46 protein-coding genes, 8 tRNA genes and 1 riboswitch (1 of these 55 cut by a window edge) are annotated in these 57,671 nt (G+C 69.7%); of the genes, 28 read left to right on the plus strand and 26 right to left on the minus strand.

Annotated features, from left to right (window positions below):
- Positions 1–259 precede the first annotated feature (259 nt).
- Positions 260–1,018 (plus strand): TetR/AcrR family transcriptional regulator, encoded by a 759-nt coding sequence (locus tag FBY35_RS35445; RefSeq protein ID WP_142217973.1) that lies wholly within the window; start codon positions 260–262, stop codon positions 1,016–1,018.
- 201 nt (positions 1,019–1,219) lie between these two features.
- Positions 1,220–3,226 (plus strand): sigma-70 family RNA polymerase sigma factor, encoded by a 2,007-nt coding sequence (locus FBY35_RS35450; protein ID WP_142217974.1) that lies wholly within the window; start codon positions 1,220–1,222, stop codon positions 3,224–3,226.
- 531 nt (positions 3,227–3,757) lie between these two features.
- On the opposite strand, the gene FBY35_RS35455 is transcribed toward FBY35_RS35450, so the two are convergent.
- The gene (locus FBY35_RS35455; protein WP_142217975.1) at positions 3,758–5,890 is read right to left on the minus strand and encodes an asparagine synthase-related protein; all 2,133 of its coding nucleotides are present in this window, start codon (positions 5,888–5,890) and stop codon (positions 3,758–3,760) included.
- A gap of 754 nt (positions 5,891–6,644) precedes the next feature.
- Between FBY35_RS35455 and FBY35_RS35460 the strand changes: the two genes are divergently transcribed.
- The 4 genes from FBY35_RS35460 to FBY35_RS35475 all read left to right on the plus strand — a co-directional run bounded on the left by FBY35_RS35460 (position 6,645) and on the right by FBY35_RS35475 (position 11,729).
- A complete protein-coding gene (locus tag FBY35_RS35460; RefSeq protein WP_142217976.1) occupies positions 6,645–8,063 on the plus strand; it encodes an MFS transporter in 1,419 nt (472 codons plus the stop codon).
- Positions 8,064–8,160: 97 nt separating this feature from the next.
- Positions 8,161–9,405 carry an L-2-hydroxyglutarate oxidase gene (lhgO, locus tag FBY35_RS35465; RefSeq protein WP_142217977.1) on the plus strand — a complete coding sequence of 415 codons (1,245 nt, stop codon included), beginning with the start codon at positions 8,161–8,163 and terminating at the stop codon, positions 9,403–9,405.
- Positions 9,406–9,536: 131 nt separating this feature from the next.
- Positions 9,537–10,334: a tRNA (guanosine(46)-N7)-methyltransferase TrmB gene (gene trmB, locus FBY35_RS35470; RefSeq protein WP_142217978.1), complete on the plus strand. Its 798-nt coding sequence runs from the start codon at positions 9,537–9,539 to the stop codon at positions 10,332–10,334.
- A 60-nt stretch (positions 10,335–10,394) separates the two neighbouring features.
- Positions 10,395–11,729: a PrsW family intramembrane metalloprotease gene (locus tag FBY35_RS35475; protein ID WP_142217979.1), complete on the plus strand. Its 1,335-nt coding sequence runs from the start codon at positions 10,395–10,397 to the stop codon at positions 11,727–11,729.
- Positions 11,730–11,743: 14 nt separating this feature from the next.
- Here FBY35_RS35475 and FBY35_RS35480 read toward each other — a convergent pair whose 3' ends face one another.
- From FBY35_RS35480 to FBY35_RS35520, 9 genes are all read right to left on the minus strand, one after another.
- The gene (locus FBY35_RS35480; RefSeq protein ID WP_142217980.1) at positions 11,744–12,688 is read right to left on the minus strand and encodes an aldo/keto reductase; all 945 of its coding nucleotides are present in this window, start codon (positions 12,686–12,688) and stop codon (positions 11,744–11,746) included.
- Between the two features lie 126 nt (positions 12,689–12,814).
- Entirely contained in the window at positions 12,815–13,864 is a 1,050-nt protein-coding gene (locus tag FBY35_RS35485; RefSeq protein ID WP_142217981.1) for a M23 family metallopeptidase, read from the minus strand.
- An 11-nt stretch (positions 13,865–13,875) separates the two neighbouring features.
- Positions 13,876–14,032, minus strand: a riboswitch (cyclic di-AMP (ydaO/yuaA leader).
- A gap of 257 nt (positions 14,033–14,289) precedes the next feature.
- Positions 14,290–15,408: a PP2C family protein-serine/threonine phosphatase gene (locus tag FBY35_RS35490; protein ID WP_142217982.1), complete on the minus strand. Its 1,119-nt coding sequence runs from the start codon at positions 15,406–15,408 to the stop codon at positions 14,290–14,292.
- A 167-nt stretch (positions 15,409–15,575) separates the two neighbouring features.
- A tRNA-Met gene (locus tag FBY35_RS35495) sits at positions 15,576–15,649 on the minus strand.
- A gap of 50 nt (positions 15,650–15,699) precedes the next feature.
- Complete coding sequence (locus FBY35_RS36320) at positions 15,700–15,849, minus strand: hypothetical protein (protein WP_160159371.1); 150 nt, start codon at positions 15,847–15,849, stop codon at positions 15,700–15,702.
- A gap of 34 nt (positions 15,850–15,883) precedes the next feature.
- Positions 15,884–17,122, minus strand: a complete 1,239-nt coding sequence (locus FBY35_RS35500; RefSeq protein WP_142217983.1) for an RNA polymerase sigma factor — start codon at positions 17,120–17,122, stop codon at positions 15,884–15,886.
- Positions 17,119–17,532, minus strand: coding sequence for a YciI family protein (locus tag FBY35_RS35505; RefSeq protein ID WP_142217984.1), 414 nt, complete (start codon positions 17,530–17,532; stop codon positions 17,119–17,121). The genes FBY35_RS35500 and FBY35_RS35505 overlap by 4 nt, the downstream gene beginning before the upstream one ends.
- Positions 17,533–17,855: 323 nt before the next feature.
- Positions 17,856–18,584 carry a 2OG-Fe(II) oxygenase gene (locus FBY35_RS35510; protein WP_142217985.1) on the minus strand — a complete coding sequence of 243 codons (729 nt, stop codon included), beginning with the start codon at positions 18,582–18,584 and terminating at the stop codon, positions 17,856–17,858.
- Positions 18,585–18,930: 346 nt separating this feature from the next.
- Complete coding sequence (locus FBY35_RS35520; protein ID WP_222123175.1) at positions 18,931–19,395, minus strand: endonuclease VII domain-containing protein; 465 nt, start codon at positions 19,393–19,395, stop codon at positions 18,931–18,933.
- A 281-nt stretch (positions 19,396–19,676) separates the two neighbouring features.
- Here FBY35_RS35520 and FBY35_RS35525 point away from each other — a divergent pair, with 281 nt between their 5' ends.
- The 7 genes from FBY35_RS35525 (at position 19,677) to FBY35_RS35555 (ending at position 26,571) form a co-directional block, all read left to right on the plus strand.
- Entirely contained in the window at positions 19,677–20,612 is a 936-nt protein-coding gene (locus tag FBY35_RS35525) for an N-acetylmuramoyl-L-alanine amidase (protein ID WP_142217986.1), read from the plus strand.
- Between the two features lie 130 nt (positions 20,613–20,742).
- The gene (locus tag FBY35_RS35530; protein WP_260848925.1) at positions 20,743–22,086 is read left to right on the plus strand and encodes a hypothetical protein; all 1,344 of its coding nucleotides are present in this window, start codon (positions 20,743–20,745) and stop codon (positions 22,084–22,086) included.
- A 124-nt stretch (positions 22,087–22,210) separates the two neighbouring features.
- On the plus strand, positions 22,211–23,779 hold the full coding sequence (locus tag FBY35_RS35535) for a LuxR family transcriptional regulator (RefSeq protein WP_160159372.1): 1,569 nt from the start codon (positions 22,211–22,213) through the stop codon (positions 23,777–23,779).
- 104 nt (positions 23,780–23,883) lie between these two features.
- Positions 23,884–24,081, plus strand: coding sequence for a hypothetical protein (locus FBY35_RS35540; RefSeq protein ID WP_142217987.1), 198 nt, complete (start codon positions 23,884–23,886; stop codon positions 24,079–24,081).
- 26 nt (positions 24,082–24,107) lie between these two features.
- The gene (locus tag FBY35_RS35545) at positions 24,108–25,568 is read left to right on the plus strand and encodes a DUF2252 domain-containing protein (protein WP_142217988.1); all 1,461 of its coding nucleotides are present in this window, start codon (positions 24,108–24,110) and stop codon (positions 25,566–25,568) included.
- A gap of 116 nt (positions 25,569–25,684) precedes the next feature.
- Positions 25,685–26,101 (plus strand): SHOCT domain-containing protein, encoded by a 417-nt coding sequence (locus FBY35_RS35550; protein ID WP_142217989.1) that lies wholly within the window; start codon positions 25,685–25,687, stop codon positions 26,099–26,101.
- Positions 26,102–26,154: 53 nt separating this feature from the next.
- Positions 26,155–26,571 (plus strand): hypothetical protein, encoded by a 417-nt coding sequence (locus tag FBY35_RS35555; protein ID WP_142217990.1) that lies wholly within the window; start codon positions 26,155–26,157, stop codon positions 26,569–26,571.
- A gap of 342 nt (positions 26,572–26,913) precedes the next feature.
- Here FBY35_RS35555 and FBY35_RS35560 read toward each other — a convergent pair.
- The 7 genes from FBY35_RS35560 to FBY35_RS35590 all read right to left on the minus strand — a co-directional run bounded on the left by FBY35_RS35560 (position 26,914) and on the right by FBY35_RS35590 (position 35,990).
- Positions 26,914–26,986 (minus strand) — tRNA-Lys (locus tag FBY35_RS35560).
- Positions 26,987–27,069: 83 nt separating this feature from the next.
- Complete coding sequence (locus FBY35_RS35565) at positions 27,070–28,638, minus strand: amino acid permease (RefSeq protein WP_260848926.1); 1,569 nt, start codon at positions 28,636–28,638, stop codon at positions 27,070–27,072.
- Positions 28,639–28,686: 48 nt separating this feature from the next.
- Positions 28,687–30,810, minus strand: a complete 2,124-nt coding sequence (locus FBY35_RS35570; RefSeq protein WP_142217991.1) for a VCBS repeat-containing protein — start codon at positions 30,808–30,810, stop codon at positions 28,687–28,689.
- A 100-nt stretch (positions 30,811–30,910) separates the two neighbouring features.
- Positions 30,911–31,933, minus strand: coding sequence for an FG-GAP-like repeat-containing protein (locus tag FBY35_RS35575; RefSeq protein WP_160159373.1), 1,023 nt, complete (start codon positions 31,931–31,933; stop codon positions 30,911–30,913).
- 418 nt (positions 31,934–32,351) lie between these two features.
- Complete coding sequence (locus FBY35_RS35580; protein ID WP_142217993.1) at positions 32,352–34,580, minus strand: DEAD/DEAH box helicase; 2,229 nt, start codon at positions 34,578–34,580, stop codon at positions 32,352–32,354.
- Positions 34,581–34,809: 229 nt separating this feature from the next.
- On the minus strand, positions 34,810–35,286 hold the full coding sequence (locus FBY35_RS35585; RefSeq protein ID WP_260848927.1) for a hypothetical protein: 477 nt from the start codon (positions 35,284–35,286) through the stop codon (positions 34,810–34,812).
- Between the two features lie 353 nt (positions 35,287–35,639).
- Positions 35,640–35,990 (minus strand): metallopeptidase family protein, encoded by a 351-nt coding sequence (locus FBY35_RS35590; protein WP_186357137.1) that lies wholly within the window; start codon positions 35,988–35,990, stop codon positions 35,640–35,642.
- An 86-nt stretch (positions 35,991–36,076) separates the two neighbouring features.
- Between FBY35_RS35590 and FBY35_RS35595 the strand changes: the two genes are divergently transcribed.
- The 7 genes from FBY35_RS35595 (at position 36,077) to FBY35_RS35625 (ending at position 42,900) form a co-directional block, all read left to right on the plus strand.
- Positions 36,077–37,672, plus strand: coding sequence for a metallophosphoesterase (locus tag FBY35_RS35595; protein ID WP_142217994.1), 1,596 nt, complete (start codon positions 36,077–36,079; stop codon positions 37,670–37,672).
- A 114-nt stretch (positions 37,673–37,786) separates the two neighbouring features.
- A tRNA-Glu gene (locus tag FBY35_RS35600) sits at positions 37,787–37,859 on the plus strand.
- A gap of 39 nt (positions 37,860–37,898) precedes the next feature.
- Positions 37,899–37,973, plus strand: a tRNA-Asp gene (locus tag FBY35_RS35605).
- 22 nt (positions 37,974–37,995) lie between these two features.
- Positions 37,996–38,069 (plus strand) — tRNA-Phe (locus FBY35_RS35610).
- A 198-nt stretch (positions 38,070–38,267) separates the two neighbouring features.
- A complete protein-coding gene (hrpA, locus tag FBY35_RS35615) occupies positions 38,268–42,212 on the plus strand; it encodes an ATP-dependent RNA helicase HrpA (protein WP_142217995.1) in 3,945 nt (1,314 codons plus the stop codon).
- A gap of 119 nt (positions 42,213–42,331) precedes the next feature.
- A tRNA-Asp gene (locus FBY35_RS35620) sits at positions 42,332–42,406 on the plus strand.
- Positions 42,407–42,720: 314 nt separating this feature from the next.
- Positions 42,721–42,900, plus strand: a complete 180-nt coding sequence (locus FBY35_RS35625; RefSeq protein WP_142217996.1) for a DUF6274 family protein — start codon at positions 42,721–42,723, stop codon at positions 42,898–42,900.
- A gap of 370 nt (positions 42,901–43,270) precedes the next feature.
- Here FBY35_RS35625 and bldC read toward each other — a convergent pair whose 3' ends face one another.
- Both bldC and FBY35_RS35635 read right to left on the minus strand, forming a co-directional pair.
- Positions 43,271–43,477 (minus strand): developmental transcriptional regulator BldC, encoded by a 207-nt coding sequence (bldC, locus tag FBY35_RS35630; protein ID WP_003949541.1) that lies wholly within the window; start codon positions 43,475–43,477, stop codon positions 43,271–43,273.
- Positions 43,478–43,964: 487 nt separating this feature from the next.
- Complete coding sequence (locus FBY35_RS35635; protein WP_142217997.1) at positions 43,965–44,804, minus strand: hypothetical protein; 840 nt, start codon at positions 44,802–44,804, stop codon at positions 43,965–43,967.
- Positions 44,805–44,959: 155 nt separating this feature from the next.
- Between FBY35_RS35635 and FBY35_RS35640 the strand changes: the two genes are divergently transcribed.
- Both FBY35_RS35640 and FBY35_RS35645 read left to right on the plus strand, forming a co-directional pair.
- A complete protein-coding gene (locus FBY35_RS35640) occupies positions 44,960–46,042 on the plus strand; it encodes a Glu/Leu/Phe/Val dehydrogenase dimerization domain-containing protein (protein ID WP_142217998.1) in 1,083 nt (360 codons plus the stop codon).
- Positions 46,043–46,322: 280 nt separating this feature from the next.
- Positions 46,323–46,577, plus strand: a complete 255-nt coding sequence (locus FBY35_RS35645) for a DUF3073 domain-containing protein (protein WP_005315345.1) — start codon at positions 46,323–46,325, stop codon at positions 46,575–46,577.
- 59 nt (positions 46,578–46,636) lie between these two features.
- On the opposite strand, the gene purM is transcribed toward FBY35_RS35645, so the two are convergent.
- The 7 genes from purM to purS all read right to left on the minus strand — a co-directional run bounded on the left by purM (position 46,637) and on the right by purS (position 54,482).
- Positions 46,637–47,704, minus strand: a complete 1,068-nt coding sequence (gene purM / locus FBY35_RS35650) for a phosphoribosylformylglycinamidine cyclo-ligase (protein WP_142217999.1) — start codon at positions 47,702–47,704, stop codon at positions 46,637–46,639.
- Positions 47,705–47,734: 30 nt separating this feature from the next.
- The gene (gene purF / locus FBY35_RS35655) at positions 47,735–49,252 is read right to left on the minus strand and encodes an amidophosphoribosyltransferase (protein WP_142218000.1); all 1,518 of its coding nucleotides are present in this window, start codon (positions 49,250–49,252) and stop codon (positions 47,735–47,737) included.
- A gap of 274 nt (positions 49,253–49,526) precedes the next feature.
- Positions 49,527–50,345 carry an META domain-containing protein gene (locus FBY35_RS35660; RefSeq protein WP_142218001.1) on the minus strand — a complete coding sequence of 273 codons (819 nt, stop codon included), beginning with the start codon at positions 50,343–50,345 and terminating at the stop codon, positions 49,527–49,529.
- A 71-nt stretch (positions 50,346–50,416) separates the two neighbouring features.
- Entirely contained in the window at positions 50,417–51,208 is a 792-nt protein-coding gene (locus FBY35_RS35665) for a maleylpyruvate isomerase family mycothiol-dependent enzyme (protein ID WP_142218002.1), read from the minus strand.
- 93 nt (positions 51,209–51,301) lie between these two features.
- Positions 51,302–53,563, minus strand: coding sequence for a phosphoribosylformylglycinamidine synthase subunit PurL (gene purL, locus FBY35_RS35670; protein WP_142218003.1), 2,262 nt, complete (start codon positions 53,561–53,563; stop codon positions 51,302–51,304).
- Positions 53,560–54,240, minus strand: coding sequence for a phosphoribosylformylglycinamidine synthase subunit PurQ (gene purQ / locus FBY35_RS35675; protein WP_142218004.1), 681 nt, complete (start codon positions 54,238–54,240; stop codon positions 53,560–53,562). The genes purL and purQ overlap by 4 nt, the downstream gene beginning before the upstream one ends.
- A complete protein-coding gene (gene purS, locus FBY35_RS35680; protein WP_142218005.1) occupies positions 54,237–54,482 on the minus strand; it encodes a phosphoribosylformylglycinamidine synthase subunit PurS in 246 nt (81 codons plus the stop codon). The genes purQ and purS overlap by 4 nt, the downstream gene beginning before the upstream one ends.
- A gap of 291 nt (positions 54,483–54,773) precedes the next feature.
- Here purS and FBY35_RS35690 point away from each other — a divergent pair, with 291 nt between their 5' ends.
- The 6 genes from FBY35_RS35690 to FBY35_RS35715 form a co-directional block, all read left to right on the plus strand.
- The gene (locus FBY35_RS35690) at positions 54,774–55,109 is read left to right on the plus strand and encodes an Lsr2 family protein (RefSeq protein WP_186357138.1); all 336 of its coding nucleotides are present in this window, start codon (positions 54,774–54,776) and stop codon (positions 55,107–55,109) included.
- 111 nt (positions 55,110–55,220) lie between these two features.
- Positions 55,221–55,292 (plus strand) — tRNA-Gly (locus tag FBY35_RS35695).
- An 80-nt stretch (positions 55,293–55,372) separates the two neighbouring features.
- Positions 55,373–55,445, plus strand: a tRNA-Gly gene (locus FBY35_RS35700).
- Between the two features lie 165 nt (positions 55,446–55,610).
- Entirely contained in the window at positions 55,611–56,540 is a 930-nt protein-coding gene (locus FBY35_RS35705) for an ABC transporter ATP-binding protein (RefSeq protein ID WP_142218006.1), read from the plus strand.
- Position 56,541: 1 nt separating this feature from the next.
- Positions 56,542–57,306: an ABC transporter permease gene (locus FBY35_RS35710; protein WP_142218007.1), complete on the plus strand. Its 765-nt coding sequence runs from the start codon at positions 56,542–56,544 to the stop codon at positions 57,304–57,306.
- A 16-nt stretch (positions 57,307–57,322) separates the two neighbouring features.
- Positions 57,323–57,671 carry the beginning of a sensor histidine kinase gene (locus FBY35_RS35715; protein WP_260848928.1) on the plus strand. Its footprint extends 866 nt past the window's final position, so only the first 349 of its 1,215 coding nucleotides appear in the window; it begins with the start codon at positions 57,323–57,325; its stop codon lies beyond the right edge, outside the window.

Below are 57,671 nucleotides of genomic sequence, written 5' to 3' on the forward strand. Positions count from 1 at the left end.
CCGCCCTGTGTGGGAGCTGTGCCGCGAGGCGGCGAAGGTGCGCAGGTCAGGGCATATGAGGGGGGTGGCGCGAGGGGGCGTAATAGGGAACCTTCCGGTCCTTGCTCCGATCGGGGGGCGCTCCGTGCGGAACTACCCCCTTCTGAATTGACCCTGGCTCAACTATGTTCGTACCTCGTCGGGGTGCCCGGACTAGGCACGGCCGGCAGACAGGGCGGGGAGGTCTCCGGGGGGAGACATCATGACCGGGGGAACATGTATGACCATTCAGGATTCGCATTGGCAGGCTGCTGTCGCGCCGGGTTCGGCGGCTGACGGGAACGGACGGGCGGGATCGGGCGGCGCGGGCCGCTCCGCACCGCTGCGTGTGGACGCGCAGCGCAATCTCGAGCATGTACTGCGTGCCGCGCGCGAGGTGTTCGGCGAGCTGGGATACGGCGCGCCGATGGAGGATGTGGCGCGTCGCGCCAGGGTCGGCGTCGGGACGGTGTACCGCCGCTTCCCGAGCAAGGACGTCCTGGTGCGCCGGATCGCCGAGGAGGAGACCTCCCGGCTGACCGAGCAGGCGCGCACGGCCCTGGGGCAGGAAGAGGAGCCCTGGTCGGCACTCTCCCGCTTCCTGCGTACGTCGGTGGCGTCGGGCGCGGGACGCCTGCTGCCGCCGCAGGTACTGCGGGTGGGCGTGGAGTCCGAGGAGCCGGCGGTTGTCGTACGGGACGAGGCACGGGTGCCGCAGCAGCGGATCGGCACACAGCCCGAGCTGCGGGTGGTCGGGCCGCGTCCGGTGCCGGTGGAGGAACAGGACGACACGGGCGCGGCGGAACTGCTCGAGGTCGTGGGGCAACTGGTCGACCGGGCGCGCGGAGCGGGCGAGCTGCGCGGCGATGTGACCGTCGCCGACGTGCTGCTCGTGATAGCCACGGCCGCGCCCTCGCTGCCGGATGCGGCACAGCAGGCGGCGGCTTCGGCCCGTCTCCTGGACATCCTGCTGGAGGGTCTGCGGCCCCGCTCCGCCTGAGCGCGCTCCTGCCTGAGCCGCGGCACCAACTGACCTCCGGAAAGATCCGATTCAGTCTTCCCGAACGAGTGACTCATGGGGCTCGGTTTCGGGAAGACTCCCCGGATGGGTGGTTGCCGTGCATAGGGGCTCGATGAGCGGCCGCGCTGTGGCACTCTGGCCCGGTATTCGGGACTGCTGGTGCTTACGGGGGCTTCCGCGATGAGCGGTGAGGGTCGGGACGGGTCACTCGGCGGCAAGTGCGGCGAGGCAGCCGGGCTGCCCTCGGGACAGGTGCCGAACCAGGGTGGACCCGGCGGGTCGTCGGGCGTGCCCGGTTCCATCGGTCCGTCCGGGATCGGTGCCAGTGGTTCTGGCGGCTCCGGTTCGAGTGGTGGGGACGAGCATGCCGTGCCGCCACAGCGCGAGGCCTCAGGTCAAGAAGCCCTCCCGGCGCAGAGCGAACAGCCCACGTCCGACGCCACGTTGATCCGGCGCATGCGCAACGGCGACGACAGCGCCTACGAGGAGCTGTTCCGTCGCCACTCGGACTCCGTCCGCCGCTACGCGCGCACCTGCTGCCGGGACGCGCACACTGCCGAGGACCTGACCGCCGAGGTGTTCGCACGGACGCTGCAGGCGGTGCGGGGAGGCTCGGGGCCCGAGCAGGCCGTACGGGCGTATCTGCTCACAACGGTGCGTCGGGTCGCAGCCGCCTGGGCGAAAACGGCAAAGCGGGAGCAACTGGTAGATGACTTCGCGGTGTTCGCCGCGGAGGCTGCCCGCAGCACGGACGCCGCGAACGACCGCACTCTCGATCTGGGCGCCGACGTCCGGGCGATGCACGAGGCGGAGCAGTCGCTGGCGATGCGGGCCTTCCGCTCCCTGCCCGAGCGCTGGCAGGCCGTGCTCTGGCACACCACCGTCGAGGAGGAGTCGCCGAGCGAGGTCGCGCCGCTGTTCGGGCTGACCGCCAACGCCACCGCGGTCCTGGCAAGCCGGGCACGCGAGGGCCTCAAACAGGCCTACCTGCAAGCCCATGTGAGTGCCGCGCTCACCTCCGGCGGCGACTGCGCCCGGTACGCCGACCGGCTGGGCGCGTACGCCCGCGGTGGCCTGCGGATGCGGGCCGAACGCGGTCTGCGCAAGCACTTGGAGGAATGCGCCAAGTGCCGTCTCGCAGCAGGTGAGCTGGCGCATGTCAACGCCGGGATTCCGGCGCTGCTGCCGGTCGCGGTCATCGGCTGGTTCGCCGCCGGGTACTCCCTCAAAGCAGTCGGGATCGTGGCGGGCGGAGCCGCCGGTGCGGCGGGCGCGGCCGCCGCGGCCGCAGGCAGCACGTCGGGTGCTTCCGGGGGCGCCGCCGGTGGCGGCGCGGTGACGGAGGCTCTGGGTGTCCCGGCGAAGGCCGCCATCGCGGCGGCGCTGGCGGTCGCCGCGGCCACGGGACTGGTGTTGGCGATTTCGGGCGACGACCCCGAGTCCGCGCCGAAGCCCGAGGCCGAGCCTGCCGTCTCGGCGCCGGTCGTACCGCAGAAACCCACACCGTCGCCGAAGCCCGAACCTGAGGCGCCGCCCGCGGCGCAGCCGACCCCGCCGCCGGACGAGTCCGCACCGAAGCCCACCCCGCCGCAGGCATCCAGGACGACGCCGCTGGCCCCACCGCCCAAGCCGGTGCCGCCCTTCCCGCCGGCCCCGCCCGAACCCGCTCCGACAAACCCGAAGCCGACCCCGCCGACCCCGCCGCCGGCGCCCGCCCCCGCCCCCGCCCCCGCCCCCGCCCCCGCCCCCGCCCCGAAGATCTACCAGCTCAACCGGCTCGAGTACGGCGTGTTCGGCGACCACACGGGACCCGAGGTGCGCCTCGGCGCGAGCAGCTGGCTCTGGCAGCGCTCGGGCATGTCGATCGACGGCACGCGGTACGCACACGGGGTGACCGTGCACTCCACGTCGTCCGTGAGGGTCGACCTCAACCGCCGGTGCGCCGCCTTCGACGCGTCCGTCGGCGTCGACGATCTGACGCTGGGCCTGGGCGCGGTGCGCTTCTCCGTGTACGGCGACGGGGGGCGGCTGTGGCGCTCGCCGGTGATCCGCGGCGGAGAGCCCGCTGTGCCGGTGCATGTGTCGCTCACCGGGCTGAAGACGATCCGGCTGGTCGTGGAGCCGCATATGGGCCTCGGATCGGTGGCGCTCGGCGACTGGGCCGCGTCGCAGATCAGCTGCGCCTGACGAACTCCCGACCCGGCGCTTTGCCCCGGACCTCGGGTGGTGGGGTCGCCCTCCCCCCTACGGCCTGGCGGCTGCGGGAGGTACGCCCAACTGGGGGTTTGCGTCCCCAGCACCCAATCCCCAGAGACGCGGGGTACATGGGGCTGACGCCCCCGAACCCGAGGCGCCGGCTTCGCCCCGCAGACGCCTTGTTCCCCCAGGAAGGACATCGGGGCTGGCGCCCTCGCCCCCTGCGCCCCGCGGCGCGGGGGGACCGACGAGCGTCACCCCGCAAGGGGGACGCGGAGCGGGTGGAGTCGGGACGTAGAGCGTGATTTGTGGCGCGGGGACGCCAGCGCCCTGCGGCAGACCAGAGGCGCGCCGTAATCATGCAGTCCCGGCTCCACCCGGGAGCGGGACCCCAAACGCCCGACGCGGCACCGGGCAACCCCGCGACCGCACCCCGCACCCCGAACCCGCCACCCCCGCGGCACCGGCCACCCCCGCAGCCCGAACCCGCCACCCCCGCGGCACCGGCCACCCCCGCCCCCGCTACGCCTGCAGCGTCCGCCTCGGTGGGACTCCCCCCGCCACCGCCCTCTGCCTCGGCGCCGCCGTGCCCGTCCAGCACGTGCCCCGCCGCGAGAGCAGCCTCCGTAGCCACAGCTCCGTAGAGATCAGGTCCGCCAGGCCGTCCAGCGGGACCGGTTCGCCCTCCGAGGCCGCCCGGAGCGCCTTGCGGATCACCCGGGCCTCCACCAGGCCCGCGTCCGCCAGCAGCGGTGCGTCGAACAGGGCGATCAGGTGCGGGAGCGAGGCCCGCAGACCGGTGCGGGCCGCCGTCGTCGAGGTCGTGTGGGTCGTCGCACCCCAGCCCGGGGGCAGGTCGTGGATGCCCGCGCCCGCCAGGACCCGGCGGAGGATTTCCGCGCGGGCCCCCGGCCGGACCCGCAGGGATTCGGGCAGGTCGCGACAGGCCCGTACGACCTGGTTGTCCAGAAAGGGGGCGTGCAGGCGCTGGCTGCGGATTTCCGCGGCCTGTTCGAGGATTCGCTGGTCCGACGCATGGCGGGTGAGCGCCGCCCGCGCACGGGCCTCGCCGGGCCGTTGCACGGACACAGGCCGTGTCGCCGCCTCCGTCAGGCGAACCGATACTTCAGCGAGCGCCTCACCGGTGAGCCAGCGCGCCGCGGGACCCGGCCGGGACCAGGTCAGGGCGGCGAGCGAGGCGCCCAGGGGGCCGGGGTGGGCACGGCCGGAGGGGCGGTTCGCCGCCAGCAGGTGGTCCGCCGCCAGCTCCAGGCCCGTGCGGTAGGGCGTACGGGCCAGCCGCCGTGCCGCCCGGTACACCGTCAACGGGGTGAACAGGGCCTGGGGCGAGGGCCCTTCGGCCCGCGTCAGCGCCGCGACCGGCCGCATCAGATGGCGACGGCGCCGGTCGAGCAGCAGATCCGCGAGGCGCGCCGGATGCGCGTCCAGTACCTGCCGCGCCCCCGCGCCGGTGAAGTGGTCCGCGCTGCCCGCCGCCAGCCGGTTGCGGTGACGTTCCGCGACGACAAGGGACGGCGCGGGCTCGTCGGTCAGCGGCCCGTCGAGGTCCGCGTACGGCAGGGACTCCTCGCCCGCAGCGACCACCACATGGTGCAGCCGGGGATTCGCGGCGATCGCCCGCGCCCGCTCCAACTCGGCCGCGTGGTCCACCTCGCGACCGCCCGTCGCCAGGTCGTTGAAGGTGACCGCGAGCAGCCGTTCCCCCGCGCCCGTGCCATGGCCGAGCACCGTCCCCGGGACCCCCGGCAGCCCCGCCGCCAGCAGCGCGAGCGTGCCGGACGCACTCCCGCCGGAGAGGTCGGCGCCGATGCCGGGTGCCGGGCCCCCGCGGGCGGCGCGCCGGGCCGCCGGGCCCATCCCGGGGACGGGCCCGGGGTCCGGCGGCAGGGTCTCGGGCGCGTGCCGGGGAGCGGTGAGCCTGGCCCGTACGGCGTCGACCAGCGCGTCCCGCACCCCCTCGACCGCGCGTTCCGCCTCGATCTGCGGTCCGGCGACGGCCAGCGAGGCCACCGGCTCGTATCCGGTGATCTCGCGCGAGCCCTCGCGCAGGATCAGCGCGTGCCCTGCGGGGATGCGCTTCACACCGACGTACGGAGTCGAGTCGCGCAGCGCCTCCGGCGTCTCCGGGCAGGCCAGCAGTGCCGCCAAGTGCCCGATGTCCAGCTGCGCTTCGATGAGGTCGGCGAGCGGCAGGGCGGCGGTCGCGTACGCGGTGCCGTTGGCCCATGGCGTGTAGAAGACAGGTCTCGCCCCGGCGAGATCGCCGACGATCGTGATCCGGCGGCCGACCTGTACGACGGCCGTATAGCTGCCCGCCCACGCGGTCAGATGCCGCAACGCGCCGCCACGCGCGGCGAACAGACCGACCTTCAGCTCCTCGTCACTGGCCGCACAGCAGCCCAGGACGGCCAGTTTGGTGATGGGGGTTCCCCCGGCGGAGCGAGGGGAAGCGTCGACGGTGACGACACGCACCTCGTCGGGGCGCCAGTCGCCGACCGCCCAGAGCGGATCCGGATCTCCCCACAGGAGTTGGGAGCCGACCGGGTGGACGTTGCGGCCCTCGTCGGACGCCCCGACGACGCCGGCCGTGCCGAAGTTTGCGGCGATACTGCTCCAGCCCACCAACCACCGCATTGCGCCTCCACAGGCCGTGGACGAACTCAGACCCGGGACCGTAGCCGCTCGGGAGCACCTCAGGAGCATGCAGCCGCACGGGTACATGCCGCCGTTCGGGAACATGCTGCCACGAAGGAGGCGCACAAGAGGGCCCTCGGGGTCGCGCACGCAAAAAGGGAACGCGCCCCTGGCATTGGCGATTTGACGACGGTCCGGGACGCGGCGGAACGAGCAGCCAATGCCCATGCAGTGACAAAAGGAACATCAGGGACGGTCGGCATTCAGCCAATCTGCGGGGCGTACATCCCCCCGTAGAACACAGTCCGGGAGGCGTCATTCGCCTCCCGGACCGGCCCGCCACCCGCGGGGATTGAAGGCAGCGGATTCCCCCAGCCCACTGGTTCCAGTACGCAGTGGGCCGACCCACGCAGGACTCATGGAAGCGCTCCCCCACCAGCGGGACCAGAGCGCACGGACGGGCGCACGGCCACACACCCGGAGCACACCCAGGAGCACGCCACGGCCCCGCCCTTCACGGACGGTCTGCTCCAACGCACAACAATCTCGCCATACGGAACATGGCCTCTTAACGGTCGGGATGCGGCGAACTACGCTGTGTTTACTGTTGTTCTCCTCAGGGGCGCATATTCCCAGGGGCTCGGCCAGACGCTTTTGCAGCCGGGACCAAGGACCTGTTCACCGGGGAGAACGCAGCACGAATGCCGTGCGCCAACAGCGACGCGGCGGCCGTCTGTGTGTCGAGGGGTGGCGCATGTCCAGGGAGCAACGCGGGCCGAACGAAAAGCTCGGCACCGTTCTCGCCCTCGCGGGAATCAGCAACGCCGGGCTCGCCCGGCGGGTCAACGACCTCGGAGCGCAGCGCGGGCTGACCCTTCGCTACGACAAGACGTCCGTGGCGAGATGGGTGTCGAAGGGCATGGTGCCGCAGGGCGCCGCGCCCCATCTCATCGCCGCGGCGATCGGCGCCAAACTCGGCCGTCCGGTGCCGCTGCACGAGATCGGTCTCGCCGACGCCGACCCGGCCCCCGAAGTCGGGCTCGCCTTCCCGCGCGATGTGGGCGAGGCGGTGAAATCGGCCACCGAGCTCTACCGCCTCGATCTTGCGGGCCGACGGGGAGGCAGCGGTGGCATCTGGCAGTCCCTGGCCGGTTCCTTCGCAGTGAGCGCTTACGCCACGCCCGCCTCCCGCTGGCTGATAACCCCCGCCGACTCCTCGGTCGAACGATCGCTGGACGCTGCGGAGGACACTCCCGCCCGCGTGGGCCACAGCGACGTCACGAAGCTGCGGGAGGCGGCGGAGGACGCGCGGCGCTGGGACTCCAAGTACGGGGGCGGGGACTGGCGTTCATCCATGGTGCCGGAGTGTCTGAGGGTGGATGCGGCTCCGCTGCTGCTCGGGTCGTATTCGGACGAAGTGGGCCGCGCGCTGTTCGGCGCGACCGCGGAGCTGACCCGGCTGGCCGGGTGGATGGCCTTCGACACCGGACAGCAGGAGGCGGCGCAGCGGTACTACATCCAGGCGCTGCGGCTGGCCCGGGCGGCGGCGGACGTGCCGCTTGGCGGGTACGTACTGGCTTCGATGTCGCTGCAGGCGACCTACCGGGGATTCGCGGACGAGGGAGTCGACCTCGCCCAGGCGGCCCTCGAGCGCAACCGCGGTCTGGCCACGGCCCGCACGATGAGCTTCTTCCGGCTGGTGGAGGCGCGGGCGCATGCCAAGGCGACCGACGCGCCGGCGGCGGGGGCGGCGCTGAAGGCGGCGGAGGGCTGGCTGGAGCGCTCGCGGGAGGGAGACGCCGACCCGTCGTGGCTGGGCTTCTACTCCTACGACCGGTTCGCGGCGGATGCGGCCGAGTGCTACCGGGATCTGAAGGCACCACGGCAGGTACGGCGCTTCACGGAGCAGGCTCTGTCGCGGCCGACGGAGGAATTCGTGCGCTCGCACGGGCTGCGGCTCGTGGTGTCGGCCGTCGCCGAACTGGAGTCGGGGAATCTGGACGCGGCGTGCGCGGCGGGCACGCGCGCGGTGGAGGTCGCGGGGCGGATCTCCTCGGCGCGGACCACGGAATACGTACGTGATCTGCTGCACCGCCTGGAGCCGTACGGTGACGAACCGCGGGTGGTGGAGCTGCGGGAGCGGGCGCGGCCGCTGCTGGTGGCTCCGGCGTAGGGACACATGGCCCCGGCATAGGCGCAGCCGCCCCGGCTCAGCTGGTTTAGCGGCCTTGTCAGTGGGCCAGTGCACTATCGGGGTGGGAGGTGACGCGGTGACGGCGTCCGGGCAGGGCTCTGTGCACGACTTCGACTGTGACGTGCTGGTGATCGGCGGCGGGATCGTCGGCCTGTCGACGGCTCATGCCCTCACGCGCGCGGCTCCCGGCACCAGGGTGATCGTCCTGGAGAAGGAGGCGGGCCCGGCGCGGCACCAGACCGGGCGGAACAGCGGAGTGATCCACAGCGGCATCTACTACCGGCCGGGGTCGCTGAAGGCGCGGTTCGCGGTGCGGGGCGCCGCCGAGATGGTGAAGTTCTGCGCCGAGTACGGCATCGCGCACAAGGTCACCGGGAAGCTGATCGTGGCCACCGGCAAGGACGAGCTGCCGCGGCTGCACGCACTGGTCCAGCGCGGCCGGGAGAACGGCATTCCGGTGCGGGAGCTGGGCCCCTCGCAGATCATGGAGTACGAGCCGGAGGTGCGGGGGCTCGCGGCGATCCATGTCGGGACGACCGGGGTGTGCGACTTCGGGGCGGTGGCTGCGCAGCTGGGAGCCGCGTCCGGCGCGGACGTCCGCTACGGCGAGGAAGTGGCCGCGATCGACCGCCGGAGCTGGGGGGTCGCGGTGCGCACGACGTCGGAGGCGGTGGTCAGGGCGCGGGTGCTGGTGAACTGCGCGGGGCTGCACTGCGACCGTGTGGCGCGGCTGGCGGGCGACGACCCCGGGATGCGGATCGTTCCCTTCCGGGGTGAGTACTACGAGCTGGCGGACGCCTCGCTGGTGCGGGGCCTGGTGTATCCGGTGCCCGATCCTTCCTTCCCCTTCCTCGGAGTCCATCTGACCCGCGGCATCGAGGGCGGCGTTCACGTCGGCCCCAACGCGGTCCCGGCGCTGGCCCGCGAGGGCTACAGCTGGTCGGCGGTCCGCCCGAGGGAACTCGCCGAGACGCTGAGCTGGCCGGGTTCCTGGCAGATAGCGCGCCGGCACTGGCGGTACGGGGCGGGGGAACTGCACCGCTCCCTGTCGAAGCGTGCCTTCACCACGGCGGTACGCCGCCTGCTCCCGGCGGTGACGGAAGGGGACCTGCGGCCGGCCGCGGCGGGGGTACGGGCGCAGGCGGTGCTGCGGGACGGGACGCTGGCGGACGACTTCCTGATCCGCGAGGCGCCGCGGACGGTGCATGTGCTGAACGCACCCTCACCGGCGGCGACGGCGTCGCTCCCGATCGGCCGAGAGGTGGCCCGCCGCGCTCTGACGGCACTGACGGACGGGCCCCTCGCGAAGACCGCCCGCTAGGGCGCCGTGCCCGTGCGGCTCGGGGGCCGCGCAACAAACCACCCGCCCCTGGTGACCCGCGCCACCCCGTGGCACCGGGCACCGGGCGTCCACACCTCCCACCCCCCGACCCGCCGTAGAATCGACCCACTGTGTCTGAGCTTCGTAACCCCGCCCCCGGTCAATCCCCGTCCCCTCCCCCTCTCCGCGACAAGAGCACGCCGCGGTTCCCGGGGGGACCCGTTGCCGATCCCGCCGGGTCGCATCACGAGCGGCGGATCCGGAGTTTCCAGCCGCGGCGGAGTCGGGTGACCGCCGGGCAGGGGGATGCCCTGGAGCGGCTCTGGCCGCGGTGGGGCATGGACATCGACGGGCACCGCGTCCTCGACCTCCAGGAGATGTTCGGCGGGCTGCCCGTCGTCCTGGAGATCGGCTTCGGGATGGGCGAGGCCACGGCGCAGATGGCAGCCGCCGATCCCGGCACCGGGATTCTCGCCGTCGACGTGCACACGCCCGGGCAGGGCAATCTCCTCGGTCTCGCGGAGCGGAACGGACTGTCCAACATCCGGGTCGCAAACGGCGACGCGATCATTCTCTTCCGCGAGATGCTCCCGCCCGGCTCGCTGGACGGGCTGCGCGTCTACTTCCCCGACCCCTGGCCCAAGAAGCGCCACCACAAGCGCCGGCTGATCCAGCCCGAGTTCCTCGGCCTCGCCGCTCCCTGCATGAAGCCCGGCGCGATCCTGCACTGCGCGACCGACTGGGAGCCGTACGCCCAGCAGATGCTCGAAGTGCTCTCGGCGCACCCGGACTTCGAGAACACCCAGGAGCACGGCGGCTTCGCCCCACGCCCCGCCTTCCGGCCGCTCACCCGATTCGAGGGGCAGGGCCTGGACAAGGGTCACAAGGTGCACGACCTGCTGTTCCGTCGCGTGCCGGGATCGGCGTAACCCTCGGTAGTGTGCCGTGCACCATCGCCAGGTGTCAGTGCGCCTCGTTAGGGTCATCGGGTGTCCGAGTCGTATCCGCAGCACCTCTCATCGCATCCGGCGGTCCCGGCCTTCGACGAGCAGCCGCTCTTCGATGGCGTGCCGGAGCGTGCCCGCTGGCGGTACAAACCGCGAAGGGCCTCCCGGCTCTGGCGCAGCAAGGCGGTTCGGGCGGGGGTGGTCATCACCCTGCTCGCCCTCTCCGGCCTCGTCATCCTCGCTCTCGTACGCGAACAGACCGGTACCCATGGCTTCCTGGTCGGACTGGGCCTGGCCACCCTGCCCGTCCCGCTGCTCGCCGCGGCCTTCCGCTGGCTGGACCGGGTCGAGCCCGGCCCCTGGCGGAATCTGCTGTTCGCGTTCGCCTGGGGCGCCTTCGCCGCCGCCCTCGTCGCGATCATCGCGAACTCCTTCGCAACCCGCTGGATAGCGACCGCGACCGCCGACCCGGCGAGCGCGGACACGCTCGGCGCGACCGTCATAGCCCCGGTCGTCGAGGAGAGCGCGAAGGCCGCGGCGATTTTGCTGATCTTCCTCTTCCGCAGACGGGACTTCACCGGCATCGTCGACGGCGTCGTCGTGGCGGGCTTCACCGCGACCGGTTTCGCCTTCACCGAGAACATCCTCTACCTGGGCAACGCCTTCGGTGAGGACCAGGAGATAGGCACCTCGGGCCTGGCGTCGGTGACCGCGGCAACCTTCTTCGTACGGGTCGTGATGTCGCCGTTCGCGCATCCGCTGTTCACGGTGCTCACCGGTATCGGCTTCGGGGCCGCCGCGCTCGCCGCACGGCGCCGACGGTTCCGGCGGATCGCGCTGCCGCTGCTGGGGCTCGCCCTCGCCATGGGCATGCACGCGCTGTGGAACGGCTCGGCGTCCCTTTTCGGCCCGTTCGGTTTCTATGCCGTGTACGGGGCGTTCATGGTCCCGGTCTTCGGGCTGCTGACCTGGCTCACGATCTGGTCCCGGCAGCGCGAACTGCGCACGATATCCACCGAACTGCCCGCCTACGCGGCGGCCGGCTGGCTGACCGCCGACGAGCCGCGCGCTCTCTCGTCGATGCGGGTGCGCACCATGGCCCGCGACATCGCCCGCCGTACGCACGGACCGGCCGGAGCCCACGCCGTCTCGGAGTACGAACGGTTCGCGACGACCCTGGCCTCTCTGCGCCACCGGGCCCACCGCGGGGCGGTGGGCCCGGACTTCTCCGAGCGGGAGCAGGAACTGCTGCACCACCTGTGGCAGCGCAAGGACGTCGCATCTCCTGCGCTGACCTACGCGGCGCGGGCGACGGGCCAGGCATGGACACCGCCGCCCCACCGCGACTACGGCGGCTACAACCCGTACCGCTCCTAGGCCGAACGGGACTCCTAGGCGGACGCCTCCGTCAGCACCGCCAGCTCCTCGGCCGTCAGCTTCAGCTCCGCGACCGCCGTCAGCGCGGGCAGCTGCCCGGCCGTGCGGGCCGAGGCGATCGGCGCGGCGACGGTCGGCTGCTCGGCCAGCCAGGCGAGCGCCACGGTCGCGATCTCGGCGCCGCGCGCCCCCGCGACCCGGTCGAGCGCGGCCAGGACTTTGCGGCCCCGCTCGGTCTCCAGATGCCTGCCCGCGCCCTGGGCCCTGGCGCTCTTCACCGTCGCACCCGGCCGGTACTTGCCGGTGAGGAAGCCGGCGGCGAGCGCGAAGTACGGGACGGCCGCGAGCCCGCCCCGGGCGGCGGTGTCCCGCAGCTCGCCCTCGTACGTGTCGCGGGCGACGAGGTTGTAGTGCGGCTGCAGCACGGCATACCGGGCGAGCCCCTCGCGCTCCGAGAAGTCCAGCGACTCCTGGAGCCGCTCCGCGCTGAGGTTGGAGGCCCCGATCGCGCGGATCTTGCCCTCCTTCACCAGCTGGTCGAGGGCGCTGATGATCTCCTCGACGGGGACACCGGGGTCGTCGAAGTGCGTGTAGTACAGGTCGATGTAGTCGGTGCCGAGCCGCTTCAGCGACTCCTCTGCCGCAGCTTTGATGGTGGCAGGCGAGAGCCCCTTGTACCGGGGATGGGCGCCGACCTTGGTGGCGATGACGACATCGGCACGGTTGCCGCGCTCGGCGATCCACCGGCCTATGACGGTCTCGGACTCGCCGCCCTCGTTGCCCGGTGCCCAGGCGGAGTAGCTGTCGGCGGTGTCGATGAAGTTCCCGCCGGCCGCGGCATAGGCATCGAGCACGGCGAAGGACTGCGCCCGGTCTGCGGTCCAGCCGAAGACGTTGCCGCCGAGGGCGAGCGGGAAGACGGCGAGGCCGGACGAGCCGAGGGTACGGAGAGAGGTCATGGCTTGATCAACGGTCTTACCGGTACGGCCTATTCCGCCGTGTCCACGCACAGCACAGGGCCGGGGCAGACAGACCGGCAGTCCTGGCGTCGGGGGGTGAGCGCCAGGACTGCCGGTGATCAAAAGTCAGGGCGTGAGGCCCTTGCTCTGCAGCCAGGCCATCGGGTCGATCCCGGTTCCGTCGGCCGTGTGGACCTCGAGGTGCAGATGCGGGCCCGTCACATTGCCCGTCGCGCCGACGCGGCCGATCGTCTCGCCCGTCGTCACCCTCTGGCCGGCGCTCACCGACATCGAGGACTGGTGGCAGTACCAGACCTCCGTGCCGTCGTCGAGCTCCAGCACCGTGCGGTAGCCGTATGACCCGGACCAGGCCGCCGACTTGACGGTGCCGCTGTGCACGGCCTTGAGGGGCGTGCCCGTCGGGGCCGCGAAGTCCAGGCCGGTGTGGTAGCCCGAGGACCACATCGAACCGGCCTCACCGAAAGTTGAGGTGAGGGTGTACGAGGAGGTGGGCAGCGCGTAGCTGGCAGCGAGCTTGGCGAGGCGCTCGGCCTCCGCCTTCTCCGCCGCGGCCTTCTCGGCTGCAAGTTTCTCCGCCTCGGCCTTGGCCTCCGCCGCGGTCTGCTGCGCCTTCGCCTCCGCCGCGGCCTTCTCCGCCGCGGCCTTCTCCGCGGCCGCCTTGGCCTCGGCGTCCGCCTCGGACCGCTGCTGATCGGCCTGCTGGAGGATGCGGGCACGCAGCGCGTCACCGGCGGAGCCCTGCGCCTCGAGCCGGGAGCCGGTGCCGCTGTCAGCGGCGAGGGTCGCCGAGGTGAGCGGAGCGGTGTTCCCGGCGTCGGCGTCCGAGGAGTCGTCGGACATGAACGAGCCCACGCCCGGAAGGGACTTGGCGTCGGGCAGGTTGTCCGCGATCGAGTCGGGGAGCGAAATGGAGACCGGCGGCTTGCTCTGCGCGGTGGCCATGCCGCCCGCGCCGACCGCGGCGATCACACCGACACCGAGCACAGTGGAGCTGCGGGCAAGTCCGCCGCGCTGCTTCATGACACGGTGCCGGCCGCGCACCGGACGGACGGAGTCCTCGGTGGGGTTCCATTCCTCCCATGCCCGCTCTGGCCCCTCGTCGCCGAAGAAGTCAGTTTCGAAGGGTGCTGTCGGGGCAGGTTTGTTGGACGCCACGGAGGCGTACTCCTTTCCTTCCTTACCGCCTACCGGGTTAGCTGACGGGTTCGGAGCAGGAAGGTCTCCTACGGGTGCCTCCGCCGCGGAAGTAAGCGGCAAAAGGTGCCCGATTCACCCCAATTGATGGTTCCCCGGTTCCCTCGCGGGATTCGGCGCGTGCGCACGGTGCCGCCTCTTGCGACGACTGGGACGACCGCGCTGCGTTATCGAACGTTAATAGACGACGGGGTCCGATTCCAAGCCGTTCCGGCTGATCATTAACAATGCCTGCCGGGACCAATCGGGACACAAGCGCCCGGAGTCGGGCGAGTTGATCACCCCTCATGCACCACCTGCCACCCCCCGGTACCTGACGGTGCATCACTTGTTAAGCGGAGGGGCGCCTCTCGATTACGTACCGTGCCCATCAGTGATCCTGCCGATCACGGGCACGACCCTGCGGTGCTTCTGCTGCCCTCCAGGGGGCGGCCGACCGCAAGCAGCGCCATGTCGTCCGTCGTAGCGCTGCCCGTATGACGCCGTACGTCATCCACCAGTGCGTCCAGCAGGTCCTCGGGCCCGGCAAACAGCCGCCCCGCCAGCCGCCGGCCGGGGTCGTAGAAGACACCGTTCGCATCGCGCGCCTCGGACAGCCCGTCCGTGTAGAGAAGCAATGTGGCCCCGGGTGGCAGCCCGTGCGTGTCCGCGCGGTCCGGCCAGATCCCGAGGCCCATCCCGAGCGGCAGCGCGGCCTGGGTCGGCTCCAGGATGCCCACGCCGCCGTCCGCGTACAGCAGGAGCGGCTCCGGATGGCCCCGGTTCACGACCCGTACGACCCCGTCGCCGCGCGGGATCTCGGCCAGTACGGCGGTGGTGAACCCCTCGGCCGCGTCCAGGTTGTGCCGCACGCCCTCACGCATCAGCGCCCGCTCCAGGCGCGCGGCGACCCCTTCGAGTGAGCGCTCCTGCTCGGCGGCCTCCCGGAACGCCCCGATGACCACGGCCACCGTCTCGACCGCCTGCATCCCCTTGCCGCGTACGTCCCCGACGACCAGCCGCACCCCGAAGGGCGTGTCCTGTACGGCGAAGAGGTCACCGCCGATGAACGCGTCCTCCTGCGCCGCCTCGTACCGCGCGGCGACACGCAGTTCCCCGATCCGGTCCGCGGGGGATGGCAGCACCGCGCGCTGCACGGCCTCGGCGATCACACGGGCCGACGCAAGGCGCTCGCTGCCGAGCCGTACCACCCGGTTGATCAGCAGCGCGAGGCCCGCGACGGTGATCACCGTCGTGAGCTCGGTGAACGCCGTGATCTGCGAGACGGTCTGGTTGTAGAAGTGCAGCCCGGTCACACCGAGGATCGCCGCGATACCGGCCAGCAGGGTGCCGAACCAGGTGAAGATCGGGGCCGCGATCAGCGGCGCGGCCGCGAAGAGCGGGACCGCGGTGAACCGGGGCGGCGTCGCGAGGTCGAAGATCAGGCCGGCGGCGATCATCAGGGCGGGCAGCAGGCGGACGAATCCGCGGGAGATGTCGGCTCCGCCCTGCTCTCGCTTCCCCACGCGTGCTCTCCTGCCCGGTCCCCACACGGCTGCGGACGGTACCGCGCCCTTCCCAGGCTGGCCGCAGCCGCGCCGGGCGGCGAGTCGCCGTCGGCCAACCGGGCGATGCGCGGAGCGCACACGACAGTGGCCCGGCACTCTGTCGAGTGCCGGGCCACTGTCGTCAGTAGCGGGGACAGGATTTGAACCTGCGACCTCTGGGTTATGAGCCCAGCGAGCTACCGAGCTGCTCCACCCCGCGTCGGTGAACACCACCTTACGCCATCCGGAGCAAGATCAAATCCATTTTGTTCAGAGGCGCCGCAGACGCAGCGCGGAGAGGGCTCCGCCGGCCGCGATCAGGGCGGCAGCGGCAAATGCCGCGTACCAGGTCGCGCTGGAGAATCCGGTGCTGGCGAGGGCGCCGGTGGCGGTGACGGGGGTGTTCCCGCCGGCCACCACCGTGGCCGAGGAGATGGGGTCGCGGGGGGGGGAGCTATGCCGGGGGCAGCAGCCGGGCGGCCCGCATCTGGAGGTAGCGCGTCTCGGGGACGCTGAGTGTGCGCCGGGCAGCCAACTGGTAGGCAGCCCTGGCTCCTTCGGCATCCCCCGCCTTCTCCAGCAGATGCGCCCGTACGGCGTCCAGCCGGTGATGGCCCGCCAACCGGTCCTCCAGCCCGGCGACTTCGGCGAGGCCCGCCCTTGGACCGTGCACCATGGCGACAGCCACGGCACGGCCCAGCTCTGCCATCGGCTCCGGAGCGCGGCGTACGAGCAGGTCGTACAGCGCGAGAATCTGCGGCCAGTCGGTGTCCTGCGCCCGCGCCGCCTCGTCGTGCAGGGCCGCGATCGCCGCCTGCAGCTGGTACGCCCCGGCCGGCCCCTGGGACAGAGCCTCCTCCACCAGCGCGGTCCCCTCGGTGATCGCCTTCGGGTCCCACAGGCTCCGGTCCTGCTCGTCGAGCGGGACGAGCTCGCCGTGCGGTCCGGAGCGCGCAGCACTGCGGGCGTCGGTGAGCAGCATCAGCGCGAGCAGCCCGGTCACCGCCCCGTCCTTGGGTAGCAGTCTGCGCACGTCCCGGGTCAGCCGGATCGCCTCACCGGCGAGGTCGGCGCGGTGCAGATCGCTGCCGGAGGTCGCCGTGTAGCCCTCGTTGAAGATCAGGTACAGCACCTGCAGCACAGCGGCGAGCCGCTGATCGCGGTCCACGGGCCCCGGCTGGCGAAACGGCACGCCCTTGACCTTCTGCTTGGCCCTGCTGATCCGCTGGGCCATCGTCGCCTCGGGCACCAGATGAGCGCGGGCGATCTCGGCCGTCGTCAGACCGCCGACGGCGCGCAGGGTGAGCGCGATCTGGGCGGCCGGGGTGAGTTCGGGGTGGCAGCACAGGAACAGCAGCGTGAGCGTGTCGTCGTCGGAGGGCGCACGGCTCTCCCCGGGCGCGGGCGCGGTGAATGCGTCCCTCGGGGTCAGCGCCGCGACTCTCTCCTCGCGCCTGCGCCGGGCCTCTTCGCCGCGCAGCGCTTCCGTGAGACGGCGGGAGGCGACCTTGATCAGCCACCCGCGTGGATTGTCCGGGAGCCCCGACCCGGGCCACTGCCGCGCGGCCGCGAGCAGCGCCTCCTGTACGGAGTCCTCGGCCAGGTCGAAGTGCCCGTACCGCCGGACCAGCGCACCGAGGACCTGCGGCGCGTGCAGGCGCAGCAGGTCCTCGATGCCGGTCGCAGGTCTCACAGATCGCCTCCCTCGTCCAGGATCTGCCGGATGACCACCGGGTAGGCGGGCGCCCCCACGGGCCCCGGGCAGGTCAGGATCCGCGCGGCGATCTCGGTGACCCGTTCCAGGCTCTCGCAGTCGAGCACCCAGTAGCCGGCGAGCAGCTCCTTGGTCTCGCTGTAGGGCCCGTCGGTGATCACGGGCCGCCCGTCCTCGCCGAGGCTCACGAACCGGGTCTGGGCGGGCTCGGCAAGCCCGTGCCCCTCGACGAACTCCCCGGACTCGGAGAGATCGTTGTTGATCTCGCCCATGAAGGCGAACATCGCCTGCAGTTCCTTCTCGCTCCAGGCCGGGCCGGCGCCGGACGCCTGGCCGCGCATCGCCTCGTAGTCGGCCTGCGAGCCCTGGACCATCACCAGATACTTCATGACGTACTCCCTCGGATGCGTCGCCGCCCCTTGCGGGCAACTCTCACAGGGGACGTCGCAGCCGACGACGGATTCTCGACAGCGCGCGGAGAATTTTTTCGAACCACTCGTCGGGAGCAGGGTCATCGCCGCCATGGAGGGACCGTCGGGCTCGGGTCTACTCGCGGGCTGGTTACCGTCGGGCCGTGCTGCCCGAATGAGCGTTTGCCGATGCGGCGGCCCCTCGCTCGGGGCAGTCCCGGGACCTGACCAGGACATACTGCTGGAGACGCGGCTTACCGCCGGTCGGTTCCGGCCCGAGCGGACAGCTCCCATGACGCCCGTCAGGCCGCTTCGTGGAAGACCAGACCGAGCGTGCGCCTGCGGCCCGAGCGGACGGTGCTCACGCCGTGCCGCACGGGTCCGGCCGACCAGCCGCGCGCCGAGCGCACCGGCCGGTCGCGGGTGGTGAAGACAAGGCCGTGGCCCTGGGGCAGTGTGGTCGACGAGCCCCGGGACTGGGCACGCGGACGCTGCTCGACCATGAGGAACTCGCCGCCGCTGTAGTCGGCCCCGGGGGTGTCCAGGCCGATGACGACCTGGAGCGGGAAGACGGCGTCGCCGAACACGTCCCGGTGCAGGGCGTTCCAGTCGCCGGGTCCGTAACGCAGCAGGATCTGGGCAGACTTGGACTGTCCCGCGTCATGGCACATGCCCAGCCACTCCTCCAGCGTGTCGGGCCAGGGGGCGGGCCTGCGCAGCTTCCCGGCCCACTCGCGGGCGATCGGCAGCAGACGCGGGTAGAACGCCTCGCGCAACTCTCGTACCAAGTCCGGCAGCGGATGCGCGAAATAGCGGTACTGGCCCGATCCGAAGCGGTGGCGGGCCATGTCGACGGTCGAGCGGAAGCGCTCTTCGTCGTCGTACAGGGCGGCGATCGCGCGGCATTCGACGGCGGTGAGGATCCGCGGGGTGAGCGTGCTGCCGTACTCGTTCAGCTCGTCGGCGATGCAGTGCCAGTCGCCCGCGGCAACGCGCTCGCTCGCACGGCCTGCGGACAGGGTTGTCGGCATGGGTTCGTTCCTCGGTCAATGGCATACAAGCCTGCGTCGGTCACGTACCAGCCTGCGCCGGTCACCGAGTCATGTCCGGCGGAATTCGGACACCGTTGTCCCCGGTGCCGGACCGGGCGTCCACGAGTTCGGGTGGCGTGGAATAGACAACTCAGGCGTAACGGCCCCCGAAACCGGGGATCCCGCGAGGGAACGGCATGGCGCAGCTCCTGATGGGAGGACGTATGGCCTGGTATCCCGGCGCCACCAAGTACGAGCTCCAGCCCGAGTCCGACAGTCAACCGGCCATCCGGCCGACGCAGTTGATCGTCCACTCGCTCGCCGCGCCATGGACCGCGCGCCGCACCTACGAGTACTGGGCTGCGTGCCGCTCTAGATACGCGGCTGCGGCGCGCAGGAGTTCCGGGTCGTCCCGGAACTTCCCGAGGCCGTGGTTGCACGCGGTGCACAGCAGGCCGCGGACACATTCGCCGCAGGACTCGGCAGAGCCCGGACAGCAGGTGTGGTTGTGATCGATAGACAGGGTGAGCCCCGTGTTATCGGGCTGCTTACAGATGGCGCATACGCCTCCCTGTCGCGCCAGCATCTCTGCGTAGCGTCCGCGAGGCATCTGGTAGAGCGCCTTACGCTGAGCGTCCCGCGCGCAGCCTCGGCAGTTGCCTTGCATGCCGTCCGGGGCGCTGGCGTTCCGGGCAAACATGTCCAGGTGGAGCCAGACGAGGCAGGTGCGGCACTGCTTCTCGCTCCGCTCGTTCCGGTCGGTCGGCTTGGCCTCCCGCCGGTCCGGCAGCGGGGTCAGCTCGCGGTCCATGTTCCGTTGCCAGTTGTGGCTTGCGCACAATCCCTTGCTGATGTACTTCCGCGTGCAACCGGGGAACTCGCACCGCCGGGTCTCCGTAGCCGTGCTGGCGTGGACGCGGCGCGGGGCCCCAGGGCCCGTATCTCCGTGGCGTTGCCACCGCTGGTAATGCATGGCGCACCACCCCCGAGAGCGCACGCGGATGGGGCGGTCGCAGTCCTCGACAGTGCAGGTGAGTTCGTCCATGCCGTTTCCCCCAAGAAGATGTGCCCGAATCAAAAGGAGGCACCCTGATGGCTTGGTGCCCATTCGCTCAGAAGCTGGAGCTTCAGCCCGAAAGCGACCAGCAACCCGCCATTCGACCAACGCAGTTCATCCTCCACAGCGTTGCGGCGCCGTGGACGATTCAACGGATTTACGAGTACTGGCAGTCTACAAATCTTGAGAGTCACTTCGGCCTCGGCTACGACGGCAGCCTCGGCCAGTACATCGGCACCGAGACCCGCGCGGACGCCAACTACCAAGCCAACCGCCGCCCCGACGGGACCGGTGCGGTGTCGATCGAGACCGCCAGCAACACCAGCGGGACCGACCCGTGGACGGGCGATCAGGTCGACAAGCTCATCGGCCTCGGCTTATGGCTGCACCAGCATCACGGACTACCGCTCAGGATCTGCCGCACCCATGACGACCCCGGATACGGCTACCACCGCCTCCACCCCGAGTGGGCCACTTCCGGCACCGCCTGCCCCGGCGATGCCCGCGTGAAGCAGTTCCGCGAGGTCGTCTTCCCCGGGATCGTCGCCCGCGCCACCGACACCGCCCCGCCGCAGGAGCCGGACATGCCCATCGCGAAGCTGTACGAAGCCAACACCATCGACGTCGAGCTGCCGTCCGGGGACTGGGTCCCCCTCGCCTTCAAGGACGCCGTCATCCACGCCGGGCCGCGCACCCTGGTCGGCCCGGTGTACGTGCACCTCACCATCACGCGCGCCCCCGCCGGCAGTCGCCTGGACGGCCGGTTCTTCCTCACCGACGCAGACGGCTCCGGCAAGTCCGGATATGGCGACACCACCATCACGGGCGGCCCGGGCGGCCACCAGTTCCTCCACAACGCCGACGTCCCCCAGGGCAAGCACCTCCGGTTCGAGGTGTGTGTGACCACCCCCGACGGCAGCGCCGCTCTGCTCACCCACCGCGTCGTCACCGGCGACTACCTCACCGCTTGACAGCACGGACCGAAGCTCCCGCGATTCGCTCATTCGGCCGGGCCGGGCGTGCCCTATCCGGCGATATGGGCGGAAATGGACCCAAGGCAGCGGCCCCACGGCGCTGACGGCCCTGACGCTGGAGCTACGGATGACGAGCCCGCCGGAACCCCCGCAGGAACCAGCGAGCCCTGCGAGCGAGGGCCCGCCCAAGAGCGGTGGACGTGTCGCGTCCACCGCCGGGCGGATCACGAGGAAGGTGTCCTCGGCCGTCCTCATCGTCCTCGCGTGCATCCTCGTCCCGCTGTCCGTACTGACCGTGTGGGTGCACGACATCGCGCTCGACACCGATCGGTACGTCGAGACGGTCGCTCCTCTGGCGAGCAATCCGGACATCGAGGACGCCGCGGTGAACCGCGCGGTCCAGGCGGTGAACGTGCGCTTCGACGCAAAGGAGTTCACCTCCAACGTGGCGGCCTGGCTCCAGTCGCAGGGGCTGCCGCCCACGGCGGCGCAAGCCGTCAGGGGCTTCGCTCCACAGCTGGAGTCGGCCGTGGACAGTGCGGTCGAGAAGGTTGCCCGCCGATTCGTCGAGAGCGACAGGTTCGAGACGCTCTGGACGGAAGCCAACCGCGCCGGCCACGCGGCCGTCGTCCACGCGCTCACCGGCAAGGGGCGCGGCGCCATCGGCGTCGAGGAAGGGACCGTCACTCTCAGCGTCGGCACGGTGGTGGACACCGTGAAGAAGGACCTCGTCGACGCCGGACTGCAACCGGCCTCGAAGATTCCCGACGTCAACAAGACCCTGGTCCTCTTCAAGTCGGACAAGCTCGCCAAGATCCAGGACGCCGCACACGCGCTCGATGTGCTCGGCAACTGGATGCCGATCATCACCGTGCTGATCGGCGCGGCAGGTGTGCTGCTCGCCTACCGCCGCAGACGCGCCCTGGCCAAGACCGCCCTCGGTGCCGCCCTGGGCTGCCTGATCGTGGCCATCGCCCTGGTGATCGCCCGCCGCTACTACCTGGACCACCTGCCCAACCAGGTGCAGTCGGACGCCGCCGCGGCAGCGGTCTTCGACACGCTCCTGCGCTTCCTTCGCGTCACCCTGCGCACCGTCATCGTCCTCGGCGTGGTCATCGCGCTGGGCGCCTACCTGATCGGACCCGGACGGCTGCCCGTCGCCGTGCGGGCCACGTCCGAGCGCACCGCCGACTCCGCGGCCCGCTGGGGCGACGCCCATGGCGTGACCACCGGCCCCGTGGGCACCTGGACGAACAAGTACCGCCGCTGGATCAACCTCGGGGTGCTTCTTCTGCTGGCCCTGATCTTCGCCCTGTGGAACAACCCGACCGTGCTGACCGTGCTGCTCCTGGTACTCATCCTCCTCGCGGCTCTTGCGGTGATCTCCCTGCTGGCCGCGACGGGCCGGACCCGGACCCCGGCGCCCGCCGGTCACGATTCCCTGCCTGGCGATCATGAACAGCCGCTGTGAAGATTGACGTGTTCGTATCGAGCGCGGTCGGTACTACGGCCGACTGCGCCCAACAACTATGCCAACCGGCACGTTCCGTACGGGTGGCAGCACCCAGGCAGCCGACAGCCCGATGGTGGTCGCCATGCCCCTCAGCTCCACAGCGTCACAGCTGACTCCGGCCGGTGACCCCCTCTTGGCCGCGAAATTCTCCGTACCTGTGATTCCCGGGACGCTGGTACGCCGCAAACGGCTGCTGGACCGTCTCACCGAGGGAACGGCGCAACGGCTCACCCTGATCACGGGCCCGGCGGGAGCGGGGAAAACCATGCTGGCGGCCTCCTGGGCGGCCAGGGCGGCGGTGCCCCACCCCGTCGTGTGGCTGAGCCTCGAGGACGACGACAGCGCGCCCGGTGTGTTCTGGACCTACATCCTGGAAGCCTTCCGTCATCACCGGGTGCCGCTGCCCGCCACCGTCGGCTCCCCGGCACGCGCCGACAGCGTCGAGCGCTCCCTGCTGGTCCGTTTCGCCTCCGCTCTGGCCCGGCTGGCCGAGCCGGTCGTTCTCGTACTCGACGGCCTCGACCGGGTGCCCGACCGCGAAGTGGCCTCAGGCCTGGACTTCGTCCTGCAGCATGCGGGGCCGCAGCTGCGCCTGGTGCTGATCAGCAGGGTCGACCCGCTGCTCCCCCTGCACCGCCATCGCGCCGAAGGCAGCATCTGCGAGATCCGCGGCGCGGATCTGGCGTTCACCCGCCACGAGACCGCGACGCTGCTGCGGCGGCACGGCGTCCTTTCGTCGGCGGAGACCGCCGACACCCTCACCCGGCGCAGCGAGGGCTGGGCCGCCGGACTGCGGCTGTGTGCCCTGGCCATGCAGCGGGCCGACGATCCGGCCGCCTTCGCCCGCTCGTTCGCCGTGTCGCAGAGTGCCGTCGCCGACTACCTGCTCGCCGAGGTCGTCGACGCCCAGCCCGCCGCCACCCAGGACCTGCTGGTGCGCACGAGCATCCTGGACCGGGTGCACCCACGCCTGGCCAACCTTCTGACGGGGCGCGAGGACGCCGAGGGGATCCTCGCTGCTCTCACCCATGCCAACGCCTTCGTGGAGCCGATCGGCGAGACGCCCTGGTGCCGCTTCAACCCGTTGTTCGCCGAGGTTCTCCAGGCGTATCTGCGCAGCCACCGGCCCGGCCTCGAACCGAAGTTGCACCGCCTCGCGGCCCATTGGTTCGCGGAGAACGGCCTGATCGTCGAGGCCACGGAACACGCGGCCTCCGCCGGGGACTGGGAGCACGCCGCCTCCCTGGTCCTCGACCATGTCGCGCTCGACGGCCCGCTCACCGGCCCGGACGCCCATCGGATGGAACGGCTCTTCGCCGGCATGCCGGCCGACATCCCGAAAGCCTTTCCCTGGCTCCGGGAGCTGCTCGAACTCCGGCCAGAGCTGGTCGACGGCCACCCGCATGAGCTGGTCAACGGCGTGCCGCACCTGGACGGCCCCGAGCACCCGGCTCCCGTCGAGACGCTCAGCGACCGCGAATGCGACGTGCTGCGGCAAGCGGCGCTGATGATGTCGACGGAAGAAATTGCCGCAGAACTGTACGTATCGGTCAATACAGTTAAAACTCATCTAAGAAGCATCTATCGCAAGCTGTCCGTTTCCCGGCGCCGCGATGCGGTCCGCCGCGCCAAGGAGTTCGACCTCCTCTGACGGCGGCTGCGCGCTCACCTCATCCGGGTGATGCCGCGACCCTCGCACCTCGGACAGCATGCAGGAAAGACGACGATCCCCGAGGACCGATGGGGAGTGCGGGCATGCGTTACGAGTTCCGCGTCACCGGCCGCCTGTCCAGGCCCATCACAGAGGCCTTCCCCGAACTGGAGGAAGTCCCTGCGGCACCGCAGACGCTGCTCTTCGGCGCCGTCACGGACGAGGCGCATCTGTACGGACTGCTCATGCGATTCCAGGACTTGGGCCTGCACATGGTGGAGATGCGTCGGCTGCCGGACTGACCGTTTCCCAGCGGCGAGGAGTAGCGATGACATCGACCACACCGGGCCCCCCGACCGCACTGGGCCCCCGGACGACACCGGCCCCGCACACGACACCCGGAGCGCACCTGACACCCCAGGAACGGAGCGCCATCGGCAAGGCGGCCCGCTCCCGGGTGCCACGCTCCAGCCATGCCGTGTTCGATCCGCCGCCGGACCGGACGGGCCCCGTCGAGATCGTCGAGCGCCAGTCCGCCGCTCGCGTCCCGGAACTCGTGCCCATCCGCTACAGCCGCATGCTGGAATCGCCATTCCGCTTCTACCGCGGCGCAGCCGCGATCATGGCGTCCGACCTGGGCGCCGCACCCCACACCGGGATCTACGCGCAGCTCTGCGGAGACGCGCACCTGCTCAACTTCCGGCTGCTGGCCTCCCCCGAACGGCATCTGGTCTTCGACATCAACGACTTCGACGAGACGCATCCCGGCCCGTGGGAGTGGGACGTCAAGCGGCTTTCGGCCAGCCTAGTGATCGCGGGCCGCGCCAACGACTTCTCGGCGAAGCAGCGCGCCGCCGTCGTGCGGGGCGCCGTCCGCGCCTACCGGGACGCGATGCGCGGCTTCGCCGGGATGGGCAACCTCGATGTCTGGTACACCCAGGCCGACACCGAGCAACTGAGGGAGCTCGTGCCCGAGACACTGGGCAAGAAGGCGCGCGAGAGGATGGCCCAGGCGCTGAGCACCGCCCGCACCCGCGACAACCTGCAGGCGTACCAGAAGCTCACGGGCGTCGTCGACGGCAACCGGCGGATCACGGCCGACCCGCCGTTGATCGTGCCGCTGCAGGATCTGCTCCCCGCCGTCGAACGGCATGTGCTGGAGGAGGCGCTCGGCCTGCTCATCAAGCGGTACGGCACGAGCCTCACCTCCGAACGCAGGCATCTGCTCCAGCAGTTCCGGATAGTCGACATCGCCCGCAAGGTGGTCGGGGTCGGCAGTGTGGGCACCCGCTGCTGGGTGCTCCTCATGCTCGGCAAGGACGACGAAGACCCGCTGCTGCTGCAGGCCAAGGAGGCCGACCAGTCGGTGCTCGCTCCGTACACCGGTGCCGACGAGTACGAGAACCAGGGGGAGCGCGTGGTGTCCGGGCAGCGGCTCATGCAGGCGGCCAGTGACATCTTCCTCGGATGGGACCGCGTCACGGGCATCGACGGTCTGAAGCGCGACTTCTACATCCGCCAGCTGCGCGACTGGAAGGGCATCGCCCGGCCCGAGCTCATGACCCCGAACCAAATGGAATTCTTCGGCACGCTCTGCGGCGTCACCCTGGCCCGCGCCCATGCCCGCTCCGGCGACCGGATCGCCATCGCCGCCTACCTCGGCGGCAGTGACAGCTTCGACCGGGCACTGGCGGAGTTCGCCGAGCTGTACGCCGACCAGAACGAGCGCGATTTCCAGGCCCTGGCCGACGCGGCACGCACGGGACGGGTCACCGTCGAAACCCTCTGATCCGGCCCGGCCGGATCGGCAGATTCACCCGTGGCGGGTGAGGGCTCACCGGGGGAAACGAGGAGTCTGGAAACAAGCGGGCCCCTGCGGTCCGAAAGCAAGGCAGGAGGAGAGCTATGGCTGGCGATCTGGTCCTGGCGTACGACTACCCCGTACTGGGTGCCTTCTGGACCGTGATGTGGATCTTCCTCTGGATCATGTGGCTGATGCTGCTCTTCCGGGTCATCATCGATCTCTTCCGGGACCACGAGATGAACGGATGGGCGAAGACGGGATGGCTGCTCTTCGTACTGATCATCCCGTTCCTCGGTGTCCTGGTGTACGTGCTCGTCCGGGGCAAGGACATGGGCAAGCGGGATGTCCGGCAGGCGCAGGAACAGCAGGCCGCCATGGATGACTACATCCGTGAGACGGCCGGCGCCGGGGGCACCAAGGGCGGGGCGGACGAGCTCGCCAAGCTGTCCGAGCTCAAGGCCAGGGGCGATCTGTCCGAGGCGGAGTTCCAGGCGGCCAAGGAGAAGATCCTTCACTGACCCTCTCAGGAGTACGTGACCGATCTCGCGAGTACGGGAGTAGAGGAATCGTCATGGCACAGACAATCCACCACCGCTCCGAGGGAGCACAGGCGGCAGCCGGCGGGCTCGTGGTGTTCGCCGGGGTCATGCTGATCATCACCGGTGTCATGGACCTCTTCCGAGGCATCATGGGCATCGCCGAGGACGACATCTTCGTCCGGACACCGAACTACACGTTCCAGTACGACGTGACCGGCTGGGGCTGGTTCCACCTGATCCTGGGAGCCCTGGCCATCCTCGTGGGTCTGAGCCTGTTCAAGGCCACGCTCTGGTCACGGATCATCGGCGTCGCGATCGCGGGAATGCTCATCATCACGAACTTCCTGTCGCTGCCGTACTACCCGATCTGGTCGGTCATCGCGATCGCCCTGTACGCCTTCGTCATCTGGGCGCTGTGCGTCGTGAAGCGTGACACGATGATCGGCTGACGGCCTGCGGGAGCACCAACTGCGGCCCGAACGACGACAGTTCCCCGACCGGTAGACCGGCCGGGGAACTTCGTGCGGGAAGGGCCAGTTCCAGCCCCGTGGTCCGCCCCTTCAGGCGGTGTCCCGAGGGCCGCCTGTCCGCCGGCGTCACTCCGTCCGCCGAAGCGAACCGCGGCGGCGATGAAGACAAGGGCTACAACCTCTGGGAAGCCCCCGACAAGGAGTCCATGGCACCGGGCGCGTAGCGGTCCAGATCACTCACGGCACCGTCCGCACTCGCCCGGAACCGACAGAACCCCCGTTGACGTAGGTCAACGAGGGTTCCGACCCCGCGGGGTCCGGTAGGCCGTGTGGGACTCGAACCCACAACCAACGGATTAAAAGTCCGCTGCTCTGCCAATTGAGCTAACGGCCCTCGGCACAACACCCCTGAGCATAGCCGGACGGAACCGGTGAGCCGATCGGGTATCGGATCACCGGCCCCGTCGAGTCCCCGCGTCACCGACGAGACGTCTCGCGGGCGATGGTCCGGGGGTGGTTGCGGTTGAGGAACCAGTGGCGGGCCGAGGCCAGCCACCAGGCCGCGGCGAAGCCCAGGACGACCAGGACCGCGACCGGGGCGTAGTTGAACGTCTCCCAGGTGACCGGGGAGACCTGCGGAAGCATGAAGAGCACGGTGATCACCGCGACCCAGATCACCGCCACGACGCCGATCGGGCGGGACCAGCGGCCCAGGTGCCAGGGGCCGCGTTCGAAGCTGTCTCCGCGCAGCAGCCGCAGCAGGGTGGGGATGACGTAGGCGATGTAGAGGCCGATGACCGCGATCGAGGTCACTGCGGCGTACGCGGTGACATTGATCAGATACGGAAGACCGAGCGCCAGCGCGCCGATGGCCGCGAGCCAGACCGCGGCGACGGGCGTACGGGTCCGAGGGCTGACCGTGTGCCAGACGTTCGAGAACGGCAGGGCGCCGTCCCGGGAGAAGGCGTAGATCATGCGGCTGTTCGCGGTGACGGACGCCATACCGCAGAAGAGCTGCGCACCGACGACGGCCAGGAGCAGCAGCTTCCCGGCGGTGGCACCGAGAGCGTCCAGCAGGATCTGGGCCGGTGGAGCTCCCGTGGGTGAGGTGAGGGCTCCTTCGTACGACTGGATGGCGAAGGTGAAGCCGAGCAGCAGGACGAAGCCCGCGATCCACGAGGTCCAGATGGACTGGACGATGCCACGCGGTCCCGCGGTCGCGGCGTCGTGGGTCTCCTCGGTCATATGGGCCGAGGCGTCGTAGCCGGTGAAGGTGTACTGGGCCATCAGCAGTCCGATGAGGACGACATAGAGGCCGCTGTCCCAGCCGGTGTTGTTCACGAACTTCGTGATCACGAAGGAGGCCGACTGGTGCGAGTCGGGGACGAAGGCGAGTGCGCCGACGATCACCGCGACGCCCAGCACATGCCACCAGACGCTGACGTTGTTGAGGATCGCGACGATGCGTACGCCGAAGGTGTTGAGGAGGCCGTGCAGCAGCAGGATCGCGGCGAACAGCAGGATCGTCCGCCCCGGCGTGACCTCGAAGTCGAACTGGAGATTGAGGTACGCGCCGAGGAAGGAGGCGGCGCCGAAGTCGATGCCCGCGGTGACGGCGACCTGGCCGAGGACGTTGAACCAGCCCGTGAACCAGGCCCAGGCGGCCGCGGTGCGCGGCGGTGCCAGCCGGTGCGCCCAGAAGTACAGGCCCGCCGAAGTCGGGTACGCGGAGCAGATCTCGGCCATCGCGAGGCCGACGAACAGGGTCATCATGCCGACGGCGACCCAGCCCCAGGTGATCACGGCCGGGCCGCCGGTGTTCATGCCGAAGAGGTAGAGGGTGAGACAGCCGGAGAGGACTGAGATGATGGTGAAGGAGACGGCGTAGTTGGAGAACGCCGACATCCGTCGGGCGAGGACCTGCGTGTAGCCGAGCTGGGCCAGACGCTCCTCGTCGGAGCCCGCGGAGGGCGGTGCGGAGCCCGAGACGGCTTCCGGAACGGTGTCTGTTGGCAGGGGATCTCCCCTGGTGGCGCCATCTGTCATGCCCCCAGCAATTCCCTTGCCGGGGGCACCACATGCGCCGCCCGTGGCCTAGAACAGCGCCTGGTAGTACTTCCAGCCGCTTCCGATCTGCTCCGTGGCACCGAACGAGCCCCTGCCGTTGCCCCTGTTGCGCAGCAGCTTGCCGTTGGTGTCGCGGGAGAGCAGATCACCCACGCCGTCACCCGTGATGTCACCGACCGCGATGATGTCCGTGCGTCCCGCGCCCCAGTCGCTGAAGACCAGCGTCCGCGGCTTGAACGAACCCGTCCCCGTGCCGTCGTAGCGCCACACCTCACCGCCGGGGTCACGCGCCAGCAGATCGCCGATGCCGTCGCCGGTGAGGTCGTCCGCGCCGATGATCTTCCTGCCCTTCCAGCCCGAGCCGACCTTCACGGCCGGATCGAAACCGGCTCGCGCATTGCCGCGGTAGAGGAAGAGATAACCGGTGGACGCCTGGCGTACGAGCAGATCGGGACGGCTGTCCCCGCTGAAGTCGTCGGAGGCGGCGAAGGCGTCAAATCCGTTCCAGCCCTTGCCCATCAGATGATGCGGCGCCTTCGGGTCGATGGGGCTGCTGTCGCCGCCCGCGCGGTAGAGGTTGCCGTCGGGGGTCCGGATCAGGACGTTGCTGCGCGGATCGCCGGTGTTCGCTCCGTACGGAATGAGGCGGGTGCGCGGATCCCATCCGGTGGTGGCCCAGGACCGGGCGCCGCCCCGCGGATGGTGCACGGCCGCCTTGCCCGTCGTCGTCATCGAGTAGAACTCGCCATAACCGTCGGTGTTCATGTCCCGGAACGCCGATGCGCCGTTGAGGAGCCGTACGGAACCGGGCGTCCACGACTCGCGGCCCGTGCCGTCGGCCGGCCGCACGACCATCTCCCACTGGTAGGGGCCACTGATCCTTTCCATCGGATCCCAGTCACGCGCATCCCACTGGGCGCTTACGAGCGCAGCGGTCCGTTCCGTACTGGTCTCGTTCACCAGGACACCCCTGCGCCAGTCCTTGACCGTGAAGGTCCGGGTGGCGGGCGGGCGGTTCATCAGCACCTTCGCCCTCCAGGGCCAGTGCCGGTCGTCGGCCGTGGCCGGGGCGGACGCGTCGAGGGCGTAGAACTCGCCACGCGGCACGGTCACCGGCTTGATATGGATACGCCCGTCGATGTCCGTGTACGCGACATGACCGCCGTACTTGTCGACACTCCAGGTACCCGCCCCCGGCGCCGCCTTGTCGGCCAGCACCGTGGTGACCGGCTTCTCACGGGCGCCTCCGTGGAAGTCGGTCATCGTCAACGCCCCGGCCCTGTCGTCCTGTTGGACCAGGAATCCGTCGCCGAGCTTCGCGGACTTGGAGTACGGCACGCTGATGATCTGGGGGAAGCCGACACCGGAGTCCCAAATCCAGGACTTCGCCGCGCCGTCGCAGCGCCAGTAGAACCAGCGGCCGACCGTCTGCAGCTCGTCCGGCGTACAGCTCAGGCCGGTGGCCTGGTCGTACGGAGCGCCGGTCCTGCGGGACAGGTCGTACCACCTCAGCCACCCGGGATTGCTGCCCGGCGTCCACATGGTGCCGCCCCAGATGGCGACGGCACTGAGCGGACGCGTGGTGATGACCGTGGGCAGGCCGTCGTCGAAGGTGGCGACGTACTGCTTGCCCGTACTCGGCTCGTCGACCGCGAAGAAGCGCCCCTCTGCGGCCACCATCCGCTGACTCGTGCCGAGCTGCCCGACGGTGATGACAGTCGTCGCCGTCCCCTCGCCGGAGACACTGTGATTGGCGCCCGTCGGATTGGTGTACGCGAACCGGCCGTCCCCGAGCGCATGGACCAGCGGGCCGAACTCCGGGTAGCTGTCCCACACATCGGCAACGGCTGTCCACCGCGGCCCGGGCTCCGGCGTGCCGGTGACGGCGAGGTCGTACGCGTACAGCCTGCGCCCGACCTCCGGATCGACCCGGGCCACGACCCCGAGCCGCCCCCCACCGAGCGCGATGCGCTCCGGCACGGCGGGCCTGCCCTGGTAGGTGCCCAGGTCGATGACGACCTCTTCCGGCTCGGCCGGCCCGGCGGCGACGGCGACACCGCCGGGCGCGAGCCCGAGACCGCCGACGACGAGGACGGCGGCGGCGGCCCCGAGCACGAGGATGCGTTTGGTACGTGCGGCGGTGCGGGTCATGCGTACCCCCCGGATGCGGCTCAGCGTCCTGGAAGGTACGACTGCCTGAAGTGGCCGCTGGTTGTACGAGATTGACCGCCTGTCAGCCCCATGAGCCGGATTAGAACAGGCCCTTGTATCCCTGCCAGCCTGTCCCGATCTTCACCGTCGACCCGAACGACCCGACACCGCTCCCGCTGTTGCGCAGCAGATCACCCGCAGCGTTCCGCGAGACCAGATCCGCCTTACCGTCCTTGTTGAGGTCATCGACGCCCACGAACACGTTGCGGCCCGTGGCCCAGTTGTTGCCGAACACCAAGGCCCGCGACTTCACCGTGCCCGCAGCCGTGCCCTCGTACCGCCACAGCGAATTGGCGCCGTCCACCGCCAACAGCTCACCGATGCCGTCACCGTTCAGATCCCCCGCCCCGAACACCGACCGGTACGCCTTCCAGTTCGTGCCGATCCTCCCGCGCGCCTTCAGCCCGGGCCTGTACGCACGCAGCTCACCACCCAGCCGCACCAACACGTCATTGCACCGATCACCATTGAGATCCCCGAACGGCACAGCAACAGCCGTAGTCGGCCAGCCCGAACCCGTCGTCGCCCCGGAGAAGCCACCCGCCCTGTTCCCGTACCGGTACGCGAACGCGCCCGAGGAACTCAGCGACACGAGATCACCGATGCCGTCGCCCCCATGGTCACGATGCACCGGCGCGCCGCCGGTCAGTGTGACCGACCCTGATGCGACCAGGTCGACCCCCTGTCCGTCCGCGGGGCGCGCGGTCAGAGTCCAGGTGTAGCCACCGTTCGAAAAGTACGTGCCGTCCGCCGCGCGTCCGTTCCACGAAGCGGCGATGGAGTACTCGGCGCGGCCGCCCGTCTGGGTGGAGACGACGCGCCCGGTCAACGGGTCTTTGATGGTGACGGTCCAGTCGGCGGCCGGTTCGTTCAGCCACCATTCGCCTCGCCAGACGACAGGGGTGGCATCCGTTTCGACTGTCGGACCGACCACGCTGCAGGGGGAGTTCAGCGGCAGTGCCGGCAGTCCCCGGCAAAGCCCGCGGACGTCGCCCTTGCCCAGCGTGTAGGCAAGGTCGCCGGTGCGGACATCGAGGCTGAACAGGCCGTGGGCGGTCGCCACGTTCTCCCGGACTACGGTTGCGCCGCTGACATCGTGGACGTGCGCCACGCATTCCCAAGGCAGCACGAATACGGCCGAACCCGGCCAAGAGATCCCCTCCCCGAGACTCTTCAGAAGAGACGGAGGGAGGACGCCCGCACGGAGTGCACGATCGAGGATCGAAACGACCACATCGAAGGGCCCTCTGCCTCAGGCGAACGGATCTTAACAACGTCTTCACAACCGGCGGAAGGGGTTTTCGAATCCGTTCAAGGCCCCGGGTCGACCCTGTGCAACACAACGGGCCCCGACTTACGTGGTGGGAGAACCGCGTATGTCCGGGCCCGTCAGGCGTCAGGCGCGGGGCTGTTCAAAGCGAACGGGCCCGTACGGCACCGAAGTGCGGTACGGGCCCGTTCGTCAGGACTCAGGCTCAGCGTCAGCCGTTGCGCTTCCAGCGCGGCTTGTCGTCACGCCGCCCGAAGGAACCGGTGTTCGTGCCGGTACCGGTGCCGCCGCGGTGGTCGTCACGACGGCCGTACGGGCGGTCGCTGCTGCCACCGGAGCGGAAGCCGCCCGAGGGGCGGTCGTCACGGCGGTCGCGGTTGAACGGGCGGTCGCTGCCTCGGTGGCCCGAGGGGCGGTCGTCGCGTCGGAAGCCGCCACGGTCGTCGCGACGGTCGCCGCCACCCGAGCGGAAGCCACCCGAGGGACGGTCGCCGCCACCGGAGCGGAAGCCACCGGACGGACGGTCGTTGTCACGGCGGAACCCACCGGACGGACGGTCGTTGTCACGGCGGAACCCACCGGACGGACGGTCGTTGTCACGGCGCTCGAACGAACGGCCACCACGGTCGTCACGACGGTCGCCGCCACCCGAGCGGAAGCCGCCCGACGCACGGTCGTTGTCACGGCGGAAGCCGCCACGGTCGTCGCGGCGCTCGAACGAACGGCCACCACGGTCGTCACGACGGTCGCCGCCACCCGAGCGGAAGCCGCCCGACGGACGGTCGTTGTCACGGCGGAAACCTCCGCGGTCGCCGCCCCGCTCGCCGCCACGGCGCTCGAAGTTGCCCCGGTCGTCACGGCGCTCGTACGCCGGACGGTCCTCGCGGCGCTCCGCCGACTGCTCAGGCACCGAAGCCGCAATCTCGGCGGCGACCTCGGCCTCGGCGACAGCCTGCACCTCGGCGACCGCGGTCTCCGGGTCGTCGCCCCGCTCGCGCGCCGCGCGCGCCACCAGGCGGTCGGCCTCCTCGCGGAGTTCGGCCGCACGGCGCTGCACGCGCTCCAGCTGCTTGGTCAGGTCGACGACCTCGCGCTCCGCCTGCTTGGCGGCGTTGTTCGCGGAGTCGGCCTGGACCTCGGTGAGCGAACGGGCGCCGGTGATCTCGGCGACCTCCGGCTCGAACGCACCGGCACCGGCGACGATGTGGCGCGAGGCGTCGACTCCCGCGTCCTCCATCAGACGGAAGATCTGGCGGCGCTGGTGCGGCAGGGACAGCGACACGACCGTGCCGGACTTGCCGGCGCGCGCGGTACGGCCCGAGCGGTGCAGGTAGTCCTTGTGGTCGCCGGCCGGGTCCACGTTCAGGACCAGGTCGATGCCGTCGACGTGGATACCGCGGGCGGCGACGTCGGTCGCGACGAGCGCGTTGACGTAGCCCTTCTTGAAGTCGTCGAGGACGCGCGTACGGGCGCCCTGCGTCATACCGCCGTGCAGTGCGTCGGCCTTGACGCCCGAGTCCTGCAGCTGCTCGGCGATACGGTCCGCGCCCAGCTGGGTGCGGACGAAGATGATGGTACGGCCCTTGCGGGCGGCGATCGCCGCGGTGACCGGCGCCTTGTCCTTCGGCTTCACGACGAGCACGTGGTGCGTCATGGTCGTGACGTTGCCCTGGGCGCTGTCGACCTCGTGGCTGACCGGGTCGACGAGGTAGCGGCGCACCAGGGTGCCGATCTCGTTCTCCATGGTGGCGGAGAAGAGCATCCGCTGACCGCCGGAGGGGATCTGGTCGAACAGCTCGGTGACCTCGGGCAGGAAGCCCAGGTCGGACATCTGGTCGGCCTCGTCGAGGACGGCGACCTGGACGTTCTCGAGCGAGCAGGCGCCACGGTTGATGATGTCGCGCAGTCGGCCCGGGGTGGCGACGAGGACGTCGACGCCGCGCTCGAGCGCGTAGATCTGGTTGCCCATGGACGTACCGCCGCAGACGACCTTCATCTTGAGGCCGAGTACGTCGCCGTACGGCTGCAGCGCGTCCGCCACCTGCATGGCGAGCTCCCGGGTCGGGGTGAGGATGACCGCGCGGGGCTTCTTCTTCTCGGTGTGGCCGCCGGCCAGCGTGGCCAGGGTCGGCAGGCCGAAGGAGAGGGTCTTGCCGGAGCCGGTGCGGCCGCGGCCGAGGATGTCCTTGCCGGCCAGGGCGTCCGGGATGGTCGCGGCCTGGATCGGGAAGGGGATGGTCACACCGTTCTGCGCGAGCTTGCGGACGACGCCCTCGGGCAGGCCCAGATCGGCGAAGGTGACGGTCGGCTCGGCGGCCTCGGTTTCGGCGACCGCGTCGGACTCGAGAGCCTCGACAGCGTCTGCGGCCTCGGCAGCGGAAGCCGCCACGGCCTCGTCGTTCTCGGGCATGACGGCGTGATCAGTACTGAAAGTGGACATGCGAAATGCGAAACCTTCCGGAGTCTCGGCACGCGCCCAAACTCCGTGAATCGCAAATTCGACCGCCTCAATGCGGTCAGCCACGGCAAGGGAGAGTACGCGCCACGCGGCGCTCTTCTGTGTCGGCGCCAGGCAATGGGATCAAACGATCTATAACCATACGCACCCTCCCCCACAAATGGCAAACCGCGCCCGAGTGACTCCGGTTACACCTGCCTCCGCACCGGCTCTACATGGGCCCCACCTGCGGAGACGCCGTCGGTTCACCCTGCATACCGCTCCATTCGGCCGCCCGCATCGCGCCCGCGTGAACCTGCGGCGCGGACGACGCCGAGGGCGGGTCGGAGGGCTCGCTCGGCGGCGGCGTGGGGCTCGCCGGTGGCGGCTCGGACGGCGACGGCTGCGGCGGCGCCTGCGGCGGTACGGAGGGGGACACCCCGCCGCGCGTCGGCTCCGGCAGCCCCGGCGGCCTGGGCCCGGCCCCGCCCGGTGTCGGGTTGGCCGCCGGGCCCGCCGAGGCGCTCGGCTTCGGCGACGCCCCCTTGCCGTCCGCGCCCTTGCCGCCCGGCGTGTCCGATGCGTCGCGCACGCCGTCGGCATGCCGCCCGCCCGGCGCGGGCCCGCCGTCCGGTTCGGCCGCCGTCCCGTGCCGGTCGGCGGTCGAACGGGGCGCCGGTTTCCCGCCCTCGTCGTCACTCACGCTCATACAGCCTGCCGAGGCTGCGACCGCCAGCGAAGCGGCGATCCACACAGCCAAACGGCCTGGGGCGGACAACTGGCGCACGAGCGGCACCTCCGGAGCACGGGAGTCGAGACGGGTCTCACTGCCCAACTCCCCGTGCCCCACAAGGGACACGCCCCTGCGCGACACGGACTGCACCTCATGAACGCCGCCCTGGGCCACCCGCCCGCGCGTCAACTCCGCGCTCAGCAACACCGATCCACGCCCCACCAGCAGCGACGCGCCCACCGTCGCGGCCGCCAGAAGTCACATCACGACACCCAGGCGGCCGTGCGACGAGGCCGGACGGTCCAGGAGATCTGGGAGATCCGGGAGGCTCATCCGTACCCCAGCGCGTGGAGCCGCTCGTCGTCGATCCCGAAGTGGTGGGCGATCTCGTGCACGACGGTGATCTCGGTCTCCTCGACCACGTCCTCTCGGGTCTCGCAGATCCGCAGCGTCGGCCCGCGGTAGATGGTGATCCGGTCCGGCAGCACGCCCGCGTACCACTCGCCGCGATCGGTGAGCGGAGTCCCCTCGTAGAGCCCGAGCAGCTCGGGGTCGTCGGCGGCGGGCTCGTCCTCGACGAACACGGCGACGTTGTCCATCAGCCGTGTCAGCTCCGGCGGGATCCTGTCCAGGGCCTCGGCGACCAGTTCCTCGAACTCCTCGCGCGTCATCTCCAGCACGTGGCCATTGTCACGTACGCCGACCGGGCGGTCGCCCCCGGCAGGGCTGCCGCATGTCGGCCGCCCGGACTGGGCATACGGCAGCAATGGCCCGCGAAGCCTCCCAACCGATCCGATCGATCCGTGCGGCGCTCACCGCGATCCGCACACCGCGCACCCGGCTCCAGCGCCTCCACCGCTCACGCAACACCGGCCCCACCAGCACCCTGGTCCCGAGCCCGCATCCCTGGGCACGAGCGCTCGGCCTCACCGCCGTGGTCCTCCTCGGCGCCTGGCTCGGCCTCCTGATCGTCGGCAGCGTCCGCACGCCGGTCGGCCCGATGGACACGACCATGACCCTGCGCCCGTCCCTCTCCGGCGGAACGAAGATCAACGTCTCGCCACTGGGCGCGCTGGAACTCGACTCGCATGTCGCCCCCGTCCGCCTCGACGTCGACGTCGACCAGCTCGACCCGGTCAGATCGCAGGCACTGGTCGAACACCCCGAACGCATCTCCGGCCTCCAGGACGAGGTCGTCCACGACGTGACCGACGGCACCACCGAGCTGGCCGTCCGCTCCTGCGTCGCCGTCGTCTCCGGCGCGACCGCGCTCGGCCTCGCGGTCTACCGCCGCCCGCGCCGCGCCCTCACCGCCGGCGGCCTCGCGCTCACCGTGCTGGCCGCGTCCGGCGTGTCCGCGTACGCCACCTGGAACCCGAAGTCCGTCCTGGAGCCGAAGTTCTCCGGGCTGCTCTCCAGCGCTCCCGAAGTCGTCGGCAACGCCCGCTCCATCGTCACCGAATTCGATGTCTACCAGCAAGAGTTGGCCCGCCTGGTCACCAATGTCACCAAGCTGTACGACGCGACCTCCACCCTGCCCGCCTACCAGCCGGATCCCCGCACGATGCGGGTGCTGCACGTCTCCGACATCCACCTCAACCCGGCGGCATGGCACATCATCGGCTCGCTCGTCGAGCAGTACGGAATCGACGTGATCATCGACTCCGGCGACACCATGGACCACGGCACCGCCGCCGAGAACGGCTTCCTCGACCCGATCCCCGACCTCGGCGCGCCCTATGTCTGGGTCCGCGGCAACCACGACTCGGGCACCACGCAGGCGTATCTGAGCCACCTGAAGAACGTGCGCGTCCTCGACGACGGCCGGGCGGTCACGGTCGCTGGCCTGCGTATCGCGGGCATCGGCGACCCGCAGTTCACCCCGGACCGCTCGATCGTCGCCCAGGGCGACGCGGCCGAACGCATGACCGGCATACGCTTCGCCTCCGCCCTGCGCGACCAGACCCGCGCGGGCACCCCCGTCGACATCGCGGTCACCCACAACCCGGTCGCCGCCCGCGAGACCGACGGCCTGGTCCCGCTGGCGCTGGCGGGCCACGTCCACCGCCGCGAGACGGAGATACTCCCCCAGGGCACCCGCCTGAAGATCGAGGGCTCGACGGGCGGAGGCGGTCTGCGCGCCGTACAGAACCGCGAGCCGGAGAAGGTACGCGCGTCCATCCTCTATGTGGACCGTACGACCCGACGTGTGCAGGCGTGGGACGAGATCACGCTGGGCGGCCTCGGCCTGACGACGGCCGAGGTCGGCCGCCATCTCCCGGAAGAGAACCACCCGGGCGCGACCCCGTCCCCGAGCGCGCCCCCGCGGTCCCCGACTGCGTCGTCCCGGGGGCCACGCTGACACCGGCGACCGGGACGCGGGAAGGCCCTCGTAAACCGTTTTGGCGATAGCTCCCCGCATCCCATATGCTTCTCACGTCCCCGACGCGCTGCAAAGCGCCCAGGTGGGCCCTTAGCCCTCATCGTCTAGTGGCCCAGGACGCCGCCCTTTCAAGGCGGTAGCACGGGTTCGAATCCCGTTGGGGGCACGCATTACCATGTGCGAGACTTGTGCTCGCACATTGCTTGGTCCTGTGGAGCAGTTTGGAGTGCTCGCCACCCTGTCAAGGTGGAGGCCGCGGGTTCAAATCCCGTCAGGACCGCTGCGGCTCGTGAGAGCTGCGTGGCTGGGTAGCTCAGTTGGTACGAGCGATCGCCTGAAAAGCGATAGGTCGCCGGTTCGACCCCGGCCCCAGCCACAACCCGAAAGCCCCGATCCTCCGCGGACCGGGGCTTTCTCTGTGATCTGCACTGCCACACCCAGCACCCCGCGCGGCGATCGGCATGGCCGTGCTTCCCCCGGTTCCGGATCTGGACGGATCTGTTCCGTCCTGCACCAGCTCGTGGTGGAAATGCGTTCGCCAGTGCTTTCCCGGGGGTGCGATCCTGGGGTCCGTATGTCTACTTCCTTCGCAGAACTTCAGACCCTGCTGGCCGGGGCGTCCCTCCGCGACGCCCACCGGCTCGGCCGTCGTCTCGAAGGCGCCCGCCGCATCCGCAAGCCCGAGGCGCGGCAGGCCGTGCTCGACGAGATCGCCGGCGAGGCCGAGCGGTCCGCCGCGCGTACGGCTCTGCGTGCAAGCCGCGCCCCCGATGTCACCTACCCCGAGCAGCTCCCGGTCAGCCAGAAGAAGGACGTGATCCTGGAGGCGATACGGGACCACCAGGTCGTGATCGTCGCGGGCGAGACCGGATCGGGAAAGACGACGCAGATCCCGAAGATCTGTATGGAGCTTGGCCGGGGCGTACGCGGCATGATCGGCCATACGCAGCCGCGAAGAATCGCCGCGCGCACGGTCGCCGAACGGGTCGCCGAGGAACTGCGTACCCCCCTGGGTGAGGCGGTGGGCTGGAAGGTTCGGTTCACGGACCAGGTCGGCGGCGACACATTCGTCAAGCTGATGACGGACGGCATCCTGCTCGCCGAGATCCAGACCGACCGCGAGCTGCGCGCGTACGACACGATCATCATCGACGAGGCCCACGAGCGGTCTCTCAACATCGACTTCCTGCTCGGCTACCTCGCCCGGCTGCTGCCCAAGCGCCCCGACCTCAAGGTGATCATCACCTCCGCGACGATCGACCCGGAGCGGTTCTCCCGCCACTTCGGCGACGCCCCGATCGTCGAGGTCAGCGGCCGTACGTATCCCGTCGAGGTCCGCTACCGGCCCCTGCTGGAGGACGACAGCGAGGAGTCCGACCGCGACCAGATCACCGCGATCTGTGACGCCGTCGAGGAGCTCCAGGGCGAGGGCAAGGGCGACATCCTCGTCTTCCTCTCCGGTGAGCGCGAGATCCGCGACACCGCGGACGCGCTCAACAAGAAGCAGTACCGCTTCACCGAGGTGCTCCCGCTGTACGCGCGCCTCTCGCACGCCGAGCAGCACCGCGTCTTCCAGCCGCACACCGGGCGCAGGATCGTCCTCGCGACGAACGTCGCCGAGACCTCCCTCACCGTTCCCGGCATCAAGTACGTGATCGATCCGGGCACCGCCCGTATCTCCCGCTACAGCCACCGCACCAAGGTCCAGCGTCTGCCCATCGAGCGGATCAGCCAGGCCAGCGCCAATCAGCGCAAGGGCCGCTGCGGCCGCACGTCGGACGGCATCTGCATCCGGCTGTACGACGAGGACGACTTCCACTCCCGCCCGGAGTTCACGGACGCCGAGATCCTGCGTACGAACCTGGCGTCCGTCATCCTCCAGATGACCGCGGCCGGCCTCGGCGACATCGAGAAGTTCCCCTTCATCGACCCGCCGGATCACCGCAATATCCGTGACGGGGTCCAACTCCTCCAGGAACTGGGCGCGTTCGACCCGGCGCAGAAGGACCCCAAGAAGAAGCTCACCCAGCTCGGCCGCAAGCTCTCCCAGCTGCCGGTCGACCCGCGTCTGGCCCGTATGGTCATCGAGGCCGACAAGAACGGCTGCGTGCGCGAAGTCATGGTGATCGCGGCGGCGCTCTCCATCCAGGACCCGCGCGAGCGTCCCGCCGACAAGCAGACGCAGGCCGACCAGCAGCACGCCCGCTTCAAGGACGAGACCTCCGACTTCCTCGCCCACCTCAACCTCTGGCGCTACATCCGCGAGCAGCAGAAAGAGCGCGGCTCCTCCAGCTTCCGCCGGATGTGCAAGCAGGAGTATCTGAACTTCCTGCGCATCCGCGAGTGGCAGGACATCTACGCGCAGCTGCGTACGGTCGCCAAGCAGATGGGCATCCATCTCAACGAGGAGGATGCGCCCGAGCAGTCCGTCCACACCTCGTTGCTGGCCGGTCTGCTCTCGCACATCGGGCTGAAGGACACCGACAGGAACGAGTATCTGGGCGCCCGCAGCGCCAAGTTCGCCGTCTTCCCCGGTTCGGCGCTCTTCAAGAAGCCCCCGCGCTTCATCATGTCGGCCGAACTGGTCGAGACGTCGCGGCTGTGGGCCCGGGTCAACGCCAGGGTCGAGCCGGAGTGGATCGAGCCGCTAGCACAGCATCTGATCAAGCGCACCTACAGCGAGCCGCACTGGGAGAAGGACGCGGCCGCCGTGATGGCGTACGAGCGGGTCACCCTGTACGGCGTGCCGATCGTCGCCCAGCGCAAGGTGAACTACGGGCACATCGACCCCGAGACCTCCCGCGATCTGTTCATCCGCAACGCGCTGGTCGAAGGCGACTGGCGTACGCACCACAAGTTCTTCGCCGACAACCGCAAACTCCTCACCGAAGTCGAGGAGTTGGAGCACCGCGCCCGCCGCCGCGACATCCTGGTGGACGACGAGACGCTGTTCGACTTCTACGACCAGCGCGTGCCCGAACATGTCGTCTCCGGCGCGCACTTCGACTCGTGGTGGAAGCACAAGCGCCGGGACGAGCCCGAACTCCTCGACTTCGAGCGCGAGATGCTCATCAACGAGAAGGCCGGGCAGGTCACCAAGGACGACTATCCCGACTCCTGGCGCCAGGGCCCGCTGAAGTTCCGTGTGACCTACCAGTTCGAGCCGGGCGCCGACGCGGACGGTGTCACCGTCCACATCCCGCTCCAGGTGCTGAACCAGGTCACGGGAGAGGGCTTCGACTGGCAGATCCCGGGGCTGCGCGAGGACGTCGTGATGGAGCTGATCCGCTCTCTGCCCAAACCGATCCGGCGGCACTACGTCCCGGCGCCGAACTACGCGAAGGCCTTTCTGGAGCGGACCTCGTCCCCGGAGGGGAGCAGTCGGGTACAGCCGCTCCAGGAGCCGCTGCCCACCACGCTCGCGCGTGAGCTGCAGCGCATGGTCGGGGTCCCGGTCACGGCCGAGGACTTCGATCTGACCCGGATCCCGGACCACCTGAAGATCACATTCCGGATCATCGACGAGCGCCGCAAGAAGCTCGCCGAGAGCAAAGACCTGGAGTCCTTGAAGCTCCAGCTGAAGCCGAAGGCCCGCCAGGCCCTGTCCAAGGCCGCGGCGGCGACCGCGGGCTCCTCGGGCGAGTCCATCGAGCGCTCGGGCCTCACCGACTGGACCATCGGCACGCTCACCCGCGTCTTCGAGACCCGGCGCGCGGGCCAGCCCGTCAAGGCCTATCCGGCCCTGGTCGACGCCGGTGAGAGCGTCTGCGTACGCCTCTTCGACACCGAGGCGGAGCAGCAGCAGGCGATGTGGCGGGGCACGCGGAAGCTGATCCTGCTCAACATCCCTGTGAACGCTGCCAAGTTCGCCTCAGACAAGCTGACCAACCAGCAGAAGCTCGCGCTGTCACGCAATCCGCACGGCTCGATCCAGGCGCTCTTCGACGACTGCGCCATGGCCGCGGCGGACAAGCTGATCGCCGACCACGGCGGCCCGGCCTGGGACGAGGAGTCGTACCGCAAGCTGTACGACAAGGTGCGGGCCGATCTCGTCGACGCGACCGTACGGACGGTGGGGCAGGTCCAGCAGATCCTGGCCGCCTGGCAGGCCTGTGAGCGCCGCCTGAAGGCGACGAACAGCCTGACGCTGGTCAACAACGTCCAGGACGTCCGCGAACAGCTGGCGGCCCTCATGCCGGCCGGCTTCGTCACCAGGACCGGCCTGCGCAGGCTGCCGGACCTGATGCGCTATCTGGTGGCAGTGGACCGCCGTCTCCAGCAGATGCCGACGGCCGTCCAGCGCGACACGACGCGCATGGAGAAGGTCCACGAGATGCAGGACGAGTACGCCTGGCTGCTGGAGCAGATGCCGAAGGGCCGGCCGGTCCCGCAGGAGGTCCTGGACATCCGATGGATGATCGAGGAGCTGCGGGTCAGCTACTTCGCGCACGCGCTGGGCACGGCGTATCCGGTCTCCGACAAGCGCATCGTCAAGGCGATCGACGCGGCGGCACCCTGACCCGGCGGGGTGGCCCGCTTCGGGTTCGACCGCACCCACTGACCTGCTGTACAGTCTCTCTCGCAGCCAACGAAAGCAGCACACAGCGGCTCCGCCGCGTGGCTCCGGCTGCGAAACCTGGTCCTGTGGAGCAGTTTGGAGTGCTCGCCACCCTGTCAAGGTGGAGGCCGCGGGTTCAAATCCCGTCAGGACCGCAGTGATACGAAGGCCCGCGCCATACGGTGCGGGCCTTCGTCGTGCCCGGGGGCTGTTTCCCGACCCTGCCCCGCCCCTTCCCGCCGGTGCGGCAGGGCGGCACATGTCAGCCCGGCCGGAGTCTGGGGACACGGGCGAAGCGCGTTCGGGGAAAGGTCGGGGAAGCCCCCTGCAGCGGCCGTTCCAGGCACGTGAGGCGACTCACGCGGCACAGGTGTCACACGCGCCGCAGCCGTGCCCACGGCGTCTTGACGGCGTCATCTGCCACCGGTACCCAGTGCATAGAGGACGGCACACACCGGAGGTGACGTGCATGGCGGCGTCCGCAGCGAGGCAGCACGAGACCAAGGCGCTTCTGCGCGCCCATCTGAAGGCCGCGTCCGGCTATCGGCACCTCACACGGCACTGCCCCATCTGCCACCGCCTCTTGAAGCTCGCCATGGAGCCCTCCGGCGCCCCCGAGTCCGAGGCCGATGGATCCGCATCCGAGTGACCTGAGCGCTCCGGCACGGGAGTTCGCGCGTGGCACGCTCGTCTTTGGCAAGAGGCGTGCAGTGTGACGGGTGTCACCGAACGGGTTTCCCGAACGGGGGAATTTACCCTCTCCCTACAACCGACCAATTTAATATGTGCAATTGCACCACCTTTCGAGCCCTTCCAAACCCCTTCCGGCCACCCTGCCCCCAGGGCCCCGGCCGACCGCCCGCCACCACCTCCCCGGGCACAAAAAAATCGCGCTGGACCCGGCGGAGTCCAGCGCGATCAATGACTGAGGTGTCTGTTGGGGCAGACGCCCGTCATGTGGAGCTATAGGGGGGCTTACCGGGATGGGGGTCCCGGAAATGCCCGATCAAATGGGGTGTTCAGGCCTCGCTGCGCTGCTGCGGAATGCCCGCAAGCAGTGCGCGGACCTCAGCCTCGCGATACCGACGATGTCCACCGAGCGTGCGGATGGACGTGAGCTTGCCGGCCTTCGCCCAGCGGGTCACCGTCTTCGGGTCCACGCGGAACATCGTGGCAACCTCAGCCGGGGTCAGCAGCGGCTCGGCATCAGGGGTGCGAGCGGTCATGAGCGGCCTCCTCGGGAGAACCGAACCTTCTCGGTTCTTTCCTCTAAATTCTGCACCTTGGCCCGCGTTGCCCGAAATGGCAGACGCGGGCCGAGTCGGTTATAGGACGAACGGCTTGTCCTCGGCACTACAACTACACCATCTGTCCAGCCACGTCGGCCAAACCGACGGAATTGCCCTCTGAGGTGTCCAACAGCGGCGGAAGGCCGATGGACCATGTCATAGCGGACAGTCACGTCACAGTGACGATCAGTCACAGAGCGATCAGGAGTCGTCAGACCCCCCGTAGAGTGCAATGCCGAGCATTCCGCCCATAGTTGGACGGAAGGAGCCCTCCCCGGACTCCTTGTCCTATTTTGACACGAGGGTAGGTGATGGGCGCAAGGGCCCAGTAAGTGCCGTCCGTCACGCTTGAGACAAAGGCCCGGATCGGGACCAACGTCCTGGACCGATGGCCTCAGGGAGGCTCAATGGTCCCCAGAAACGCTCAGTTGGCGAACTGAAGGTCCTTCACAGCCCGCCAGCGATCCACAAGACGGGCGTACGCCTCTCCGGCGGCGTCGCCGTCCCCGGCCCGCAGCGCGGCGATCCCCTCGGCAAGATCCGCGGCCGACCGGTCCTCCGCGAGCTGCGGTCCTGTCAGCGCGTGCACCAGGCCGCCGTAGTCCAGCTCGACCAGGGAACGCGGATGGAATTCCTCCAGCCATCGCCCCACATCTACCAGGTCCTCGGTCAGCCGGCCCTCGTCGATCGTCTCCCGCAAGGTCTTCAGTGCGCGCGCCACCCGCCGCCTGGCCTGCACCATCGGCGTCCGGTAGCGCAGCACGGCCGCACCGGGCCCGGCAGGCTCGTACTCGCGCTCGTCGTCCGAGAACAGCGCGAACCAGCGCACCGGCACCTGCCAGACCGACGTCCTGATCCAGGGCCGCGCGTCGGGGTTGTGCTCGCGCCACTGCTCGTAGTCAGCGGCCGCCTGCCCGCGCACCACCGGCGGCAGCACCGCGTCGAGCAGGGGCGCGGGCAGCTGCTCCGCCAGCTCCTCCAGCGCCATCCAGCCGCGCAGCCGGGTCCGCCACGGGCAGACGCAGACCACCCCGTCGACCTCCGTGACGAAGGCGTCGCCGCTCTCGTGGACGGGCACCGGGACCGGCGGTGTGGGCAGCAAGTCGGCGAGCGAACGCCGAAGTTCGTCCTGCGCGGTGGGCGTGCGCTCCCGGCGGGCATAGCGGGCCCAGTGGCTCCGCTCCGGCTCTGGAAAGGCCGCCAGCGGCTCGTACACCCGCAGGTAGGCCGCATACGGGACAAGGACCGAGGACAGCGCTGGCATGGGGCAAATCCTTCCACGCCGGTACTCCGCCAGGGGGTGATCCTCAGCACTGGGTCGGATCTACGCACGCGTAGGACTTACCCTCTGTCCCAACTGGGCCTTCCCCACCCACAGGAAGGTCCGCATCCGCCGCTTCGTACTTGGGAGTCACCACCGTGACCGATGTGACCGACGGCGTCCTGCACACCCTGTTCCGGTCGGACCAGGGCGGCCACGAGCAAGTCGTGCTGTGCCAGGACCGCGCCTCCGGGCTGAAGGCCGTCATCGCCATCCACTCGACCGCCCTGGGCCCTGCCCTCGGCGGCACCCGTTTCTATCCGTACGCCTCCGAGGAAGAGGCCGTCGCCGACGCGCTGAACCTCTCCCGGGGAATGTCGTACAAGAACGCCATGGCCGGGCTCGACCACGGCGGCGGCAAGGCCGTGATCATCGGTGACCCCGAGACGATCAAGACGGAGGAGCTGCTGCTGGCCTACGGCCGGTTCGTGGACTCTCTCGGTGGCCGCTATGTCACCGCCTGCGACGTCGGTACGTATGTCGCGGACATGGACGTCGTGGCTCGCCAGACGCGCTGGGCCACCGGGCGCTCGCCCGAGAACGGCGGCGCCGGCGACTCCTCCGTGCTGACCGCGTACGGCGTCTTCCAGGGCATGCGGGCCTCGGCCCAGCACCTGTGGGGCGACCCGACGCTGCACGGGCGCACGGTGGGCATCGCTGGCGTCGGCAAGGTCGGCCACCACCTGGTCGAGCATCTGCTCCAGGACGGCGCCAATGTGGTGATCACGGATGTGCGCGAGGACTCCGTACGCCGGATTCTCGACAAGCATCCGCAGGTCACCGCTGTCGCGGACACCGACGCGCTGATCCGTACCGCGGGCCTGGACGTCTACGCGCCCTGCGCGCTCGGCGGAGCCCTGAACGACGACTCCGTGCCCGCGCTCACCGCGAAGGTCGTCTGCGGCGCGGCCAACAACCAGCTCGCACACCCGGGCGTGGAGAAGGACATCGCGGACCGCGGGATCCTTTACGCCCCCGACTACGTGGTGAACGCCGGTGGCGTGATCCAGGTCGCCGACGAGCTCCACGGCTTCGACTTCGACCGCTCCAAGGCGAAGGCCGCGAAGATCTTCGACACCACGCTGGCAATATTCGCACGCGCGAAGGCAGACGGTATTCCGCCGGCCGCGGCGGCCGACCGGATCGCCGAACAGCGCATGGCGGAGGCCCGCCGCCGCTGATCCTCGCCGGACCTCGGCCCGCCGTCCTGGGAGACAAGACTCACCCCGGTCGGCGGGTCGACTGCCAAGAAGAGGTTAAAATCGCAGTTGACCAGCGAGGACGGGGCTCCTCGCGGGTTCTGTGAAGTGGCGCGTCATGCGGGCGGCGTACCGTATGGCCGCGGAAGCAGGTACCGTTGAAGCCCTACGGACCGGTCTCTCCACGGAGAGCCCGTTCTGAATCATGAACGCGTGTCAAGACTCTGGGGCCGTCGAGCCCCGTCACCGAGGGGGTCGAGCCATGGGGCGCGGCCGGGCCAAGGCCAAGCAGACAAAGGTCGCCCGCCAGCTGAAGTACAACAGCGGCGGGACTGACCTGTCGCGTCTGGCCAACGAGCTGGGCGCATCGACTTCGAGTCAGCCTCCGAACGGCGAGCCGTTCGAGGACGACGACGAGGAAGACGACCCGTACGCACAGTACGCGGATCTGTACAACGACGACGAGGACGAGGACGACGAGTCCGGTCCGTCGTCGCAACAGCGCCGCGGCGCTTGACGTTGCACTAGACACACCGACCCGGTCCGGGGCTGCCCTCGGACCGGGTTCTGTGCTGTTCAGCTTGCGTACTCACCCGTGAGTTCGGCGCCCGTGGTGCGGTCGCCGCGGTCGGTGATCTCTCCCGCGACCCAGGCGTCGACGCCGCGGTCCGCAAGCGTGGTCAGCGCCACGTCCACCGACTCCTCGGGGACGACGGCGATCATGCCCACGCCCATGTTGAGCGTCTTCTCCAGCTCCAGTCGCTCGACGGCGCCGGCCGTGCCGACGAGATCGAAGACGGCGCCGGGGGTCCAGGTCGACCGGTCGACGACCGCGTGCAGATTGTCCGGGATCACCCGGGCGAGGTTGTTGGCAAGACCGCCGCCGGTGACATGGCTGAAAGCGTGCACCTCGGTGGTCCGGGTGAGCGCCAGGCAGTCCAGCGAGTAGATCTTGGTCGGTTCGAGCAGTTCCTCACCCAGCGTCCGGCCGAACTCCTCGACCTGCTGGTCCAGGGACATCTTCGCCCGGTCGAACAGCACATGACGGACCAGCGAGTACCCGTTGGAGTGAAGGCCCGAAGACGCCATCGCGATGACCGCGTCACCCGTACGGATACGATCCGCGCCCAGCAGACGGTCGGCCTCGACCACGCCCGTACCGGCGCCGGCGACGTCGAAGTCGTCCTCGCCGAGGAGTCCGGGGTGCTCGGCGGTCTCGCCGCCGACCAGAGCGCAGCCCGCCAGGACACAGCCTTCGGCGATGCCCTTGACGATGGCGGCGACCCGCTCGGGGTGAACCTTGCCCACGCAGATGTAGTCGGTCATGAAGAGCGGCTCGGCGCCGCAGACGACCAGGTCGTCGACGACCATGCCGACGAGGTCGTGGCCGATCGAGTCGTACACACCCATCCGGCGGGCAAGATCGACCTTTGTGCCGACGCCGTCGGTGGCGGAGGCGAGCAGCGGGCGCTCGTAGCGCTTGAGGGCGGAGGCGTCGAAGAGACCGGCGAAACCGCCGAGGCCGCCGAGGGCCTCGGGGCGCTGCGTCTTCTTCACCCACTCCTTCATCAGCTCGACGGCGCGGTCGCCCGCTTCGATGTCGACGCCCGCAGCTGCGTAGCTGGCACCGGTGGTCTCGGTCATAGCGATGAGCTTTCGTGTCGTACTGCGGGGTTACGGACGACGGAGCGCGTCGGCGGCATCGGCACCGCCCGCCAGCTCGGTCTCCAGAAGCTGCTTGCCGAGCAGCTCGGGATCGGGAAGATCCATCGGGTACTCGCCGTCGAAGCAGGCTCGGCACAGATTCGGCTTGGCGATGGTGGTCGCCTCGATCATGCCGTCCAGGGAGATGTACGAGAGCGAGTCCGCACCCAGCGAGGTGCCGATCTCCTCGATCGTCATGCCGTTGGCGATCAGCTCGGCCCGGGTGGCGAAGTCGATACCGAAGAAGCAGGGCCACTTCACCGGCGGGGACGAGATCCGGATGTGGACCTCGGCGGCGCCGGCCTCGCGGAGCATCTTGACCAGGGCGCGCTGGGTGTTGCCGCGGACGATCGAGTCGTCGACCACGACCAGGCGCTTGCCCCGGATGACTTCCTTGAGGGGGTTGAGCTTGAGGCGGATGCCCAGCTGGCGGATGGTCTGGGACGGCTGGATGAAGGTGCGGCCGACATAGGCGTTCTTCACCAGGCCGGAGCCGTAGGGGATACCGCTGGCCTCGGCGTAACCGATGGCGGCGGGGGTACCGGACTCCGGTGTCGCTATCACCAGATCGGCCTCGACGGGAGCTTCCTTGGCAAGCCTGCGGCCCATCTCCACACGGGAGAGGTAGACGTTCCGGCCGGCGATGTCGGTGTCGGGGCGGGCCAGGTAGACGTACTCGAAGACACAGCCCTTGGGCTTCGCTTCTGCGAAGCGGGAGGTGCGGATGCCGTTCTCGTCGATGGCGATGAGCTCGCCCGGCTCGATCTCGCGGACATAGCTCGCGCCGCAGATGTCGAGGGCGGCCGACTCACTCGCGACGACCCAGCCGCGGTCGAGGCGGCCGAGGACGAGCGGGCGGATGCCCTGCGGGTCGCGGGCGGCGTACAGGGTGTTCTCGTCCATGAAGACGAGCGAGAAGGCGCCCAGCACCTCCGGCAGCACCTTGGCAGCGGCCGCCTCGATGCTCAGGGCTTTGCCGTCGCCGTCGACCTGGCCCGCGAGGAGCGCGGTGACCAGATCGGTGTCGTTGGTGGCGGCGACCTGGGTGGCCCGGCCGTTCTCCTTGGGGAGAGCCGCGACCATCTCGGCGAGTTGGGCGGTGTTGACCAGGTTTCCGTTGTGGCCGAGCGCGATCGAGCCGTTGGCAGTCGCCCGGAAGGTCGGCTGCGCGTTCTCCCACACGGAGGCGCCCGTGGTCGAGTAGCGGGCGTGACCGACCGCGATATGACCCTTGAGGGAGCCGAGAGAGGTCTCGTCGAAGACCTGGGAGACCAGGCCCATATCCTTGAAGACGAGGATCTGGGAGCCGTTGCTCACCGCGATTCCCGCGGATTCCTGGCCTCGATGTTGGAGGGCGTAGAGCCCGAAGTAAGTGAGCTTCGCGACCTCTTCGCCCGGGGCCCAGACACCGAAGACGCCGCAAGCGTCCTGGGGGCCTTTCTCACCGGGGAGCAGGTCGTGGTTGAGTCGTCCGTCACCACGTGGCACGGCACCGAGTGTAGGCGAGATCGACCACTGGTCCGAATTGGGGATACGCGCCGGGCTTGCGCGAAGGGTGGTCCCCAGTGTTCTTACGCGGTGCCGCCTCTTGGTGACCGGGCGGTCACGCTGGCGCAGCGCCGGCGCGTTGACCTGGTCCGTGTCCTCGGCGAACCTGTCGCCGCGCCGGGCAGGACCCGCACCCCGACGTCGGGAAGGCCTGGTTTCCGTCCGCCGGGCACCCGCTGCAAGGGCGTCAGGGACCAGGTCGGCGTTGCCCTTGTCACACCCGGGCGGGCGTCGCCGTCGCGGCCAGTCCCTTGCCGTTCTCCCCGGTGAGAGCCAGGCTGCGGTACTCGATCTTGTACGTCACCTTGCCGTTCAGGACCTTCAGCAAGTGGCTCTCCACCATCTGCGCCGTGCCGGTGCACATCCTGCGGGTGGTGGCGAGCCGGTCGAAGGTGATGGTGGAGCCGGAGATCTTCGCGGTGCTGGTGAAGGTGTTGCAGCCGAGGCTGCCGCGTACGGAACCGTCCTTGGCGAAGGTCATGTAGGCGTTCTTCTCCGTGCCGGCGGGCATGGAGGACGCGGTGTCGCCGGTCACCAGGGAGTCAACGGTCCACTTGGTGCCCACGAGCGGGGCGGGCTTCTTGGAGCTGAGGGCGATGGAGTCGCCCTTGTCGGTCGTCAACGTGAGCTTCCCGTCGGTGATCTTCGCTGTGAGCTTGCCGGACAAGGCGGTCCGCAGCGTGTCCTCGAAGGCCATGCGGCCCTTGTCGCAGGCCATCTCGGTCTGCACGGCATTGCCCACGGTGATCGTGTCCCCCTCGACCTTCACGTCGGCGCCGAAGCTGTTGCAGCCGTAGCTGCCCTGGGCGCGGCCCTTGGAGGTGATCTCGACATGAGCGCCCTCGGGGGCCAGGGACTTCTTCCCGCCGGTGGTCACGCTGTCGACGGACCAGTGGACGCCGGTCAGGGGCAGATCGGTCGAGACCGACCCGCCGGCGTCGCCGGTGCCGGATCCGGAACCCGTTTCCGTGCCGCAGGCCGCGAGGGCGAGCAGCGCCAGGGCGGTGACTGGGATGCTCAGCTGGTTTCGCATACCGATCTGACGGGGCCACTGTGGCTCTGGTTCCCCGCCTTCCTGCGCCTTCCCCCGCCCTGCCACCGCGCTCAGCCCAGGATCGGGAGCAGCGCGGAGAGATCGGCGCGTTCCCCGCCGGCGCTGACCTTCGCCGCGTCGATCGCCTCGGCCCATCCCGTACGCCCGGTGGCGAGACGGATCCAGGTCAGCGGATCGGTCTCGACGACATTGGGCGGGGTACCCCGGGTGTGCCGCGGGCCCTCGACGCACTGCACTACGGCGAACGGCGGCACCCGTACCTCGGTGGAGGCACCCGGTGCCTTCACCGCGAGCGCGTCTGCGAGCAGCCGGGTACATGTGGCGAGCGCCTGCCGGTCGCAGGGGATGCCGAGCCCGGTGGCATCGTTCAAGTCGTCGGTGTGGACGATGAGTTCGACGGTACGGGTGACCAGGAAGTCGCCGAACCGTATCGCGCCGACGCGGGCGGCGAGGAGCCGGTCGTCGGAGGCGACGGCCAGCAGCTCGGTGAGCCGGGCCGCGGTCCGGGCGTACAGCTCCGGGGGCTCGGCAATCGCCGTGATCTTCTTGGTGTCCTCCGCGACGCTCCCGGCGTGCTTGACCGTCGCGAACGGCCAGTCCAGCAGCTCGACTTCCACTGCTGCGGGCGCCGGGTTCGCGTAGGTCCGGACGACCGTGTCCATCGCCATGGCGATGTGCCCGGCCAGGTCACGTACGGTCCAGTCCCCGAGCCGGGTCGGCAGAGCGAGCTGCTCGGGCGTGAGGGTGCCCACCGCGCGCCGTACATGCTCGAACTGGGCGAGAACTGCGGTCCGGATCTTGGCGGAGTCGTAGCTGCGGGTGCGCTTCTTGGCCGGTGGCATGAGACCGACACTAAAGGGTGGCTATGACAGCCGCAGGTACCGCCAAAACCCCCGCCCGGAAGGACCGGACGGGGGTTACTGAGCCGCTCTGCGTCAGACCAGCAGACCAGGGATGGTCTCCTCGTGAGCCGTACGGAGCTCGCTCAGCGCGATGCTGAACTCGCCCTGCACATCCACCACTGCCTGTGAATCGGACCCGTCCACGACACCGATGCGCGTCACGGGCAGACCCCGCGCCCCGCACATGTCGTTGAAGCGGAGCTCCTCGCTGCGCGGAACGGACACGACGGCACGGCCGGCCGACTCACTGAACAGGAACGTGAAGGCGTCGAGCCCGTCCGGGACGATCAGCCGCGCGCCCGTGCCACCGCGCAGGCACGACTCGACGACCGCCTGGATCAGGCCGCCGTCCGACAGGTCGTGCGCGGCGTCGATCATGCCGTCGCGGGAGGCCGAGATCAGGATCTCGCCGAGCAGCTTCTCCCGGTCCAGGTCCACAGCAGGCGGCAGTCCGCCGAGGTGGTCGTGGATCACCTGGGACCAGGCCGAGCCGCCGAACTCCTCACGCGTGTCGCCGAGCAGGTAGAGGAGCTGGCCCTCTTCCGCGAAGGCGATCGGCGTACGGCGGTTGACGTCGTCGATGACACCGAGGACCGCCACGACGGGCGTCGGGTGGATCGCGACCTCACCCGTCTGGTTGTAGAGGGAGACATTGCCGCCGGTGACCGGGGTGCCGAGCTGGAGGCAGCCGTCCGCGAGACCGCGGGTGGCCTCCGCGAACTGCCACATGACGTCCGGGTCCTCGGGCGAGCCGAAGTTCAGGCAGTCGGAGACGGCGAGCGGCCGGGCCCCGGAGGCGGCGACATTGCGGTACGCCTCGGCCAGCGCGAGCTGGGCGCCCGTGTAGGGGTCGAGCTTGGCGTACCGGCCGTTGCCGTCGGTCGCCATGGCCACGCCCAGGTTCGACTCCGCGTCGATCCGGATCATGCCCGCGTCCTCGGGCTGGGCCAGCACGGTGTTGCCCTGCACGAAACGGTCGTACTGATCCGTGATCCAGGACTTCGACGCCTGGTTGGGCGACGCGACCAGTTTGAGGACCTGCTCCCGCAGCTCCTCGGAGGTCGCCGGCCGGGGCAGCTTGTTCGCGTCGTCGGCCTGGAGCGCGTCCTGCCACTGCGGACGGGCGTAGGGACGGTGGTACGTCGGGCCCTCGTGCGCGACGGACCGCGGGGGTACGTCGACGATCTGCTCACCGTGCCAGAAGATCTCCAGCCGCTCGCCCTCGGTCACCTCACCGATGACGGTGGCGATGACGTCCCACTTCTCGCAGATCTCCATGAAGCGGTCGACCTTGCCGGGCTCGACGATCGCGCACATGCGCTCCTGCGACTCGCTCATGAGGATCTCCTCGGGCGAGAGGGTCGCATCACGCAGCGGGACGGTGTCGAGTTCGACGCGCATACCGCCCGAACCGGCGCTCGCCAGCTCGGAGGTGGCGCAGGACAGACCTGCGCCGCCGAGGTCCTGGATGCCCGCGACCAGCTGCTCCTTGAAGATCTCGAGCGTGCACTCGATGAGGAGCTTCTCCTGGAAGGGGTCGCCGACCTGGACGGCGGGGCGCTTGGCGGGACCGGTCGACTCGAAGGTCTCCGACGCCAGGACGGACACGCCGCCGATGCCGTCGCCGCCCGTGCGGGCGCCGTACAGGATGACCTTGTTGCCGGGGCCGGACGCCTGCGCGAGGTGGATGTCCTCGTGCTTCATCACGCCGATGCAGCCCGCGTTGACCAGCGGATTGCCCTGGTAGCACTCGTCGAAGACGACCTCGCCGCCGATGTTCGGCAGGCCCAGGCAGTTGCCGTAGCCGCCGATGCCCGCGACGACGCCCGGCAGGACGCGCTTGGTGTCGGGGTGGTCGGCGGCGCCGAAGCGCAGCGGGTCGACGACCGCGACCGGGCGGGCGCCCATCGCGAGGATGTCGCGGACGATGCCGCCGACACCGGTGGCCGCGCCCTGGTAGGGCTCGATGTAGCTCGGGTGGTTGTGCGACTCGACCTTGAAGGTGACCGCGTAGCCCTGTCCGACGTCGACGACACCGGCGTTCTCGCCGATGCCTACGAGCATGGCGTCGCTCTCGGGCTTCTTCTCGCTGAACTGCTTCAGGTGGACCTTGCTGCTCTTGTACGAGCAGTGCTCGGACCACATGACGGAGTACATGGCGAGCTCGGCGCCGGTGGGCCGGCGGCCGAGGATCTCGCGGATGCGCTCGTACTCGTCCTGCTTGAGGCCGAGTTCCTTCCAGGGCTGCTCGACGTCCGGGGTCCCGGCCGCGTGCTTGACCGTATCCAGGCTCATGGGTTGACCAGCTTCTTGAGGATCGAGGTGAAGAAACCGAGGCCGTCGGTGCGGCCCGTGCCGATGAGGGGCTCGACGGCGTGCTCCGGGTGCGGCATCAGGCCCACGACATTGCCGGCGGCGTTGGTGATGCCCGCGATGTCACGGAGCGAGCCGTTCGGATTGAAGTCGAGATAGCGGAAGGCGACCCGGCCCTCGGCCTCCAGCTCGTCGAGCACGCGCTCGTCGGCGACGTACCGCCCGTCCATGTTCTTGAGCGGGATCTGGATCTCCTGGCCCTCGGTGTAGTCCGCGGTCCAGGCCGTCCGGCTCGTCTCCACCCGCAGCTTCTGCTCACGGCAGATGAAGTGCAGATGGTTGTTCCGGAGCATGGCGCCCGGCAGCAGATGCGATTCGGTGAGGATCTGGAAGCCGTTGCAGATTCCGAGAACCGGCATGCCCGCCCGGGCCTGGTCGATGATCGTCTCCATCACCGGCGAGAACCGGGAGATGGCTCCGGCGCGCAGATAGTCGCCGTAGGAGAAACCTCCGGCGAGGACCACGGCGTCGACCTGCTTGAGGTCCTTGTCGCGGTGCCAGAGCGAGACGGGCTCGGCGCCCGCGAGGCGGACGGCGCGCAGGCTGTCCTGGTCGTCGAGCGTGCCGGGGAAAGTGACGACTCCGATACGAGCGGTCACGATTCCACCTTTACGACGAAGTCCTCGATGACGGTGTTGGCGAGGAACGTTTCGGCCATCTCATGGATGCGGGCGAGGACGGCCTCGTCGACCGGCCCCTCCACCTCCAGCTCGAAACGCTTTCCCTGACGTACGTCCGCGATTCCGTCGAATCCGAGACGCGGCAGTGCACGCTGTACTGCCTGTCCCTGGGGGTCGAGGATCTCGGGCTTGAGCATGACGTCGACTACGACGCGTGCCACGGGCACTCCCGGTGGTGTGTTGCGAGGGCGGTTCCCTCAGCGTACCCGCCCGAAAAATCTACGCGGGTAGATATCCGGAGAACGCCCAGGGAAAATCCCGGGAAAGAATCCCGAACGCCATTGCATCGGACACGCGCATGTAATTGGCTGGGCTTCACAATGCAGTGCGGACCGCTGTACAAAGGAATACAGAGGAAAGCATCATTGCCCCTCATCAGCCGGAAACCCGGTATCACCGCATGCGGGCACGCATGTCAGAACCGGTGATACCGCAGGAAAGGACCGATATCCGTGGCTCAGCGAGTAGTGGTCACGCTCTCCGACGACATCGACGGCGGAGAAGCGGCGGAAACGGTCGCGTTCGCACTGGACGGTAAGTCGTACGAGATCGACCTCAATCCCTCCAATGCAAAGAAACTGCGCAAGGCCTTGGCTCCCTACGTGGCGGCAGGCCGTAAGCGGACAAACACCGGGAAGCGTGACAAGTCCCGTGTCTCCTACCGGCACACGTCGGTCGAGCCCGCCCCGGCGGCCGTACGGGCCTGGGCCCAGTCCAACAAGATGGACGTGCCGGCCCGCGGACGGATCCCCAAGGCGGTCTACGAGGCTTTCCGCGCGGCCAGTTGAGAGGCCGGCCGAGAGCGCTCGCCGATCCGAGTTGCACGGCACCCCCGCTGTTCGGCTAGAGTCTGGAGCACGCCGAGGGGCGAGGCCGCAGGGCCCGACCCCGCGCAGCGTGCGGGTGTAGTTCAGTAGCAGAACATCCCCCTTCCAGGGGGAAGGCGCAGTGTGCAATTCCTGTCACCCGCTCTGCATCGCTTTACCGGTCGCGGTCATGGATCAGGTAGGGTGGTGGACGCACCGCCCAGTGAGAGCTGAGCGGCAGCAATGCGGACGTGGCTCAGTTGGTAGAGCATCACCTTGCCAAGGTGAGGGTCGCGAGTTCGAATCTCGTCGTCCGCTCAGAGTGAAGGCCCTGGTCGATATGACCGGGGCCTTCTTCGTGTACGCCCTTCGTATGCGTCCCTCGTATGTGCCCACGTCCGCATCGGTCCCGATGACATGCGTCATGAACAGCGGTGACAGCCCGCACTGCCGGGCGGGCCCCGCCGGCCCAAGCCTTGAGTCATGACCACAGACCACTACGCCATCGAGGCCGAGGAGCTGCGGCGGACCTACGCCGGCGGCTTCGAGGCAGTAACCGGGATCTCCTTCTCCGTGGCGCGCGGCGAGATCTTCGCCCTGCTCGGGACCAATGGCGCGGGCAAGACCTCCACGGTCGAGCTGCTCGAAGGGCTCACCGCCCCTGACGGTGGGCAGGTGCGCGTCCTCGGCCACGACCCGTACCGCGAGCGCGCCGTCGTCCGGCCGCGGACGGGCGTGATGCTGCAGGACGGAGGCTTCCCTTCCGATCTGACGGCCGCCGAGACGGTGCGGATGTGGGCGGGCTGCACCAGCGGGGCGCGGCCCGTCGCCGAGGCGCTGGAGCTGGTGGGACTCGGGGACCGCGCCGGAGTGCGCGTCAAGCAGCTGTCGGGCGGCGAGCGGCGACGTCTCGATCTGGCGCTGGCCGTGCTCGGCCGGCCTGAGATCCTCTTCCTCGACGAACCGACGACAGGTCTTGACGCGGAAGGGCGGCGCGACACCTGGGAGTTGGTAGGGGCGCTGCGGGAGGGCGGCACCACCGTGCTGCTGACGACCCACTACATGGAGGAGGCCGAGTTCCTGGCCGACCGACTGGCGATCATGCATCGGGGGCGGATCGTGAGCACGGGCACCCCGGCCGAGGTAACGGCGGCCCGCCCCGCGCGCATCCGATTCGTCCTGCCCGAGGGGGTGACGGCTGGACGGCTGCCGCTCTCACTGCGGGCGGCGGCGAACGGCCGGCGGATCGAGATCCGTACGCATGAGCTGCAGGACACGCTCGGCGAACTGCTGCGCTGGGCCCGGGATTCGGACCTGAGGCTGGAAGGGCTCGATGCCCGCTCGGCCTCGCTCGAAGAGGCCTTCCTCGACATCGCCCAGGACAGCGCGCGGACAGAATCGGCAGGTGTGTGACATGACGGCGACGGCCGGACGGCTGGCCGCTCTCGGGCGGGCCGAACTGACGCTTCTCGTGCGGAACCGGACCGCGCTGTTTGTGGCGCTGCTGATGCCCGCGCTGATGGTGGCGCCCATCAAATCTACGCTGGACCAGCTCGACCTCGACAAGGCGGGGATGACCGTCGCCGGGACGGCGATGACCAGCGGGATCGGGATGGTGCTCGTCCTGGTCGTCCATCTCAACCTCGTCTCGGCCTATGTGGCCCGGCGCGAGGAGCTGGTACTCAAGCGGCTGCGTACGGGGGAGGTGCCGGACCGCGAGATCCTCGCCGGGACGGCGCTGCCCGCCACCGGTCTCGCGCTCGCGCAGTGTGTGCTGATCGTGGTGGCGGGGGTCGCGTTCCTGGGTGTGGGGACGCCGGAGCGGCCTGAGCTACTGGTTCTGGGCGTGCTGCTGGGGATGGTGCTGCTGGCCGCGCTGGCGGCGGTCACGTCCGCTGTGACCGCCACCGTGGAGAGTGCGCAGATCACCACGCTGCCGATGTTCGTGACCTCGTTCATGGGCTCCGGCCTGTTCATACCGCTGGACGTGCTGCCGCAAAACGTCGCGTCGGTGTGCGAACTGCTGCCGGTGACCGGGGTGATGACGCTCGTGCGGGCCGGATGGCTGGGCGGTGTCGACACGCCTGACGTGCTGAGAGCCGCGTTGACAGCTCTGGCCTGGACGGCACTCTCGGTGTTTGCTGTGCAGCGGTGGTTCCGCTGGGAGCCCCGCCGCTGACTTCGGGGGTGTGTGGGTGCGGGTGAAGGGCTGGAGCGGCCGCAGCGGACTGGCCAAGGTGGACCTGTACACGCGCGGCACGATCCATCTGATCGTGTGGCTGGGCGTCATCGGGCTCACTCTTCCGGTGCTGAGCCGGCCCGTGCGCGAGAAGGAGCAGCTGGCCCTGGTCGTGACCGCGCTGCTGCTCATCCTCACGGAAGGTGTCCTTTGCGGACGTCTTGCCCGGTACGCGATGAACGCCTACCTGGGGCAGGGGCAGGTGCCCCCGCGGTTGCTCGGACGGGCGGCGGCGGTGACGGTCGCGTCGGTGTCCGCAGTGGTGATGCTGTCGGTGACGGTCGATCTGACCGGACTGCTGCCGA

Origin of the sequence: Streptomyces sp. SLBN-118, assembly GCF_006715635.1 — a bacterium.
Lineage (GTDB): Bacteria > Actinomycetota > Actinomycetes > Streptomycetales > Streptomycetaceae > Streptomyces.

Coding starts and splice junctions, on each gene's coding strand:
- FBY35_RS35460 (WP_142217976.1), top strand. CDS start 6,645: ATGTCCAGGGAGCAACGCGGGCCGAACGAAAAGCTCGGCACCGTTCTC.
- FBY35_RS35565 (WP_260848926.1), bottom strand. CDS start 28,638: ATGACAGATGGCGCCACCAGGGGAGATCCCCTGCCAACAGACACCGTT.
- purM (WP_142217999.1), bottom strand. CDS start 47,704: ATGACCGAGACCACCGGTGCCAGCTACGCAGCTGCGGGCGTCGACATC.
- FBY35_RS35545 (WP_142217988.1), top strand. CDS start 24,108: ATGACATCGACCACACCGGGCCCCCCGACCGCACTGGGCCCCCGGACG.
- FBY35_RS35625 (WP_142217996.1), top strand. CDS start 42,721: ATGGCGGCGTCCGCAGCGAGGCAGCACGAGACCAAGGCGCTTCTGCGC.
- FBY35_RS35585 (WP_260848927.1), bottom strand. CDS start 35,286: ATGAGCGTGAGTGACGACGAGGGCGGGAAACCGGCGCCCCGTTCGACC.
- FBY35_RS35570 (WP_142217991.1), bottom strand. CDS start 30,810: ATGACCCGCACCGCCGCACGTACCAAACGCATCCTCGTGCTCGGGGCC.
- FBY35_RS35525 (WP_142217986.1), top strand. CDS start 19,677: ATGGCTTGGTGCCCATTCGCTCAGAAGCTGGAGCTTCAGCCCGAAAGC.
- FBY35_RS35445 (WP_142217973.1), top strand. CDS start 260: ATGACCATTCAGGATTCGCATTGGCAGGCTGCTGTCGCGCCGGGTTCG.
- FBY35_RS35550 (WP_142217989.1), top strand. CDS start 25,685: ATGGCTGGCGATCTGGTCCTGGCGTACGACTACCCCGTACTGGGTGCC.
- FBY35_RS35530 (WP_260848925.1), top strand. CDS start 20,743: ATGACGAGCCCGCCGGAACCCCCGCAGGAACCAGCGAGCCCTGCGAGC.
- FBY35_RS35705 (WP_142218006.1), top strand. CDS start 55,611: ATGACCACAGACCACTACGCCATCGAGGCCGAGGAGCTGCGGCGGACC.
- FBY35_RS35555 (WP_142217990.1), top strand. CDS start 26,155: ATGGCACAGACAATCCACCACCGCTCCGAGGGAGCACAGGCGGCAGCC.
- bldC (WP_003949541.1), bottom strand. CDS start 43,477: ATGACCGCTCGCACCCCTGATGCCGAGCCGCTGCTGACCCCGGCTGAG.
- FBY35_RS35665 (WP_142218002.1), bottom strand. CDS start 51,208: ATGCCACCGGCCAAGAAGCGCACCCGCAGCTACGACTCCGCCAAGATC.
- FBY35_RS35540 (WP_142217987.1), top strand. CDS start 23,884: ATGCGTTACGAGTTCCGCGTCACCGGCCGCCTGTCCAGGCCCATCACA.
- FBY35_RS35580 (WP_142217993.1), bottom strand. CDS start 34,580: ATGTCCACTTTCAGTACTGATCACGCCGTCATGCCCGAGAACGACGAG.
- FBY35_RS35450 (WP_142217974.1), top strand. CDS start 1,220: ATGAGCGGTGAGGGTCGGGACGGGTCACTCGGCGGCAAGTGCGGCGAG.
- FBY35_RS35455 (WP_142217975.1), bottom strand. CDS start 5,890: ATGCGGTGGTTGGTGGGCTGGAGCAGTATCGCCGCAAACTTCGGCACG.
- hrpA (WP_142217995.1), top strand. CDS start 38,268: ATGTCTACTTCCTTCGCAGAACTTCAGACCCTGCTGGCCGGGGCGTCC.
- FBY35_RS35480 (WP_142217980.1), bottom strand. CDS start 12,688: ATGACCTCTCTCCGTACCCTCGGCTCGTCCGGCCTCGCCGTCTTCCCG.
- FBY35_RS35635 (WP_142217997.1), bottom strand. CDS start 44,804: ATGCCAGCGCTGTCCTCGGTCCTTGTCCCGTATGCGGCCTACCTGCGG.
- FBY35_RS35660 (WP_142218001.1), bottom strand. CDS start 50,345: ATGCGAAACCAGCTGAGCATCCCAGTCACCGCCCTGGCGCTGCTCGCC.
- FBY35_RS35595 (WP_142217994.1), top strand. CDS start 36,077: ATGGCCCGCGAAGCCTCCCAACCGATCCGATCGATCCGTGCGGCGCTC.
- FBY35_RS35535 (WP_160159372.1), top strand. CDS start 22,211: ATGCCCCTCAGCTCCACAGCGTCACAGCTGACTCCGGCCGGTGACCCC.
- FBY35_RS35510 (WP_142217985.1), bottom strand. CDS start 18,584: ATGCCGACAACCCTGTCCGCAGGCCGTGCGAGCGAGCGCGTTGCCGCG.
- FBY35_RS35505 (WP_142217984.1), bottom strand. CDS start 17,532: ATGAAGTATCTGGTGATGGTCCAGGGCTCGCAGGCCGACTACGAGGCG.
- FBY35_RS35710 (WP_142218007.1), top strand. CDS start 56,542: ATGACGGCGACGGCCGGACGGCTGGCCGCTCTCGGGCGGGCCGAACTG.
- FBY35_RS35520 (WP_222123175.1), bottom strand. CDS start 19,395: ATGGACCGCGAGCTGACCCCGCTGCCGGACCGGCGGGAGGCCAAGCCG.
- purL (WP_142218003.1), bottom strand. CDS start 53,563: ATGAGCCTGGATACGGTCAAGCACGCGGCCGGGACCCCGGACGTCGAG.
- FBY35_RS35645 (WP_005315345.1), top strand. CDS start 46,323: ATGGGGCGCGGCCGGGCCAAGGCCAAGCAGACAAAGGTCGCCCGCCAG.